This window comes from Novosphingobium mangrovi (assembly GCF_022818885.1).
Classification (GTDB): domain Bacteria; phylum Pseudomonadota; class Alphaproteobacteria; order Sphingomonadales; family Sphingomonadaceae; genus Novosphingobium; species Novosphingobium mangrovi.
The window spans coordinates 110,802-162,884 of sequence record NZ_JALHAT010000012.1 but is presented as its reverse complement, the minus strand read 5'-3'; the positions used below and the strand labels follow the sequence as shown (position 1 = coordinate 162,884).

General features: G+C 66.6%; 64 protein-coding genes (2 of these 64 running past the window's edge). 47 read left to right on the top strand and 17 right to left on the bottom strand.

Going from position 1 to position 52,083, the window contains the following annotated elements; genetic code table 11:
* From MTR65_RS09480 to MTR65_RS09455, 6 genes are all read right to left on the bottom strand, one after another.
* Positions 1 to 4: the beginning of a ZIP family metal transporter gene (locus tag MTR65_RS09480; protein ID WP_243799470.1), read on the bottom strand. It extends 713 nt beyond the left edge of the window; 4 of the gene's 717 nt are visible here — the first part of the coding sequence; its start codon is at positions 2 to 4; its stop codon lies off the left edge, out of view.
* A gap of 77 nt (positions 5 to 81) precedes the next feature.
* Positions 82 to 681, bottom strand: coding sequence for a CHAP domain-containing protein (locus MTR65_RS09475; protein WP_243799469.1), 600 nt, complete (start codon positions 679 to 681; stop codon positions 82 to 84).
* Between the two features lie 160 nt (positions 682 to 841).
* The gene (locus tag MTR65_RS09470; protein ID WP_243799468.1) at positions 842 to 2,368 is read right to left on the bottom strand and encodes an alginate export family protein; all 1,527 of its coding nucleotides are present in this window, start codon (positions 2,366 to 2,368) and stop codon (positions 842 to 844) included.
* 30 nt (positions 2,369 to 2,398) lie between these two features.
* Entirely contained in the window at positions 2,399 to 3,625 is a 1,227-nt protein-coding gene (locus MTR65_RS09465) for a benzoate/H(+) symporter BenE family transporter (RefSeq protein ID WP_243799467.1), read from the bottom strand.
* A 20-nt stretch (positions 3,626 to 3,645) separates the two neighbouring features.
* Positions 3,646 to 5,019 (bottom strand): MFS transporter, encoded by a 1,374-nt coding sequence (locus MTR65_RS09460; RefSeq protein ID WP_243799466.1) that lies wholly within the window; start codon positions 5,017 to 5,019, stop codon positions 3,646 to 3,648.
* A gap of 137 nt (positions 5,020 to 5,156) precedes the next feature.
* Positions 5,157 to 6,098, bottom strand: coding sequence for a LysR family transcriptional regulator (locus MTR65_RS09455; protein ID WP_243799465.1), 942 nt, complete (start codon positions 6,096 to 6,098; stop codon positions 5,157 to 5,159).
* 107 nt (positions 6,099 to 6,205) lie between these two features.
* Here MTR65_RS09455 and MTR65_RS09450 point away from each other — a divergent pair, with 107 nt between their 5' ends.
* The 12 genes from MTR65_RS09450 (at position 6,206) to MTR65_RS09395 (ending at position 16,949) form a co-directional block, all read left to right on the top strand.
* Positions 6,206 to 7,363 (top strand): muconate/chloromuconate family cycloisomerase, encoded by a 1,158-nt coding sequence (locus MTR65_RS09450; RefSeq protein ID WP_243799464.1) that lies wholly within the window; start codon positions 6,206 to 6,208, stop codon positions 7,361 to 7,363.
* A gap of 6 nt (positions 7,364 to 7,369) precedes the next feature.
* Positions 7,370 to 7,660, top strand: a complete 291-nt coding sequence (gene catC / locus MTR65_RS09445) for a muconolactone Delta-isomerase (RefSeq protein ID WP_039390789.1) — start codon at positions 7,370 to 7,372, stop codon at positions 7,658 to 7,660.
* Positions 7,661 to 7,705: 45 nt separating this feature from the next.
* Positions 7,706 to 8,620 carry a dioxygenase family protein gene (locus tag MTR65_RS09440; RefSeq protein WP_243799463.1) on the top strand — a complete coding sequence of 305 codons (915 nt, stop codon included), beginning with the start codon at positions 7,706 to 7,708 and terminating at the stop codon, positions 8,618 to 8,620.
* 43 nt (positions 8,621 to 8,663) lie between these two features.
* Positions 8,664 to 10,019 carry an SRPBCC family protein gene (locus MTR65_RS09435; RefSeq protein WP_243799462.1) on the top strand — a complete coding sequence of 452 codons (1,356 nt, stop codon included), beginning with the start codon at positions 8,664 to 8,666 and terminating at the stop codon, positions 10,017 to 10,019.
* Positions 10,016 to 10,531, top strand: coding sequence for a benzoate 1,2-dioxygenase small subunit (gene benB, locus MTR65_RS09430; protein ID WP_243799461.1), 516 nt, complete (start codon positions 10,016 to 10,018; stop codon positions 10,529 to 10,531). Before MTR65_RS09435 ends, benB begins: the two co-directional genes overlap by 4 nt.
* Positions 10,532 to 10,542: 11 nt before the next feature.
* Positions 10,543 to 11,328 carry a benzoate diol dehydrogenase BenD gene (benD, locus tag MTR65_RS09425; protein WP_327194328.1) on the top strand — a complete coding sequence of 262 codons (786 nt, stop codon included), beginning with the start codon at positions 10,543 to 10,545 and terminating at the stop codon, positions 11,326 to 11,328.
* Positions 11,329 to 11,336: 8 nt separating this feature from the next.
* On the top strand, positions 11,337 to 12,044 hold the full coding sequence (locus MTR65_RS09420; protein ID WP_243799460.1) for a CoA transferase subunit A: 708 nt from the start codon (positions 11,337 to 11,339) through the stop codon (positions 12,042 to 12,044).
* The gene (locus MTR65_RS09415; protein ID WP_243799459.1) at positions 12,045 to 12,701 is read left to right on the top strand and encodes a CoA transferase subunit B; all 657 of its coding nucleotides are present in this window, start codon (positions 12,045 to 12,047) and stop codon (positions 12,699 to 12,701) included.
* Positions 12,701 to 13,480 carry a 3-oxoadipate enol-lactonase gene (gene pcaD / locus MTR65_RS09410; RefSeq protein WP_243799458.1) on the top strand — a complete coding sequence of 260 codons (780 nt, stop codon included), beginning with the start codon at positions 12,701 to 12,703 and terminating at the stop codon, positions 13,478 to 13,480. Before MTR65_RS09415 ends, pcaD begins: the two co-directional genes overlap by 1 nt.
* 14 nt (positions 13,481 to 13,494) lie before the next feature.
* Positions 13,495 to 14,700: a 3-oxoadipyl-CoA thiolase gene (gene pcaF / locus MTR65_RS09405; RefSeq protein ID WP_243799455.1), complete on the top strand. Its 1,206-nt coding sequence runs from the start codon at positions 13,495 to 13,497 to the stop codon at positions 14,698 to 14,700.
* A 46-nt stretch (positions 14,701 to 14,746) separates the two neighbouring features.
* Positions 14,747 to 15,982, top strand: coding sequence for an NAD(P)/FAD-dependent oxidoreductase (locus MTR65_RS09400; RefSeq protein WP_243799453.1), 1,236 nt, complete (start codon positions 14,747 to 14,749; stop codon positions 15,980 to 15,982).
* 82 nt (positions 15,983 to 16,064) lie between these two features.
* Entirely contained in the window at positions 16,065 to 16,949 is an 885-nt protein-coding gene (locus MTR65_RS09395) for a LysR family transcriptional regulator (protein ID WP_243799451.1), read from the top strand.
* Here MTR65_RS09395 and astD read toward each other — a convergent pair whose 3' ends face one another.
* From astD to MTR65_RS09380, 3 genes are read right to left on the bottom strand one after another with little or no spacing between them, the layout of a single operon-like run.
* Positions 16,950 to 18,374, bottom strand: a complete 1,425-nt coding sequence (astD, locus tag MTR65_RS09390) for a succinylglutamate-semialdehyde dehydrogenase (protein WP_243799449.1) — start codon at positions 18,372 to 18,374, stop codon at positions 16,950 to 16,952.
* Between the two features lie 19 nt (positions 18,375 to 18,393).
* Entirely contained in the window at positions 18,394 to 19,809 is a 1,416-nt protein-coding gene (locus tag MTR65_RS09385; protein WP_243799446.1) for an FAD-binding oxidoreductase, read from the bottom strand.
* Complete coding sequence (locus MTR65_RS09380) at positions 19,806 to 20,831, bottom strand: 2-oxoadipate dioxygenase/decarboxylase family protein (protein ID WP_243799444.1); 1,026 nt, start codon at positions 20,829 to 20,831, stop codon at positions 19,806 to 19,808. The genes MTR65_RS09385 and MTR65_RS09380 overlap by 4 nt, the downstream gene beginning before the upstream one ends.
* Before the next feature lie 72 nt (positions 20,832 to 20,903).
* Between MTR65_RS09380 and MTR65_RS09375 the strand changes: the two genes are divergently transcribed.
* Positions 20,904 to 21,827 carry a LysR substrate-binding domain-containing protein gene (locus MTR65_RS09375; protein ID WP_243799442.1) on the top strand — a complete coding sequence of 308 codons (924 nt, stop codon included), beginning with the start codon at positions 20,904 to 20,906 and terminating at the stop codon, positions 21,825 to 21,827.
* 6 nt (positions 21,828 to 21,833) lie between these two features.
* On the opposite strand, the gene MTR65_RS09370 is transcribed toward MTR65_RS09375, so the two are convergent.
* Positions 21,834 to 22,412, bottom strand: coding sequence for a TetR family transcriptional regulator C-terminal domain-containing protein (locus MTR65_RS09370; protein ID WP_243799440.1), 579 nt, complete (start codon positions 22,410 to 22,412; stop codon positions 21,834 to 21,836).
* A 297-nt stretch (positions 22,413 to 22,709) separates the two neighbouring features.
* Here MTR65_RS09370 and MTR65_RS09365 point away from each other — a divergent pair, with 297 nt between their 5' ends.
* Positions 22,710 to 23,093, top strand: a complete 384-nt coding sequence (locus MTR65_RS09365) for a winged helix-turn-helix domain-containing protein (RefSeq protein ID WP_039390810.1) — start codon at positions 22,710 to 22,712, stop codon at positions 23,091 to 23,093.
* Here MTR65_RS09365 and MTR65_RS09360 read toward each other — a convergent pair.
* The 3 genes from MTR65_RS09360 to modA are packed head-to-tail and all read right to left on the bottom strand — an operon-like array spanning position 23,020 to position 25,212.
* A complete protein-coding gene (locus tag MTR65_RS09360) occupies positions 23,020 to 23,742 on the bottom strand; it encodes a molybdenum ABC transporter ATP-binding protein (RefSeq protein ID WP_243799438.1) in 723 nt (240 codons plus the stop codon). The two genes, MTR65_RS09365 and MTR65_RS09360, sit on opposite strands and share 74 nt — an antisense overlap.
* Positions 23,732 to 24,436, bottom strand: a complete 705-nt coding sequence (modB, locus tag MTR65_RS09355; protein WP_039390811.1) for a molybdate ABC transporter permease subunit — start codon at positions 24,434 to 24,436, stop codon at positions 23,732 to 23,734. Before modB ends, MTR65_RS09360 begins: the two co-directional genes overlap by 11 nt.
* 2 nt (positions 24,437 to 24,438) lie before the next feature.
* A complete protein-coding gene (gene modA / locus MTR65_RS09350) occupies positions 24,439 to 25,212 on the bottom strand; it encodes a molybdate ABC transporter substrate-binding protein (RefSeq protein WP_243799436.1) in 774 nt (257 codons plus the stop codon).
* A gap of 333 nt (positions 25,213 to 25,545) precedes the next feature.
* Here modA and MTR65_RS09345 point away from each other — a divergent pair, with 333 nt between their 5' ends.
* The 5 genes from MTR65_RS09345 to MTR65_RS09325 all read left to right on the top strand — a co-directional run bounded on the left by MTR65_RS09345 (position 25,546) and on the right by MTR65_RS09325 (position 29,256).
* The gene (locus MTR65_RS09345; protein WP_243799434.1) at positions 25,546 to 26,952 is read left to right on the top strand and encodes an alginate export family protein; all 1,407 of its coding nucleotides are present in this window, start codon (positions 25,546 to 25,548) and stop codon (positions 26,950 to 26,952) included.
* Positions 26,953 to 27,096: 144 nt separating this feature from the next.
* Positions 27,097 to 27,291, top strand: coding sequence for a 4Fe-4S dicluster domain-containing protein (locus MTR65_RS09340; RefSeq protein WP_039390815.1), 195 nt, complete (start codon positions 27,097 to 27,099; stop codon positions 27,289 to 27,291).
* Positions 27,292 to 27,307: 16 nt separating this feature from the next.
* Positions 27,308 to 28,180, top strand: coding sequence for a 4Fe4S-binding leucine-rich repeat protein (locus tag MTR65_RS09335; protein WP_243799432.1), 873 nt, complete (start codon positions 27,308 to 27,310; stop codon positions 28,178 to 28,180).
* 12 nt (positions 28,181 to 28,192) lie between these two features.
* Positions 28,193 to 28,402: a putative nitrogen fixation protein NifT gene (nifT, locus tag MTR65_RS09330; protein WP_226635292.1), complete on the top strand. Its 210-nt coding sequence runs from the start codon at positions 28,193 to 28,195 to the stop codon at positions 28,400 to 28,402.
* A gap of 5 nt (positions 28,403 to 28,407) precedes the next feature.
* Positions 28,408 to 29,256 (top strand): SIR2 family protein, encoded by an 849-nt coding sequence (locus MTR65_RS09325; RefSeq protein WP_243799430.1) that lies wholly within the window; start codon positions 28,408 to 28,410, stop codon positions 29,254 to 29,256.
* Positions 29,257 to 29,262: 6 nt separating this feature from the next.
* Here MTR65_RS09325 and MTR65_RS09320 read toward each other — a convergent pair whose 3' ends face one another.
* Positions 29,263 to 30,357: a CNNM domain-containing protein gene (locus tag MTR65_RS09320; RefSeq protein ID WP_243799427.1), complete on the bottom strand. Its 1,095-nt coding sequence runs from the start codon at positions 30,355 to 30,357 to the stop codon at positions 29,263 to 29,265.
* 302 nt (positions 30,358 to 30,659) lie between these two features.
* Between MTR65_RS09320 and nifB the strand changes: the two genes are divergently transcribed.
* From nifB to MTR65_RS09255, 13 genes are all read left to right on the top strand, one after another.
* Positions 30,660 to 32,243 carry a nitrogenase cofactor biosynthesis protein NifB gene (nifB, locus tag MTR65_RS09315; RefSeq protein WP_243799425.1) on the top strand — a complete coding sequence of 528 codons (1,584 nt, stop codon included), beginning with the start codon at positions 30,660 to 30,662 and terminating at the stop codon, positions 32,241 to 32,243.
* A gap of 6 nt (positions 32,244 to 32,249) precedes the next feature.
* Positions 32,250 to 32,471, top strand: coding sequence for a 4Fe-4S binding protein (locus tag MTR65_RS09310; protein ID WP_039390827.1), 222 nt, complete (start codon positions 32,250 to 32,252; stop codon positions 32,469 to 32,471).
* The gene (locus MTR65_RS09305) at positions 32,468 to 33,043 is read left to right on the top strand and encodes a tetratricopeptide repeat protein (protein WP_243799423.1); all 576 of its coding nucleotides are present in this window, start codon (positions 32,468 to 32,470) and stop codon (positions 33,041 to 33,043) included. Before MTR65_RS09310 ends, MTR65_RS09305 begins: the two co-directional genes overlap by 4 nt.
* A complete protein-coding gene (locus MTR65_RS09300) occupies positions 33,024 to 33,374 on the top strand; it encodes a nitrogen fixation protein NifZ (protein WP_243799420.1) in 351 nt (116 codons plus the stop codon). The genes MTR65_RS09305 and MTR65_RS09300 overlap by 20 nt, the downstream gene beginning before the upstream one ends.
* On the top strand, positions 33,371 to 33,649 hold the full coding sequence (locus MTR65_RS09295) for a nitrogen fixation protein NifZ (RefSeq protein ID WP_243799418.1): 279 nt from the start codon (positions 33,371 to 33,373) through the stop codon (positions 33,647 to 33,649). The genes MTR65_RS09300 and MTR65_RS09295 overlap by 4 nt, the downstream gene beginning before the upstream one ends.
* Positions 33,646 to 34,017 (top strand): DUF3024 domain-containing protein, encoded by a 372-nt coding sequence (locus MTR65_RS09290; RefSeq protein WP_243799416.1) that lies wholly within the window; start codon positions 33,646 to 33,648, stop codon positions 34,015 to 34,017. The genes MTR65_RS09295 and MTR65_RS09290 overlap by 4 nt, the downstream gene beginning before the upstream one ends.
* Positions 34,018 to 34,036: 19 nt before the next feature.
* The gene (locus MTR65_RS09285; protein ID WP_243799414.1) at positions 34,037 to 34,312 is read left to right on the top strand and encodes a hypothetical protein; all 276 of its coding nucleotides are present in this window, start codon (positions 34,037 to 34,039) and stop codon (positions 34,310 to 34,312) included.
* The gene (locus MTR65_RS09280) at positions 34,309 to 35,487 is read left to right on the top strand and encodes a DegT/DnrJ/EryC1/StrS family aminotransferase (RefSeq protein WP_243799411.1); all 1,179 of its coding nucleotides are present in this window, start codon (positions 34,309 to 34,311) and stop codon (positions 35,485 to 35,487) included. Before MTR65_RS09285 ends, MTR65_RS09280 begins: the two co-directional genes overlap by 4 nt.
* A 28-nt stretch (positions 35,488 to 35,515) precedes the next feature.
* Positions 35,516 to 35,815 carry a 2Fe-2S iron-sulfur cluster-binding protein gene (locus tag MTR65_RS09275; RefSeq protein ID WP_243799409.1) on the top strand — a complete coding sequence of 100 codons (300 nt, stop codon included), beginning with the start codon at positions 35,516 to 35,518 and terminating at the stop codon, positions 35,813 to 35,815.
* Positions 35,816 to 35,839: 24 nt separating this feature from the next.
* A complete protein-coding gene (locus MTR65_RS09270; protein WP_243799407.1) occupies positions 35,840 to 36,097 on the top strand; it encodes a BolA/IbaG family iron-sulfur metabolism protein in 258 nt (85 codons plus the stop codon).
* A 5-nt stretch (positions 36,098 to 36,102) separates the two neighbouring features.
* Entirely contained in the window at positions 36,103 to 36,423 is a 321-nt protein-coding gene (gene grxD, locus MTR65_RS09265) for a Grx4 family monothiol glutaredoxin (protein ID WP_419145039.1), read from the top strand.
* Positions 36,420 to 36,923 (top strand): TOBE domain-containing protein, encoded by a 504-nt coding sequence (locus MTR65_RS09260; protein WP_243799402.1) that lies wholly within the window; start codon positions 36,420 to 36,422, stop codon positions 36,921 to 36,923. The genes grxD and MTR65_RS09260 overlap by 4 nt, the downstream gene beginning before the upstream one ends.
* 107 nt (positions 36,924 to 37,030) lie before the next feature.
* On the top strand, positions 37,031 to 37,792 hold the full coding sequence (locus MTR65_RS09255; RefSeq protein WP_243799400.1) for a siderophore-interacting protein: 762 nt from the start codon (positions 37,031 to 37,033) through the stop codon (positions 37,790 to 37,792).
* Positions 37,793 to 37,939: 147 nt separating this feature from the next.
* Here the strand turns inward: MTR65_RS09255 and MTR65_RS09250 are convergent, their stop codons facing one another.
* Positions 37,940 to 38,371 (bottom strand): response regulator, encoded by a 432-nt coding sequence (locus MTR65_RS09250; RefSeq protein WP_243799397.1) that lies wholly within the window; start codon positions 38,369 to 38,371, stop codon positions 37,940 to 37,942.
* Positions 38,372 to 38,742: 371 nt separating this feature from the next.
* Between MTR65_RS09250 and nifH the strand changes: the two genes are divergently transcribed.
* The 12 genes from nifH to MTR65_RS09190 all read left to right on the top strand — a co-directional run bounded on the left by nifH (position 38,743) and on the right by MTR65_RS09190 (position 48,691).
* Positions 38,743 to 39,621, top strand: a complete 879-nt coding sequence (gene nifH, locus MTR65_RS09245) for a nitrogenase iron protein (RefSeq protein ID WP_226634593.1) — start codon at positions 38,743 to 38,745, stop codon at positions 39,619 to 39,621.
* A gap of 135 nt (positions 39,622 to 39,756) precedes the next feature.
* Entirely contained in the window at positions 39,757 to 41,259 is a 1,503-nt protein-coding gene (gene nifD / locus MTR65_RS09240; RefSeq protein WP_243799395.1) for a nitrogenase molybdenum-iron protein alpha chain, read from the top strand.
* 42 nt (positions 41,260 to 41,301) lie between these two features.
* Complete coding sequence (gene nifK, locus MTR65_RS09235) at positions 41,302 to 42,861, top strand: nitrogenase molybdenum-iron protein subunit beta (RefSeq protein ID WP_243799393.1); 1,560 nt, start codon at positions 41,302 to 41,304, stop codon at positions 42,859 to 42,861.
* An 81-nt stretch (positions 42,862 to 42,942) separates the two neighbouring features.
* On the top strand, positions 42,943 to 44,361 hold the full coding sequence (gene nifE, locus MTR65_RS09230) for a nitrogenase iron-molybdenum cofactor biosynthesis protein NifE (protein ID WP_243799391.1): 1,419 nt from the start codon (positions 42,943 to 42,945) through the stop codon (positions 44,359 to 44,361).
* A 2-nt stretch (positions 44,362 to 44,363) separates the two neighbouring features.
* Positions 44,364 to 45,749: a nitrogenase iron-molybdenum cofactor biosynthesis protein NifN gene (nifN, locus tag MTR65_RS09225; RefSeq protein ID WP_243799389.1), complete on the top strand. Its 1,386-nt coding sequence runs from the start codon at positions 44,364 to 44,366 to the stop codon at positions 45,747 to 45,749.
* On the top strand, positions 45,746 to 46,162 hold the full coding sequence (nifX, locus tag MTR65_RS09220) for a nitrogen fixation protein NifX (RefSeq protein ID WP_243799387.1): 417 nt from the start codon (positions 45,746 to 45,748) through the stop codon (positions 46,160 to 46,162). Before nifN ends, nifX begins: the two co-directional genes overlap by 4 nt.
* Positions 46,163 to 46,165: 3 nt before the next feature.
* Positions 46,166 to 46,624: a NifX-associated nitrogen fixation protein gene (locus MTR65_RS09215; protein WP_243799385.1), complete on the top strand. Its 459-nt coding sequence runs from the start codon at positions 46,166 to 46,168 to the stop codon at positions 46,622 to 46,624.
* A 17-nt stretch (positions 46,625 to 46,641) separates the two neighbouring features.
* Positions 46,642 to 46,845, top strand: a complete 204-nt coding sequence (locus MTR65_RS09210; RefSeq protein ID WP_226634574.1) for a CCE_0567 family metalloprotein — start codon at positions 46,642 to 46,644, stop codon at positions 46,843 to 46,845.
* On the top strand, positions 46,842 to 47,138 hold the full coding sequence (gene fdxB / locus MTR65_RS09205) for a ferredoxin III, nif-specific (RefSeq protein WP_243799382.1): 297 nt from the start codon (positions 46,842 to 46,844) through the stop codon (positions 47,136 to 47,138). The genes MTR65_RS09210 and fdxB overlap by 4 nt, the downstream gene beginning before the upstream one ends.
* Before the next feature lie 85 nt (positions 47,139 to 47,223).
* Positions 47,224 to 47,847 (top strand): nitrogen fixation protein NifQ, encoded by a 624-nt coding sequence (locus tag MTR65_RS09200; protein ID WP_243799380.1) that lies wholly within the window; start codon positions 47,224 to 47,226, stop codon positions 47,845 to 47,847.
* Positions 47,844 to 48,266, top strand: a complete 423-nt coding sequence (locus tag MTR65_RS09195; protein WP_243799378.1) for a group III truncated hemoglobin — start codon at positions 47,844 to 47,846, stop codon at positions 48,264 to 48,266. The genes MTR65_RS09200 and MTR65_RS09195 overlap by 4 nt, the downstream gene beginning before the upstream one ends.
* 17 nt (positions 48,267 to 48,283) lie before the next feature.
* On the top strand, positions 48,284 to 48,691 hold the full coding sequence (locus MTR65_RS09190) for a Rieske (2Fe-2S) protein (protein ID WP_243799375.1): 408 nt from the start codon (positions 48,284 to 48,286) through the stop codon (positions 48,689 to 48,691).
* Positions 48,692 to 48,707: 16 nt separating this feature from the next.
* On the opposite strand, the gene MTR65_RS09185 is transcribed toward MTR65_RS09190, so the two are convergent.
* Positions 48,708 to 49,772, bottom strand: a complete 1,065-nt coding sequence (locus tag MTR65_RS09185; RefSeq protein ID WP_243799372.1) for a hypothetical protein — start codon at positions 49,770 to 49,772, stop codon at positions 48,708 to 48,710.
* 109 nt (positions 49,773 to 49,881) lie between these two features.
* Entirely contained in the window at positions 49,882 to 50,490 is a 609-nt protein-coding gene (locus MTR65_RS09180; protein WP_243799369.1) for a hypothetical protein, read from the bottom strand.
* Between the two features lie 255 nt (positions 50,491 to 50,745).
* On the opposite strand from MTR65_RS09180, the gene MTR65_RS09175 reads away from it, so the two are divergent.
* The 3 genes in view from MTR65_RS09175 to nifS are tightly spaced (at most 31 nt apart) and all read left to right on the top strand, a layout consistent with a single transcriptional unit that may run on beyond the window.
* Positions 50,746 to 51,066, top strand: a complete 321-nt coding sequence (locus MTR65_RS09175) for a HesB/IscA family protein (protein ID WP_243799367.1) — start codon at positions 50,746 to 50,748, stop codon at positions 51,064 to 51,066.
* 13 nt (positions 51,067 to 51,079) lie between these two features.
* Positions 51,080 to 52,000, top strand: a complete 921-nt coding sequence (gene nifU, locus MTR65_RS09170; RefSeq protein WP_243799365.1) for a Fe-S cluster assembly protein NifU — start codon at positions 51,080 to 51,082, stop codon at positions 51,998 to 52,000.
* 31 nt (positions 52,001 to 52,031) lie between these two features.
* A protein-coding gene (gene nifS, locus MTR65_RS09165) for a cysteine desulfurase NifS (RefSeq protein ID WP_243799362.1) crosses the window boundary here: on the top strand, positions 52,032 to 52,083 show its beginning. 1,154 nt of this gene lie beyond the right edge of the window; only the first 52 of its 1,206 coding nucleotides appear in the window; its start codon is at positions 52,032 to 52,034; its stop codon lies beyond the right edge, outside the window.

The window sequence follows — 52,083 nt, the reverse complement described above, 5'->3', positions numbered from 1 at the left end:
CCATGTGATGTTGTTACATGGCAAATTCAAGTGCGATCAGCCCTGTCCTCATGGGCAAGATGGCAAGGGCTCTTGCGCGAATTACATCGCGGCGCTGGCCACCCTGGTCGCGGTGTCGGCCTCGGCGAGTTCGAGTGTTGGCGCGGCCTCGGCGTCCGGTGCCTCGGGGTAGATGAAACCGTAGACCGGGTTGTGGCGCGAGCCGAGCGCGCCGATGGGGGCGAACCAGACGCGCACTTCGCTCCAGTCCCCGGCATCCGAGACGTCTTCGGCCAGGACCCCGCGCTCGATCATGCCCGGGCGCGACCAGTTGGCGTGGTTGAGGAGGACGTGGCGCGTGTCGACGATCTTGGAGACCACCGCGACATGGCCGTAGGGCATCGCGTGCGAGGGGGCCATGGCCATGACCGCGCCGACTTCCGGTTCGGCCCCGCGCGCATAAGTGCCTGCGGCCTGCTTCCACCAGGTGCGCGCGTTGCCATGGATCGAGATGCCCGACTGCGCGCGGGCGTAAGGCACGCACTGCAGGACATGGGCCGAGGCGGGCAGCGCGGTCAGCGCAAGGGCCGTCGCCAGCAGCGCGGACACGGCCTGCGCGAGGCGGCCCGAGACGTTGTTTGCACCCGCCTTGCGCGGCGCCAGCGAGAATGTGCGGCGCAGTGCCCCCGTCAGGAATTTCATGAACGACCCTTGAAGTTGCGAACCCGGGGCGCGTCTAGGTGATGTTGTATCTTGGAGCCAGAGGCCGGTTCCACGCCTTGCCGCGCTTCCCGTGCAGCTCGTCCCGTGCGGTTCCCGGCGTGCGACGAAATGCGTTTCTGCGCACGCCGGGAGAGGGGGATCAGAAGCGGAAGGTCACGTAGGTCGCGCCGTAGAAGAGGTCGCGTCCCGGCTTGAAGGCATCGGCCAGGTCACTGTAATTGGTGTAGAAACCGATCGTGGTGAAGGGATTGAGGGCATAGCGGCCCGAGACCGAATAGCGTGTGGCGAAATAGCGCGCGTCGCTCGAATCGCCGCTGCGGATCACCGCGCCGCCCAGCGAGTAGACCGCATCGTGCACCGAGGTGCGCCACAGCCCGGCCATCGAGAGATTGAGCGAGAGGCCCTTGGCGGGCGCGAGACCGAGCGAGGGCTGGAGGATGGTGAGGTTGTGGGGGCCCAGGTCGCCGTTGTAGGTCAGCGGGCGCGGGAACAGCGGGCCGTAGGTGCCGAGCTTCCCGTCGTTGGGGTCCTTGTCGCCCGAACCGAGGTCAAAGCGCAGGCCCAGCTGCGGCTTCCACGCAGCCTTGAACGAGTAGGAGCCCTGCGCCGTCAGGTAATAGGCGTCGATGTCGCGCGGGCCGTTGGTGCCCCACTGGCGGATGCCTTCGAGGCTGTAGTTCCACGGGCCGTCGATCCCGGCCAGGCGCAGCGAGAGCGTGCGGCGTTCATCGCGCGCGGCCGGGTTCACGCTGTCGAACCCGCGCATCGCGTCGGTGGCCACGAAGATCGCTTCCACGCGGCCCGAGTGGGCACCCTCGCCAAAGCCGTAGCCCGCGTTGAGGCCCCACAGGTCATAGTCGGTGTTGGTAGCATCATCGAAGGTGCCCTTGCGCTCGGTCACCGGGTGGCCGATCATGAAGCCACCGTCGATGCGGCCCGCCTTGCCGATCACGCGCACCAGGTCGAGCGAGCGGCGGGTGTTGGCGCCCTCGCGCATGTCGAAGACGGTGTAGCCGCCAAGCCCCACTTCCTGGCGCCCGACGCGGGCCTTGATCTCGCCCGAGCCGATCGGCACGCGCGCCTCCAGGAAGGCCTGGTTGAAGTCGGCCCGGCCCTCGTCGATGATGGCCTCGACGGATTCGAGACCGGTGGTCGTGGCGTGCTCGATGTCGACGAAGGCGCGCAAGGACGCGCTGTCCTGCCGTCCGATATGGACATCGCCCCAGAGGCGGGCGCGGATCTGGAAATTGCCGTCATCGTCCTGGGGACCCGCCCCGAAACGCTCGCCCGGGCGCAGTTCACCGCGCAGGCGCAGTTCGCCGCCCAGCGTGCCGTAGACGTCGGGCGCGATGGGGATGTACTTGAGCTTCGTCCACAGGTTCGCATCGCGCACCTCGGCGAAACTGGCGTAGTTTTCCTCGTGGTTGATCGGGTGGAAGGCCGGGTCGGGCTCCTGCAGCACGCGCCCGTCCCAGGTGACGATGGGCGCCCGCGCCCCTTGCGGCAGCTGGGTGGTGTCAGCGGACGCCTTGTCCTGCGGGATCGGCAGCGGCGCGGGGATGGGAACGGGCTGGCGTGTATCCTGCTCTTGCGCCTGCTCCTGAGGCGCGGGCGCGGCAGGCGCAGCTCCACTGGCCAGCACCAGCGGTGCCATGAATGCGATCATCTAGAACTCTCCCGAAAGGTCTTGTCCCGGTTATCCGGGTTGGCGCGCGGACGTGTCTGATGCAGGCCGGGGCGCGGTGGGTGCCAGGGGGCGGCGGTGAAGGGCGAAAGTCTGAAGCAGGTGGACCGCGATCCCGAAGACGAGGCCCCACAGGGCCGCGCCAAGGCCGAACAGCGTGAGCCCCGAAGCTGAAACCGCGAAGGTGACGAGCGCGCCGTCGCGCCCGTCCTCGGCTTTCAGCGCCGCGCTCAGCGATCCGGCAACAACGGGGAAGAGGGCAAGCCCTGCCAGCGCGGCGATGAGGAATTCGGGCAGCAGCGCAAAGAGTGCGAGCACGGTCGAGGCGAAGGCGCCAAAGACTAGGTAGGTCACCCCGCCCGCGACCCCGGCGACGTAGCGCTTTTCCTTTTCGGGATGCGCCTCTTCGCCCAGGCAGATCGCGGCGGTGAGCGCGGCGAGGTTGAGGCCGTGGCACCCGAACGGGGCGAGCACGACCGAGGTGATCGCGCTTGCTGAAATCAGCGGGCGGGCCGGGGGGTGCTCGAAACCGGCGGTGCGCAGGACCGCGATGCCGGGCAGGAACTGGCCGGTCAGCGCAACGACGGCGAGGGGCACGGCGATATTGGCGGCCGCGGCAAGGTCGAAACGGGGCGTCGTCCAGACCGGCAGGGTGAGGCTGGGCGTTGCAATGGTGCCTGAAAGCGAGCCGGTGAGCGCGCACAGGGTCACGCCCACCACCAGCACGGCGACGACGGCGTAGCGCGGCGACACGACGCGTCCGGCAAAGAAGGCGCCCATCATCGCTACCACCGTCAGCGGGGCCTCGGGCAGCGTGCCGACCATGTCGATCACGAAGCGGAACAGGATGCCCGCCAGCATGGCGGCGGTGATGGCGGGCGGCAGGCGGCGGGTAAGCTGGTCGAACGCGCCCGAGATACCGACCAGGAAGACCGCGACATTGGCAACGATATAGGCGCCGATGGCGGTCGCAAAGTCGGTCTGGGGCAGCATGGTGACAAGGAGAGCGGAGCCCGGCGCGGACCAGGCGATGACGATCGGCACCTTCCAGCGCAGGCTGAGCACGATGCCCAGCACCCCGCTGCCGATCGAGATCGCCCAGACCCAGGACGCCACCAGCGGTTGTTCCAGACCGGCAGAGGCCTGGAACACGATGACCAGCGGTCCCGCGTAGGAAATGGTGGTGGCGATGATCCCGGCGAGAATCGTCGGCAGCCAGGTAAGATGCCGAAGGGGCATGGAACTCTCCTCGGGCGTGCTCAGGCGGTGAGCGCGCGTTCGGGGGTGTCAGGGGCGGGGGTGTCAGGGGCGGGGGTGGCCGTTGCCGTCGTCTGGCGGCGCAGGCTCAGGGTGAAGAGCGCGGTCGCGGCCACCGAGATGAAGCCCGGAACCGCGAAGGCGACGAAGTTCCAGCCCATCGGCAGCTGCGCGGACAGAAGAACGCCGCCGAGCATCGGTCCGACAATGGCGCCCACGCGGCCCATGCCCGAAGCCCAGCCCAGGCCCGTCGAGCGGACCGAGAGGGTGTAGAACTCCGCGACGCAGGCGTAGAGCAGGATCTGCGTGCCGGTGGTCCCGGCGCCCGCGATGAAGATCAGCAGGTAGAGGACGGGCATCGGGCTGTTAAGGCCGAGCAGCATGAGGCAGGCCGAGCCGAGCGCGAAGTAGGCCATGACCACGCGGGGCAGACCGAAGCGGTCGGCGAGACGTCCGCCCGAGATCGCCCCGAACATGCCCCCGAAGCTGAGTGCGAGGAGGAACGAGAGGCTGGAGCCGAGCGAATAGCCCGCGCTGACCATGAGCTTGGGCAGCCAGGAGCTGAGCCCGTAGACCATGAGGAGGCAGCAGAAGAACGAAAGCCACATGGCGAAGGTGCCGAGCGCGCGGCCCTGGCGGAACAGTTCGCCGACCGAGGTCGATGCGCCCTTGGCCTCATGGTATTCGAGCGGGGCGTCGGCGGGCAGGTTGGCCTCGGGTGCCAGCTGGCGCAGGTGCGCGCGGGCGGTCTCGGTATCCCCCTTGCGGATGAGGAAGCCGATGGATTCGGGCAGCGCCCTCAGAATCAGCGGCAGGCAGACGAGCGGGACGGCAGCGGCGAAGAACATCGAGGGCCAGCCAAAGGCGGGCAGGAGGTAGATGGCGAGCCCGGCCGCGACCATGCCGCCCACCGCATAGCCGCTGAACATCAGCGCGACGAGCGTGGAGCGGATGCGCTTGGGGGCATATTCGTTGGTGAGCGCAACCGCGTTGGGCATGAGGCCACCACAGCCAAGGCCCGCCGCAAAACGCAGCAGCCCGAAGGTGAGCGGGGTCGTCACGAAGCCGTTGAGGAAGGTGGAGGCGCTGAACAGGGTGAAGCACAAGGTGATGCAGGTCTTGCGCCCGATGCGGTCGCCAAGCGGGCCGAAGAAAAGCGCGCCGCCCATCATGCCGAACAGCGCCCAGCTGGCGAGCGAGCCGGCCTCGGTCGGGCTGAGGCCCCATTCGTCCATCAGGCGCGGCAGGACCGCGCCGTAGATGAAGACGTCGTAGCCATCCACGACAAGCAGGATGGCGCAGGCGACAATGATCTTCTTGTGCAGTGAACTCAGAGGCGCCTGTTCGATCAGGCGGCCGACATCGATACCTTGCATATCGATACTCTCCCGGTTTGTGATTTTGTATTTTTCAGGAGACTGAGTGATTTAGCAGGGGGTGCCAAATACCGATTGAGTGCCGGGGCGATACGCTGGGAGTATTCTTATGAGATTTGCGCAAGGTGCTCAGGGGGTTAACCGGCTGCGATGGCAGCCTCGTGTGCGTCGAGCGCTGTGGGCACGTCGTAGCCCCAGTCACGGTATTTGCGCGCGATCGTGGCGATCATCAGCGCCAGTTCGGGCGAGTGGTCACCGGGGCGGTGGCTCATGATGATGGGCGATGTCGCGGTCTCGGCCAGCTCGCGGTAGACGACGTCGTGGCTGCGCGCGCGGCGCACCGATTCGGGCACGATGGCGATGCCTTCCTCGGCCGCGACAAGGCCGATGGCAATCTGCAGTTCGCGCGCTTCGTGCGCGATCCTTGGCTCGATCCCATAGTCGCGCCAGAGCGAGAGAACCTGGTCGGCATAGCTGGGGCGGGGCTGGCGTGGGTAGATGATCTGCGGCTCCTGCGCGAGTTCGCTCAGCGACACCGGCCCGGACCCGCTTGCCATGGGGTGGTCGGGCGAGAAGGCGGCGACGAGCTTCTCGTGGCGCAGGATCACGCGCTGGACCGCCGGATCATCGAAGCGGATGCGCCCGAAGCCGACATCGATGCGCCCGTCCTTGAGCGCGGCGAGCTGGTCGAGCGTGGTGCTCTCGACCATGACCAGTTCGACATTCTCGGCCACCTTGCGAAATTCGCGGATGAGCTCGGGCAGGCGCGCATAGATGGTGGACGCGACGAAGCCGATGACAAGGCGCCGCCGCTCGCTGGTCGCGGCCGCGCGCACCATTGCTTCCACGTCCTCGATCCGGGCGAGCACCTGGAGCGCCTGCGAATGGAGCAGGCGGCCGACCTTGGTCAGCTGCAGCGGGCGGCTCGAACGGTCGAGCAGGGTTGCCCCGACATGCGCCTCAAGTTGCTGGATCGCACGGGAAAGGGGCGGCTGGGCGATGTGCAGCCGCTCGGCCGCGCGGTTGAAATTGCCTTCGTCGGCGACCGCGACGAAGTAGCGAAGGAGGCGCAGGTCCATTCAAGATACCTCTCAGGTATAATCCCATGACCCTATTGATCTTTGAATGCGGGCCTGGGGAGCACTAGATTTCCCTCGAAACGTAATCATACGGGAGAGAGGCTGCAATGGCTGCGTTGGATCGCGCTGATACCTTCATTGTCGATGTGCCGACAATTCGCCCGCATGTTCTGGCCATGGCCACCATGCATTCGCAGGCGATGATGATCGTGCGCCTGGTCGACGGTGACGGTGTGGAAGGCCTCGGCGAAGGCACCACCATCGGTGGCCTCAGCTACGGCGAGGAGAGCCCCGAGAGCATCAAGTCCGCGATCGACACCTACATTCTGCCCGTGCTGGAAGCGAGCGACATCTCCCGCGTGGGCGAGACGATGGCGCGGATCAACGCCTGCGTGCGCGGCAACCATTTTGCCAAGTGCGCGGTCGAAAGCGCGCTCCTCGACATGGCGGGCAAGCGCCTGGGCATCCCCGTCTCCGAGCTGATCGGCGGTGGGCGGGTGCGCGACACGCTGCCCGTGGCCTGGACGCTGGCAAGCGGGGACACCGCGCGTGACATCGCCGAGGGCGAGCAGATGCTGGCCGAGCGTCGCCACAACATCTTCAAGCTCAAGATCGGCAAGCGCGCCGTGCGCGATGACGTCGCCCATGTGGGCGCGATCTGCAAGGCGCTGGGCGACCGGGCGAGCATCCGTGTCGACGTCAACCAGAACTGGAGCGAGCCCCAGGCGCGCCTCGGCATGGCGATGCTGCACGATGTGGGCTGTGACCTCGTCGAGCAGCCGACGGCGGGCGATGACATCGCGGCCATGGCGCGGCTCTCGCAGGGGCAGACCATCCCGCTCATGGCCGACGAGGCGCTGCACGGGCCGCGTTCGGCGCTGCGCATTGCCGAGGCGGGCGCCGCGTCGGTCTTTGCGCTCAAGATCGAGCAGTCGGGTGGCCTCTTTGCCACGGCCGAAGTTGCCGCGATTGCGGGCGCTGCGGGCCTTGGTCTTTACGGCGGCACGATGCTGGAAGGCAGCGTCGGCACGGCCGCTTCGGCCCATGTCTTTGCGACCCTGCCGCAGCTCGACTGGGGTACCGAACTGTTTGGCCCGCTTCTCCAGACCGACGAGATTCTGGCCGAGCCGCTGCACTATGCCGATTTTTCGCTGCGCGTGCCGACCGGCCCTGGCCTGGGTATCGCGCTCGATGAGGACAAGATCGCCTATTTCCGGCGCGACCGTGATGGTCCGCGCCTCCACGCCGTCAATACAGGAGCCTGATCCCCCATGCTTTTCATGGTTGAAATGGACGTCAACATTCCCCTCGACTTCGACGCCGAGGAAGCCGCGCGGCTCAAGGCCGAGGAAAAGGCCTACTCGCAGAAGCTGCAGGCCGATGGCACCTGGCGCCACATCTGGCGCAAGACCGGGCTCTATTCGAACGTCAGCATCTTCGATGTCGCAAGCAACGAAGCGCTTCACGACGTGCTCATGGCGCTGCCGCTCTACCCCTTCATGGCGATGAAGGTGACGCCGCTCAACCGCCACCCCTCGGCCATTCGCGAAGACGACACCTGAGGGCGCCAAAAGCCCAACCAATTTCTATAATCGGGAGAGTTCACCATGGATGTGACCTTTGTAAAAACACCGGAAATTCAGAAGCTGCTCGATACCGCGGCGGGCATCGGCCAGGAAGGCGGCGACACGCGCCTCAAGGGCATCGTGCGCGACCTGACCGAGTCGATCATGGAAGTGATCGTCAAGCACGACGTGTCGGAAGACGAATTCTGGGGCGCCATCAAGTTCTTCGCCGATGGCGCGGGTGAACTCGGCCTGATTGCTCCGGGCTCGGGCCTTGAGCACTTCATGGACCTCTACATGGACGCCAAGGATGCCGAAGCGGGCCTTTCGGGCGGCACGCCGCGCACCATCGAGGGCCCGCTCTACGTCTCGGGAGCCCCGCTCGTCGAGAACGGCGCGAACCTCACCAGCGACCCCGATCCCGAAGCGGACAACCTCACCATGACGGGCGCCATCACCGGCCCCGACGGTGAGCCGGTCAAGGACGCCATCGTTCACGTGTGGCACGCCAACTCGCAGGGGTGGTACTCGCACTTCGACCCCACCACCGAGCAGACGCCGTTCAACAACCGTCGCCGCATCAAGCTGGGTGACGACGGCACGTACGTCTTCCACTCGAAGATGCCGAGCGGCTACTCGTGCCCTCCGGGCGGCGCGACCGAAACGCTGATGTTCGCGCTGGGCCGCCACGGCAGCCGTCCCGCGCACGTCCACTTCTTCGTCGAAGCGCCGGGCTACCGCACGCTGACCACGCAGATCAACTTCGGCGATGATCCCTTCGCCAAGGACGACTTCGCCTTCGGGACCCGCGAAGGCCTGCTGCCGGTGCCGAGCCGCCAGGGCGACCGCGTCGACCTTGCCTTCGACTTCCAGCTGCAGAAGGCGACCTCGCAGGACGACGAGCAGCTCTCGACCCGCCGCCGCGCCAGCGCCGAGGCGGAAACCGAAGCCGCCTGAGAATAGCCCGCACACGGGCACCACGATCACGGGAGACAGGATCATGACGCATCGTTTGAAAGAGAAGGTGGCGACCGCTGTCGTCGACAACCCGGAAACCGGCGAGTTCCGCTGCCGCCGGGACGTCTTCACCGACCCGGAACTGTTCGAACTGGAGATGAAGTACATCTTCGAGAGCAACTGGGTCTATCTCGCCCATGAAAGCCAGGTCGAAAAGAAGAACGACTACTTCACGACCTTCATCGGCCGCGTGCCCGTGATCCTGACCCGGGGCAAGGGGGACGCGCTCCACTGCGTCGTCAACGCCTGTGCCCACCGTGGTGCCCAGCTGTGCCGCAAGAAGCGCGGCAACCAGCCGCTCTTCGTGTGCCCCTTCCACGGCTGGAGCTTCAAGAACGACGGCTCGCTGCTGCGCGCCAAGGACGCCAGCACCGGCGCCTATCCCGAAAGCTTCAACCTCGATGGCTCGCACGATCTCACCCGCGTGAAGATCGAGAGCTACCGCGGCTTCATCTTCGGCTCGCTCAACCACGACGTGCTCCCGCTTGAGGAGCATCTGGGCGAGGCCAAGGTCATCATCGACCAGATGGTCGACCAGGCACCCGAAGGCCTGGAAGTCCTTGTCGGCAACTCCAGCTACACCTTCGATGGCAACTGGAAGATGCAGATGGAGAACGGGTGTGACGGCTACCACGTCAGCTCGGTTCACGAGAATTACCAGTCGACCATGGGCCGCCGCGCCGAAGGTGGCACCAAGGCGGTCGACGCCAATGGCTGGTCCAAGGCCCCGGCCAGCGGCGTCTACGGTTTCGAGCATGGCCACATCCTGCTCTGGACGCAGACGCTCAACCCCGAAGTGCGTCCGGTCTGGAACCGCAAGGACGACCTGGAAGCCCGGCTTGGCGAACAGAAGGCCAAGTTCATCCTGGAGCAGACGCGCAACCTCGCGCTCTATCCCAATGTCTTCCTGATGGACCAGTTCTCGACCCAGATCCGCGTCGTGCGCCCGCTCGACGTGCACACCACCGAGGTGACGATCTACTGCTACGCCCCCAAGGGCGAGAGCGCCGAGGACCGCGCCCACCGCATCCGCCAGTACGAGGACTTCTTCAATGTCTCCGGCATGGGGACGCCCGATGACCTCGAGGAATTCCGCAGCTGCCAGCACGCCTACGAAGGCGCCGGTTCGCTCTGGAACGACCTCAGCCGCGGCGCGACCCGCTGGATCGAGGGCCCTGATGCGAACGCCAAGGCGATGGGCATGAACCCGCTCCTTTCCAGCGAACGCTCGGAAGACGAAGGCCTCTTCGTGCGCCAGCATGAGTTCTGGGCCCAGATCATGCTGGACGGGATCGAGAAGGATGCAACGCCCGCAGAGATGATGGAGGCGGCAGAATGACCATGACGCTCGAAAAGGACACCACCGCGCTTTCCTACCAGGACATCTGCGCGTTCCTCTACCGCGAGGCGCGCCTGCTCGACGATCGCGAATACGAGGAATGGCTCGAATGCTATTCGCCCGATGTCGAGTACTGGATGCCGGCCTGGACGGACGATGACGAACTGTGCACCGATCCCCAGACGCAGATCTCGCTGATCTACTATCCTAACCGCAATGGCCTGGAAGACCGCGTCTACCGCATCCGCACCGAGCGTTCCTCGGCCTCGATGCCCCAGCCGCGCACGGCCCATTCGGTGAACAACGTGGAGGTGCTGGAAACGCGCGAAGGCGAGATCGACCTGCGCTACAACTGGCACACGCTCAGCCACCGCTCGAAGACCACGCTGCAGTTCTTCGGCACCACCTTCCTCACCCTCGATGTCGCGGGCGAGGCCCCGAAGATCGTGAAGAAGAAGATCGTTCTCAAGGACGATTACATTCACCAGATCATCGACATCTACCACGTCTGAGGAGGCTCCCCGTGATTTTCGAAGGACGTTTTGCCGATAAGGTCATGATCGTGACCGGGGCGGCGCAGGGTATCGGGGCGGGTGTCGCCACCCGCGCCGCGGCTGAAGGCGCGCGCGTGGTGCTTGTCGACCGCGCCGAGTTCGTCGCGGACGTCGAGGCGGAAATCACGCAGGCGGGCGGCACCGCGATCTCGGTCGTGTGCGACCTTGAAACCTACGAGGGCGCACGTTCGGCGGCCGAGGCGGCGGTGGCCGCGTTCGGCCGCATCGACATCCTCGTCAACAACGTGGGCGGCGCGATCCGCATGCGCCCCTACGCCGAGTTCGAGCCCGAGCAGATCGACGCGGAAATCCGCCGCTCGCTCATGCCTACGCTCTATGGCTGCCACGCGGTCCTGCCCGCCATGCTGGAGCAGGGGGCGGGCACCATCGTCAATGTCTCGTCCAATGCGACGCGCGGCATTCGCCGGGTGCCCTATTCGGCGGCCAAGGGCGGGGTCAACGGCCTCACCATGAGCCTTGCCATGGAATATGGCGAGCAGGGCATCCGCGTCGTGGCAACTGCGCCGGGCGGCACGTCCGCGCCCCCGCGCAAGGTGCCGCGCAACGCCTCGGGCGATACCGCGCAGGAGCAGGCCTGGATGGCCGAGGCGGTCGAACAGGTGACCACCTCGACCTTCGTGAAACGCTACGGCACGCTCGATGAGCAGATTGCCCCGATCCTGTTCCTGGCCTCCGATGAGGCCAGCTACATGACCGGCTCCGTCCTGCCCGTTGCGGGCGGCGACCTGGGATAAGGAAGACCATGAGCAAGATTTACGAGAGCCCCGCAGCCGCGCTGGACGGCGTGTTGTTCGACGGGATGACGATCATGTCGGGAGGTTTCGGCCTCTCGGGCAACCCGGAGAGCCTGATCCCCGAGATCCGCAAGTCGGGCGTCAAGGACCTCACCGTCGTCTCGAACAACGCGGGTGCCGACGGCTTTGGCCTCTGGATGCTTCTGGAAAGCCGCCAGGTGAAGAAGATGATCTCCTCCTACGTGGGTGAGAACAAGCTCTTCGAAAGCCAGTACCTTTCGGGCGAACTGGAGCTGGAGCTGAACCCGCAAGGGACGCTCGCCGAGCGCATCCGTGCAGGCGGCGCGGGTATCCCGGCCTTCTACACCAAGACGGGCGTGGGCACCGTGGTCGCCGAGGGCAAGCCCGTCGAGACCTTCGAGGGTGAGGACTACGTGCGCGAGACCTGGCTGCGCAGCGACCTTTCGATCATCAAGGCCTGGCGCGCGGACCCGGAGGGCAACCTCATGTTCCGCAAGACCGCGCGCAACTTCAACCCGAACATGGCGACCGCGGGCAAGGTGACCGTCGTCGAGGTGGAAGAGATCGTGCCCGAGGGCACCTTCGATCCCGACTGCATCCACACGCCCGGCATCTACGTCGACCGCGTGGTGCTCTCCACCATCAACGAGAAGCGCATCGAGAAGAAGACCGTGCGCGAGAAGGAGACCGTCTAAATGACTTGGGATCGCAACCAGATGGCCGCGCGCGCGGCCAAGGAACTCAAGGACGGTTTCTACGTGAACCTGGGCATCGGCATCCCGACGCTCGTCGCCAACTACGTGCCCGAGGGCATGAAGGTGACGCTCCAGTCGGAGAACGGGATGCTGGGCATCGGTCCGTTCCCCTATGACGGCGAGGAAGACCCCGACCTCATCAACGCGGGCAAGCAGACCGTCACCGCGCTGCCGACCTCCAGCTTCTTCTCCAGCGCCGACAGCTTCTCGATGATCCGCGGCGGCCACATCGACATGGCCGTGCTGGGCGCGATGGAAGTGAGCGCGAACGGCGATCTTGCGAACTGGATGATCCCGGGCAAGATGGTCAAGGGCATGGGCGGCGCGATGGACCTTGTCGCGGGCGTCAAGAAGATCGTCGTGGTCATGGATCACTGCACCAAGAAGGGCGAATCCAAGATCCTGCCCGAGTGCACCTTGCCGCTGACCGGCAAGGCCGTGGTCGACATGATCATCACGGACTTGTGCGTCTTTGCCGTCGACCGCGCAAAGGGTGGCCTTAGCCTGATCGAACTGGCGCCGGGCGTCACCCTCGACGAAGTGCGCGAAAAGACCGCCGTGCCCTTCGATACTTCCGCGCTGGAAGAGGTGGCCTGATGCCCTTTAGCAAGGTTTCGGGCGCGCAGATCTACTGGAAGATGGACGGGCGCGAAGGTGCGCCGGTCCTTGTCCTCCTCAACTCCATCGGCTCGGACATGGACCTGTGGGACCCCGCGCTGGCGCATCTGCGCGACCAGTTCCGCCTGCTGCGCATCGACACGCGCGGCCACGGCGCCTCGCAGGCCGAACCGGGCGACTATACGCTCTCGCTTCTGGCCGAGGATATCTTGGCGGTCGCCAGGGAGGCGGGCGTCGATAGCTTTGCGCTCGCGGGCGTCTCGCTGGGTGGCATGATCGGCATGGAGATCGCCCTCTCCCACCCCGGCGTGCTGGAGAAGCTGGTGCTGGTCTGCACCTCGGCCACCATGGACGCGGCCTCGTGGGACCAGCGCATTGCGACGGTGCGCGAAAAGGGCATGGTCGCCATTGCCGAGATGGCGATGGGCCGTTTCCTCTCGCCCGAATTCCGCGCCGAAGAGCCTGCCGTCTATGACGTCGTGCTGCGCCAGCTGATCGCGACCGATGCGCAAGGCTACGCGGGCTGCGGCGCGGCGATCCGCGACATGGACCTGGCGGGCCGTATTTCCGCCATCGCCTGCCCGACACTTGTCGTCACCGGCACGCGCGACACCTCGACCCCGCTTGAGGGGCATGGTGAAAACCTGCTGCAGACGATCCCCGGCGCGCAGCATCTCGCGCTCGAGGCCGCGCATCTGGCGCCCCTCGAAGCGCCCGAGGCACTGGCCGCGGGCATGACGTCCTTCCTTACGAACTGAAGCCGAGACCTGACGTGACCCAAGCCTTCATCTGCGATGCCATCCGTACCCCCGTCGGCAAGCTCGGCGGCTCGCTCTCGGGCATCCGCGCCGACGATCTGGCCGCCGTGCCGCTGGCCGCTCTGGTTGAGCGCAACCCGGACGTGGACTGGGCGCGCGTCGATGACGTGATCCTGGGCTGTGCAAACCAGGCGGGCGAGGACAACCGCAACGTCGCGCGCATGGCCACGCTTCTTGCTGGCCTGCCCGAGAACGTGCCGGGCGTCACCGTCAACCGCCTGTGCTCGTCGGGTCTCAACGCGCTGGGCATGGGCGCGCAGGCGATCAAGGCAGGCGATGCGGACCTGATGATCGCGGGCGGCGTCGAGCACATGACCCGTAGCCCCTACGTTCTGGGCAAGGCGGGCAGCGCGTTCGGGCGCGACCAGAAGATCGAGGACACGACGCTCGGCTGGCGCTTCGTCAACCCGAAGATGAAGGAACTCTACGGCGTCGAATCGATGCCGCAGACCGGCGAGAACGTGGCCGAGGACTACAACGTCACCCGCGAGGACCAGGACCTCTTCGCCTTCAACAGCCAGGAAAAGGCCGCCGCCGCGCAGGCGAGCGGACGGCTCGCGAAGGAGATCGTCCCGGTCACGATCCCGCAGCGCAAGGCCGACCCGATCGTCTTCGACACCGACGAGCATCCCCGCCGCTCCAGCCTCGACGTGCTCGCCAAGCTCAAGAGCGTGGTGAAGCCGGGCGGCACGGTGACGGCGGGCAACGCGTCGGGCCTCAACGACGGCGCGGCGGCCATGCTGGTCGCCTCCGAAGAGGCCGCGAAGATCCACGGTCTGACCCCACGCGCGCGCGTTCTGGGCATGTCGGCCGCGGGTATCGCGCCGCGCGTCATGGGCGTTGGCCCCATCGAGGCCGCGCGCCGTGTTCTGGCGCGCCAGGGCATGACCATGGACCAGGTCGACGTGATCGAACTCAACGAGGCCTTCGCCAGCCAGGCCATCGCCACGCTGCGCGCGCTCGACATCGACCCGCTCACCGACCCGCGCGTCAACCGCAACGGCGGCGCCATTGCGCTGGGCCATCCGCTCGGCATGTCGGGCGCACGCATCGCGATGAGCGCGGTGGAGGAACTGCACGTGACGGGCGGCAGGTACGCGCTCGTCTTCCTGTGCATCGGCGTCGGGCAGGGCCTCGCGGTCCTGCTCGAGCGCGTCTGAGCGCCGCCCACCCGAATACCACGCGAAAACAAGAAGGAGAGGTCGCATGACGGATCAGTCGTCTGTCGTTATCGTCGGAGCCGGACACGGGGGCGCCCAGTGCGCCATTGCGCTGCGGCAGAACGGTTTTGAGGGCGCGATCACCGTCATCGGCCGCGAACCCGAACTCCCCTATGAGCGCCCGCCGCTCTCCAAGGAGTACTTCGCGCGCGAGAAGACCTTCGACCGTCTCTACATCCGGCCTGAGACCTTCTGGGCCGAGAAGGACGTGACCTTCCGCCTCTCCACCGAAGTGACCGGGGTCGACCCGGAGGCGAAGACGGTGGCGCTCTCGGATGGCGGCACGCTGGACTACACGCACCTCGTCTGGGCGACGGGCGGCGATCCACGCCGCCTGACCTGCGCGGGCGCGGACCTGGCGGGCGTCCATGCGGTGCGCACCCGCGAGGACTGCGACCGCCTCATGTCCGAAGTCGACGCAGGGATACGCCGCGTGGTCGTGATCGGCGGCGGCTACATCGGTCTGGAGGCCGCCGCGGTCCTCTCCAAGCTGGACCTGGAAGTTACGCTGCTCGAAGCGCAGGACAGGGTGCTCGCGCGTGTTGCGGGCGAGGAACTTTCCGCCTTCTACGAGGCCGAGCACCGCGCGCACGGCGTGGATCTGCGCACCGGGACCCTGGTCGAGTGCCTCGAAGGCGATGGCCACAAGGTGACGGGCGTGCGCCTGGCCGATGGTTCGGTCCTGCCCGCCGACGCGGTGATCGTGGGCATCGGCATCGTGCCCGCCGTCGCGCCGCTCCTCAGCGCCGGTGCCGAGGGCACGAACGGGGTGGCGGTCGATGACCACTGCCAGACGAACCTGCCCGGCGTTTACGCTATCGGCGACTGCGCGCAGTTCGCCTGCGCCTATGCAGGCGGCGCGGACATGCGCGTGGAATCGGTCCAGAACGCAACCGACATGGCGACGTGCGTGGCCAAGGCGATCTGCGGCAATCCGGCCCCCTACAAGGCCTTCCCCTGGTTCTGGTCGAACCAGTACGACCTTCGCCTGCAGACGGCGGGGATCAACGCGGGCTACGACGAAGCCGTGCTGCGCGGCGATCCGGAAAGTCGCAAGTTCTCGGTCGTCTACCTGCGCGAAGGCACCGTCGTTGCGGTCGATTGCGTGAACAACGCCAAGGACTTCGTGCAGGGGCGCAAGCTGGTCGAAGCGGGGGCCAAGGTTCCAGCCGAATTCCTGGCCGATCCCGCAAAACCGCTGAAGGAACTGCTACCCGCCTGATCGGACAGGGTTATCGAAAAGATGGCGATCCGCTTGCGCCTGCTATAGCTTCTCTCGATCATTCGGGAGGAGCGCAGGCGCGATGGATATCCGGCAACTGGAACGCTTCGTGGAAGTCGCAAGCCTTGGCAGCGTCAACCGCGCGGCGGACGCCCTCAGTGTCTCGCAGCCCTCGCTTTCACGCAGCCTGCAGATGCTGGAGGACAGCCTGGGAGCCCCGCTCTTCACGCGGGGGGCACGCGGGGTGGAGCTGACACCGCACGGCATCGAACTTCTGCCCCGCGCGCGGCTGATCCTCGCCGAGCGTGACCGGGCGGTGGAGGCCGTGCGGGCCGGGGCAGGCCAAGGCCGCGAGACCTTGCACATCGGCACCGACGCCGCCTTTGCCATGCAGCGCCTGCCCCGCGCGCTCGCCGCGCTGGCGCGCAGCCATCCCCAGGTGCAGGTGCAGGTGCGCGAAGGGCCGCTCGGCGCGCTGCTCGACGCCTTGCGCGAAGGGGCGGTGCGCCTCGTCTTCGGCGCGCGCGGGCCCTATGTCGATCTGGAAGGTCTGGCGTTCGAGACCCTCGCCATGGAGAGCGCGGGCGTCATCATGCGCGCCGACCATCCGCTGGCGGCACGTGCGCAGGTGCGCCTCTCGGACCTGATCGCGCAACGCTGGATCGTGCCCGACCACCCGGCGCTGGTCGCAGGCTGGCGCGAGATGTTCGCGCGGGCCGAGCTGACCGAGCCGCCCATCGCGCTACGCACCTCCTCGCTCCATGTGGTCAAGGGCTGCCTGCTTGAAGGGCCCTTCGTGTCGCTCGGCGACCGCAGCAGCTTCGCCACCGAGATCGCCTCGGGCCAGTTGGTCTCACTCGACCTCGGGCTGGCTCGCTATGAGCGCCCGACCGGCCTTTTCACCCGGCCTGAAGGTCGCCTCTCGGCAGCCGAGAACGCGCTGGTCGCGGCGCTGCGCGAAGCCTGACTACAGGCCGGGGATTGCAACCGCGCTGGGCGTTTCGGCCTCGAAGCTGGCAATCGGATAGGCGCAGTAATCGGCCGCGTAGTAGGCGCTGGGACGGTGGTTGCCCGAATCGCCAAGGCCTCCGAAGGGCATGTTGGCCGCCGCGCCTGTGGTCGGGCGATTGCGGTTGACGACGCCGGCGCGGCTCTCCTCCACGAAGCGCTGCCACAGGTCTGCATCGGCGCTGACAAGTCCGGCGGACAGTCCAAAGCGCGTGGCGTTGGCCTCGGTGAGCGCCGCGTCGAAGTCGGGCACCCGGCGCACCTGGAGGACCGGTGCGAAGATCTCCTCGTCGGGGACCTCGATCCCGGTGACATCGAGGATCGCGGGCGCGACGAAGGCGGGCGTGCGGCCCTCGATGCCGTGAAAGGCGCGGATCGAGGTGGCGCCATGGTCGATCAGCGCGCCGACCTGGCGATGGGCCTGCTGCGCGGCCGCGATGGAGGCGAGTGGGCCCATGAAGGCCGCTTGCGCAGGCTCCTCGTTCCAGGCCGCGATGCCCAGTTTTCCAGTCAGCGCGTCGAGCGCCTCGATGATGGCATCGCCCTTGGGGCCCTCGGGCACGATCAGGCGGCGCGCGCACGAGCAGCGCTGGCCCGAGGTGACAAAGGCGGACTGGACGATGATCGAGGCGGCTTCCTCGGGGCTGTCCCAGGCGATCAGCGGGTTGTTACCGCCCAGCTCCAGCGCAAGGATCAGGTGGGGGCGCTCAATCGTGGCGTGCTTGAGCGCGCGGCCCGCAAGGGCTGAGCCTGTGAAGAGCAGGCCGTCGATATCGCCCGCCACCAGCGCCTCGCCGGTCTTGCGACCGCCCTGAACCAGGTTGAAGACGCCTTCGGGAAGCCCGGCCTTGTCCCAGGCCGCGGCCATGCGCGCGCCGGTCGCAGGCGCGATTTCGCTGGGCTTGAAGACCACCGTGTTGCCCGCAAGGAGGGCAGGCACGATGTGGCCGTTAGGGAGGTGCCCGGGGAAGTTGTAGGGGCCCAGGACCGCCATCACGCCGTGACCGCGATGGCGCAGTACGGCTTCGCCAAAGGGCATGTCCTGGCGACGCTCGCCCGCGCGCTCGGCCTGCGCGCGGATCGAGACGGCGACCTTGCCGACCATGCCCTTGGCCTCGGTGCGGGTCTCCCACAGGAGCTTGCCGGTCTCGCGCGAGATCGTTTCGGCAAGGCCCTCCTCGTCTTCGGCGATGGCGGCGGCGAAACGCTCCACGGCGGCGATCCGTTCGGCAAGCGGCGCGGCGCGCCAGGCACCAAGGGCCTTGCGCGCCTTGGCGATGGCGGCCTCGCAATCGGCAGGCGTGGCGCTCGCGCCCTCCCAGACCACCTCTCCGGTGGCCGGATCGAGCGACGTGAAGGCGGGGCCGTTGTGGGGCGTTGTCATGTTTTCTCTCCCGGGAAATTCAGCGCGTGGGGCCAAAGCGCACCCGGCCCATCGGGCGCGGCGCGATCAGGTCCTGGATCTGTCCGGACAGCGCGCGCACGTCTTGGGGAATGAAGCGCGCGTACCAGTCGGCGTTGGCCGGCCCCACGCCGTGTTCGGCGCTGAAGCTGCCCTGGTAGTCCTCGACGACGGCGGCGAAGATGGTCTCGCGCGCGGCGTCGGCCACGGCCGGATCGAACGCGCCTGCGCTCTCGGGCCAGACGCTGTTGCAGTGCAGGCCTCCATCGCCGATGTGGCCGAAGTCGCACAGTTCAAGCTGGGGGGCGACCTTGGCAAGGCGCGCGGCAATGTCGGTGCGAAAGCGCATGACATCGCCGCGCTTCATCGCGATGTCGCAGGCGACGACCTTGCCCGACTTGCGCAGGCCCTCGGGCACCGCGTGGCGCACGGCCCACAGCGCGGTGCCGCGGTCGATGCGGGTGTCGGCGATGGTGCCGTCCTCGAACAGGGGCTCGAGTGTTTCGGCGAGCTTTTCCTCCAGCCATTCGGCCTCGATCGCCGCGCCGCCCGAGAGTTCAAGCAGCACGCAATAGCCCGGGATCTCGCCCGCGAAGGGATCGCGCAGCGAGGACACGTGGGTGATGGCTGCGGTCAGTGCAGGCTTGGAGATCCCCTCAAACGCGGTCAGCAGCGTGCCAAAGGCGCTTTCCATCCGGGCGAGGACGTCGAGCGCGGCCTCGGGATGGGGGAGGGCGAGGAGCGCGGTCACGGTGTTGACCGGTTTCGGGCTCAGCGCAAGCGTCGCGCCCGTCACAACGCCCAGCGTCCCCGAACTGCCCGCGACAAGGTCCTGAAGCGCGAGCGCGCTGTTGTTCTTCCAGAGCTCGGAGCCGAGCGAAAGGATGCGGGGGCTGTCCTCGGAGGTGACGAGTTCAAGGCCCATCAGGTTCTGGCGCACATCGCCATAGCGCAAGAGACGCGCGCCGCCGGTGTTGGCCGCGACCATGCCGCCGATGGACGGGTCCGCGCCCAGATCGATGGGGAAGAACAGGCCATGTTCCTCGGCCGCCGCGTTGAGCTCGGAGAGGAGCACGCCCGCGCCCACGCGCGCCGAGCGGTTGACCGGATCGATCTCGATCTCGCCCTTCAGCCGTTCGAGGCTGAGCACGATCTGATCCTCGGCGCTGGCGGCAAGCCCGGCTGCGACAAGGCCGGTGCGCGCGCCCTGCGCGATGACGGTCACGCCATGGGCATGGGCCGCTTCCAGAACGTCGCGCACTTCATCGGCACTGGCGGGGCGCACCACGCAGGCCGACGCGCCGCGCGTGCCGCGTCCATCTTCGGCGTAGGCGTCGATGTCGGTTTCGGCGCTGAGGACATTGGCCTCGCCGACAATCTTCTCAAGGGCAATCCGGGCGTCGCTGGAAAGGGTCATGGGGTCCGTGTCATGGCAAAGATGCCCGTGGCATTGCCGCTGTCGAAACCGAGGTCGAGGGCCTCGCTGCCGGGCAGGGTGTCGCGGGTGATGAATTCGAAGAACGAGCCGGGCACTGTGCGGGTGACCGACGCGGCGTCGGCGCGGCGGAAGGGACGCTCGACCATGTCGGCGCGAAAGGCGGTCTGGTGGACGCGGCCCGAGGCAGAGTGCTCGACCTGGTCCTTGATCGGCTTGCCCGCCGCGCGCAGCGCCTCGGCCAGCGCGCCGACATCGGCCACGCGGTCGGTCGCGTGGTTGAAGGCGTTGCCCTCGGTGGCGATCCAGGCGGCTTCCTTCGACTGGGCCAGCAGCGTCTCGTAGTCGTCTTCGAAGGCGGGCTCGTGCGCGCGGTCGAAGGCGGAGACGAGGACGGGGAGAAGCGCCTCGGCCTCGGCAAAGGGCACGCTGCCCTCGGCCGCGAAACGATCAAGCACGGCCTTGGCTTCACGGCTCAACGGATCGGTCGACGTGTCGAAGACGCGATGCGCGGCGGCTGTGAACTCGGCGTCGAACTGGTCGACATGAAGCTCGCTGACGAAGTACTGGAGGATGTCCTCGGGGTAGTCGAGGTGGCACCAGGCGTGGCCGGTCATCCGGAGGCGCGGCAGCGGATACTGCGCGGCCTCGACATAGCCGAGCGGGCGCAGGATGCGCGCGAAGGCCGCCTGCCCGCCGGGAAGGGCGCCGGTGGGTCCGTCGGGAAAGAGGATCGTGCGCAAGGCGCCGTGGTCGAGCGTGATGCGCTGATCGATTTCCAGCCGCTCGCCGACATATGCGGACGCGCTTGGCACGCCGTCGAGAACGGTGCGGAACAGGGCCGCGCCAAGGGCGGTGGCCATGCTGGCGCGCGAAACGCGCTCGCCTTCCTCGTTCAGCAGCGCAGGCGCGATGTTAAGTGCGGCGAGCGTGACGGCGCCGACTTCGTCACCCAGGTGGGCGCGAACCAGGCGTGCAACGGTCGATGTGTGCAGATCCTGCATCGATTGTCTCCTCTGCCCTTGCGCTTACCACGCGAAATTCTTGCCCTGCAAACGACAAGCTATCATCAATGCATGATGAAATGGAATGATCTCGCCGGCGTGCATCTGCCATCCTCGCAATCCTTGCGCAGCTTCCTGGCCGCGGCCCGCCATGGCAGCTTTTCCGAGGCGGGGCGCGCGGTCGGGCTGACCCAGAGCGCGATCAGCCGTCAGATATCCCAACTCGAGGCGCGGCTGGGTGTTCCCTTGTTCGTGCGGACCGGGCGGCGGGTGGAGCTGAACCCGGCCGGGCGCGCCTATGCCGAGGCGGTGGAGCCTGCGCTTGCGCAGATCGCGCAGGCCAGCGCGCGGCTGGGCGAACAGCGCGGGGACAACAGCCTCACCATTGCCTGCCTGCCCAGCCTAGGCATGCGCTGGCTGGCGCCGCGGCTGCCCCGCCTCTCGGCCCGGTACCCGGAGCTTGTCATCAATATCGCGGCCCGCAGCTGGCCTTTCGGGCCGGACGAGGAGGCGGGCGAGTTCGACGCCGCCTTCGATTTCGGGCAGCCGCCCTGGCCCGGAATGAACCACGCGTTCCTGTTTCGCGAGGAGGCGGTTCCGGTCTGCGCGCCGACCTGGCTGGAGGCGAACCCGCTGGAACGTCCCGCGGACCTGGCGGACAAGCCGCTGCTCTTCCAGTCCTCGCGCCCCAGGGCCTGGGACCAGTGGTTCGCGGCGTGCGGCGTGGAGCTGGCGCGCCCTTGCGAGGGGCCGCGCATCGGGCACTTCCTGATGCTGGCGCAAGCTGCGGCAGCAGGCGCCGGTGTCGCGCTCATCCCCAGCTTCCTGATCGAACCCGAACTGGCCGCGGGCACCCTGGTGGTCCCGTTCGAGACCGCGCTGTCGACCCGCGATGCCTACCATCTCGTCTGGCGCGGCGACCCTGATGACGGATCCCCGCTTGGCCGGTTCGTGGCCTGGGTGCGCGACGAGGCCGCCGCGCCGATGCCAGGCTGAGGCGCTTCAGTCCCCGGTGTCAGGCTGTGTAGGCTCTCTGGCGCCTTCGGGAATGAGCATCCGCAAGGTGCGCTTGCACAATTCCATGCCCCGCTCGCGCGAGAGGCGGTTGGGCGAGAGGCAGTACTCGAACCATAGGCCGTCCATGGTGGCGGCCATGATCGCCACCGCATCGTCCATCGACGAGCCCTGCGGGCGGCGCGGAAGGCGCGACATCGCATCGGCCAGCAGGCGCCGGACTTCATTATTGAGGGCATCGTTGCGCGCCGCAAATTCGGGGTCGCTGCGCACCAGCGACCAGAACGCGAGCCAGGCACCCAGGCTCTGGGTGTTGGCCCATTCGTCGGAGAAGAGCTTGTCGAAGAAGGCGTCGAGCGAGGCCCAGGCGTCGCGATCAGGCACTGTCAGTTCGGCGGCAAGGCCCGTGATGACCTGATTGCAGAGCTCTTCGTAGGTTTCGAGCAGCAGGTTCTGCGGGTTGGTGAAGTAGTGGCGCAAGAGACCATGCGAGACCCCGGCCTGTCGGCAGATTTCGCGCCCCGTGGTGCCCCGTGGACCCAACCTGGCAAGGCATTCGAGGGTCACTTGCAGCAAATCCTGCCGCCGCACGCCGGGTTGCTGGCGCTTGATGGTGCGACGAGGCCGCGGTGCCCCGGCTTGCGGCGTCTCCGTCGGACGAGTGTTCATTTTTATGGTCCCGCTTCTTCTTGTTCTGTTTCGTATCGCGCCCAAAGGCCCCAGTGTTATATTGCAATCGATTCAACGCTAGGCAAGTGGCCATTTATTGCGCGTCAGAGTGTCTCTTAGTGGTACAGACAAGTGTTCCAACGCGCTTTGCGGCGATGGCTTGCCACGCGGATAGATCCGGGCCAAGACGGGCGGATGAGCCAGAGCGCACCAGTCTTGAAGATCAAGTTGCAGATCTATTCAGGGGATGAGATCGCCATGGGGCCGGGCAAGGCGGACCTGCTCGACGCCATCGGCGAGGAAGGTTCGATCTCGGCCGCCGCGCGCAAGATCGGGATGAGTTACCGCCGAGCCTGGCTGCTGGTCGATACGATGAACCGCTGCTGGCATGAGCCGCTGGTGGAAACGGCACCGGGCGGTTCGGCGCGCGGGGGGGCGCGGATGACCCCCTATGGACGGGGCATCCTTCAGCTCTACCGCAGCCTCCAGGAGGAGAGCCGCGGCCTCAGGGATTGTGCGGAGTGGACGGAACTGGGCGCAGCGCTGCGCGACGCGCCGCTGGCGCATCAGAAGTCCTGATCCCGGGCATGACCCGGGTGCCTTCGGGGCCCAGCGTCACGACATGATCGGCAAGCCGGTCCACCTCGCGCCGGTCGTGGCTGACGTAGAGGATGGGCAGGGCCAGTTCGTCGCGGATGCGCTCGATGACCTGCATCACCCCGCCGCGCCGTTCCTCGTCGAGCGAGGAGAGCGGCTCGTCCATGAGCAGGAAACGCGGCCCTGAAAGGAGCGCGCGGCCGATTGCGACACGCTGCATTTCGCCGCCAGACAGCGTGCGCGGCATGCGCTTCAGAAGATGCGCGATGCCGAGGAACTCGCTCGCTTCTTCCAGCGCCATCCAGCGCCGGGCGGCGGGCGCGAGCTTCCAGCCGAACAGCAGGTTGTCGCGCACGGTCTTGTGGGGGAACAGGCGGCTGTCCTGGAAAACGTAGCCGCAGGCGCGCTTCTCGGGCGCAAGGTGCAGGCGCGTAGCGCCGTCGTAGAGAACCTCCTCGCCCACCGCGATGCGGCCGCTCTGCGGGCGGATCAGCCCGGCAACGGCGTTGAGCACGCTCGTCTTGCCCGCGCCCGAGGTGCCGAACAGGGCAGTGAGGCCCGGCCCGACTTGGAAGCGGGCGGCGATGTGCGCGCTGCCGCGCTGGAGAGCGATGTCGACGTCAAAGGGCATGGCCGGCCTTCCTCTGCCCGGAGCGCCGGGTCAGTGTCTCGGAGATCACCAGCGCGGCGAGCGAGAGCAGCACCGAAATGATGGCAAGGCGCGCCACGTCGCCTTCGCTGCCCGGGATCTGCAGCGCGGTGTAGATCGCGAGCGGCAGCGTGCGGGTCTCGCCCGGAATGTTCGAGGCAAAGGTGATCGTTGCGCCAAACTCGCCGATGGACCGCGCAAAGCCGAGGACTAGCGCGGCCATCACGCCGGGAAGGGCAAGGGGCAGGGTGACGCTGGCGAACGTGCGCCAGGGCCCTGCGCCCAGCGTGCGCGCGGCACTTTCCAGGCGCCGGTCGACTTCCTCCAGCGAAAGCCGGATCGCGCGCACCATCAGCGGCAAGGCCATGATCGCGGCGGCCAGCGCTGCACCGGTCCAGCGGAAGATGAGGCCAAGGCCGAAGGTGTCGAGAAGGAAGCGCCCGACAGGCCCATTGCTGCCGAATGCGAGCAGCAGCATCCAGCCGGTCACCACCGGGGGCAGCACGAGCGGGAGGTGGACGATGGCATCGAGCAGCACCTTGCCGGGAAAGCGCCCGCGCGCGAGCAGCCAGGCCAGTGCAAAGGCCAGCGGCAGGTCGATCAGGATCGCCACACCGCTCACCTTGAGGGAGAGGACGACGACCTGCCATTCCTCGGGGGAGAGGAGGCCAGCCATGCTCAGTTCGTGCGGAACCCGAAGCGGGCGAAGACGGCCTTGCCCTGGCGGGAAATCAGGAACTTGCGGAAGGCATCAGCCTCCCGGTTGGCGGCCTTTGCGGTCAGCGCGACGGGGTAGCTGATCGGGGTGTGGCTGGAGCGCGGGAAGGTGCCGACGACGCGCACGCCCGGATCGGCCTTGGCATCGGTGGCGTAGACGACACCCAGCGGGGTCTCACCCCGGCTGACGAAGGCGAGCGCGACGCGCACGTTCTCGGCGCTGGCGACCTTGCCCGAAACGCTGTTCCACACGCCCAGCTTCTGCAGCGCTTCCTTGCCGTAGCGCCCGGCGGGCACGGCGTTGGTGTCGGCCATGGCGAGACGGCGGTTGCCAAGCGTGCGGGCGAGCGGGAAGCCGGGCTTGATCGCCAGCTTCACCGGGCTTGCCTTGGGGGCGATGAGGACGATGTCGTTGGCAAGAAAGGACGTGCGCGTCGATGTGCGGATCAGCTTGCGCGCCTGGAGGTAGTCCATCCACTTCTCATCGGCCGAGACGAAGATGTCGGCCGGCGCCCCAGCCTCGATCTGGCGGGCGAGCGCGGAGGAACCGGCAAAGGAGATGACGGGGCGATCATGGCCCTTGGCAGCCCAGGCATCGGCGGCCGCGTTCATCGATTCGCGCAGGCTTGCTGCGGCGAGTACGGTGGGCCCCGCGGCCCATGCGGCCTGGCCGGGAAGGCCGAGGGCCAGCAGCAGCGCGAGGGCCGTGCACCAGCGGCCGATTCGGTTCAACATGATCCCTCCGGAAATTGCTATATCCATCTGTATATTGAAATGCGTCCGTGGGAAAGATGCGAAACCCGTGATCGCTGCGTTGCAGCACGGGGCGAAGACCTTCCGCTGCCCGGATGTCTGGCCCAGAAATGCGGATAAGTCGCGAGGAAAGCGGGTGTTCCCTTTCCGCTCGTCCGCGGATGAAAAATACTCTTCGCACCGGCGAGCCGCGCCCGGTCTGGACTTCCTGTTCTTACTATATACGATAGGATATAGAAAATGGCGCCGCGACCGAAGCGGTTGTCCCGTGCTAGGCACAGGCACATGTCGCGCGCATTCTCCAGGGAGTTTCCGATGACGACGATGTGGCGGGGCGCACGCGGTGCCCGATACGCAGGCCTGTTCCACGCGCTTGCCCTGAGCCTCCTGCCGGGCGTGGCCCAGGCCGGTGAGGACGATGCGCCGAGCCTCCAGAAGGCTCTCGGCAATCCCGAGGGGCTGACGGTCGAGGGGCATGTGCGGGCCCGCTACGAGGCGATCGACAACCAGTTTCGTCCGGGCCGCGCGCGCAGCAGCGATGCGCTCCTTCTGCGCAGCGATCTGCAGGTCACCTACGATGCAGGGCCGGTGCAGGTGGGCGGCGAGATCACCGACTCGCGCGCTTATGGCGGGGGCGAGGGCAGCTCGCTCGGCACCACCGAGGTCAACGCGCTGGCCGTGACGCAGGCCTATGTCGCGTTCGATGTTGGCGCGGCGCTGGGCAAGGGAACCTCCGCGCGGCTCCAGGCCGGGCGATTCACCATGGACATGGGCTCGCGCCGCCTTGTCGCGCGCAACCGCTTTCGCAACACGATCAACGCCTTCACCGGCTTTCGGGCGGACTGGACAGGCACGGGCGGAAAGGCCGTCTCGGCCTTCTACACGATGCCCGTACGGCGCCTGCCCGGCGACCGCGATGGCATTCTGGACAACCACGTGCACACCGATAGCCAGGGGTTCGACGAGACCTTCTGGGGCGCCTTTGCGCGCACGCCCATCGGCCTTCGCGGGGCGGCGCTGGAGGGCTATTTCTACGGCCTCGACGAGGACGACACGCCATCTCGTGCAAGCCGGAACCGGCATCTGCGCACGGCAGGAGCGCGGCTTTCGCGCAAGAGCACGCCGGGGCGCATGGATCTCGACGTCGAAGGTGCCTACCAGTTCGGCAACACGCGTGTGACGAACGCGCCGGATGCCGTGAAACGCGACGTCTCGGCCTACTTTGCGCACGCCGAGGTGGGCTACCGTTTTGCTGGTGGCTGGAGCCCGCGCGTGGCGCTCGAACTCGATCTCGTCTCGGGCGATAAGGGGGGAGGTTCCTACAACCGCTTTGATACGCTGTTCGGGGCGCGCCGTTTCGAGTTCGGCCCGACCTCGCTCTACGGAGCGCTGGGCCGCGCGAATATCCGTTCGGTGGGGGCGCTGGTTCAGGCGAGCCCGGGCAAGCGGCTCACCCTTGCGGCGATGGGCCGGGCGAACTGGGCGGACAGCCTTGAGGACAGTTTTTCCGCGACCGGCGTCTCGGACGCCGAGGGGAATGCGGGCCGTTTCGCCGGCTACCAGCTGGAGGCCCGCGCGGGCTATTGGCTGGTGCCCCGGGTGCTGGAAATCGACACCGGCGGGGCGGTGCTGTTTCGCGGCGATTTCCTGAAGAATGCGCGCGGTGCCAACGGCTGGGGCGATACGCTCTATGGCTATACCAGCGCGACGGTCCACTTCTGACACGCGCCTGCACGATGGGGGAAAGCGGACACGTTTGTCGGGTCTCGGACAACACGCTGTAATCCTAACGCACTATAAGTCCTGACCTTTCTGGCTGGCACGCTTCCTGCTTTCACTCGAGCGGACACAGGCAGGAGGACAACCATGGCCTACAAGATCATCGCCTCGCAGTGCACCGGGTGCAGCGCGTGCGAATTCGAATGCCCCAATGCGGCGATCTCGATGAAGGGCGACACCTTCATCATCGATCCCGCCAAGTGCACCGAGTGCGCGGGTGAGTACGACCATCCGCAGTGCGACACCGTCTGCCCCGTCCCCAAGACCTGCGTGCCGGCCTGACCGGCGCGCAAGGGGCATGGGACGGGCCGTGGCCTTCGAGGACAACGCCTTCGAGGACAATCTGGGCGCCGCGCTCGACTGGAAGGGGCGTCCGGTGCGCTGCCGCGAGTGCGACCATCAGGCCATCAACGCGATGGGCCTGTGCGCCAAGGGCCGCGCCTGCATCCGCGACCGCCGCGCGCGCCGGGTGGAGACGTTCCTGCGCGCCAACCCCGAGCTGGCCGACCAGTATCTCGACCATCCCTATTTCGAGGTGCGCGCAGGCGCTGCGCGTCACGCCACGGTGTTCCGGCTCGTCCCCCTGCTGGACGATCCCGAACCCGAGGTCCGCGCGATGGCAACGCTGCGCCTGCCTGTCGAAAGGATCCGCGACATGATTCACGACGAGGATATCGACGTGCGCATCGCGGCGGCCTCGCGGCTGACCGGGGCGGACCTGGTGCCCGCGATCCGCGACGAGGCCTATATGGTGCGCATTACCGCGGTGCGACGCATGCCGGTTGAGATGCTGCCGTTGGTGCGTCACGACCCCGATCCGGAAGTGCGTGCCTGGGTGGCCCGACGGATCGATGTGCGCGCGCTGCCCGACATGGCCTTCGACCCCGACCCGCTGGTGCGCCGCGAGGTCGCCGGGCGGCTGCCACCCGATCCGCTGCGCCTGCTGGTCGAGGACAGCGACATGCGCGTGCGCTTCACCGTTGCCGAGCGGCTGGCCGAGGAGGACCTTGTCGCGCTGCTCGATGACGAGGAACCCGCGATCCGCGAACTTGCGCGCACGCGCATCGAGGCCGTGCCCGAACTGGCGCGCCGGCTCGAGGAGGAGGCACAGGACGAGGGCGCCGCAGTCGTCGCCTTTCCCGCGCCCCATGATCCCGCAAAGGAGACCTAGCCCGTGAAAGTCATGATCCGCCGCGCCGAGGGACAGCTCTCGGCCTACGTGCCCAAGAAAGACCTGGAGGAGCCGATCGTGGAGGTCGAGAAGGAAAGCCTGTGGGGCGGCTGGGTGCGCCTTGCCAATGGATGGGTGCTCGAGCTGCCCTGGCTGGCCGAGGACACGCGCCTGCCGATCACCGTCGAGGCGAAGAAGCGCGCCACCGTGGAAGAGGACTGAGCGTGATGGCAACACATGTTCTGGACAATCCCGAGGTGCTGCTCGACGAAGTGGGCGAGGGGCTGCGGGCCGGGCAATTGGTGCCTTTCGTGGGGCCCGGCATCTCGGCGCTGGGCGCGCATGCGGTGCCGCTCTCGACCGGCGCGCTGGCCGATTTCTTCGCCAGCAAGACCACCCTGCCGCGCCGCGCGAAGGGCAATTGCTGGGCCGCCGCGCAGTACATCGAGAGCACGCGCTTTCGCGACACGGTGACGGCCTGGATGAAGGAGGCCTTTTCGCAGGGCGTGCTGCCCTCGGCCTTCCACCGCTGGCTGGCGGGCCTGCCGCTGCCGCTCATTGTCGATGCCTGGTATGCGGGCGAGATGCGCACCGCGCTCCTTGCCGCGGGCCGCGAGGACTGGGCCGAAGTGCAGGGGATCACCCGCGCCCACATCGGCGAAGATCGCTGGTTCCGCTTCTACACGCCCGGCGGCGATCCGGCGAAGGCGCAGGAGGCCGAGGCCGCAACGACGCTGCTCTACACGCCCCATGGCGGCATCGCGCCCGATGCGAACTTCCTCATCACCGATGCGGACTATGTCGAGGTCCTCACCGAAATCGACATCCAGACCCCGATCCCCGAGGAAGTGCGGCATCGCCGGACAGGTCTTGGCTTCGTGTTCCTGGGCTGCCGCTTCGACGACCAGCTTCTGCGCACCTATGCCCGGCAGATCATGAAGCGTTCGTCCGCGCGGCATTATGCCGTACTCGACGTGGAAACGCTCACCCGCAACGAGCGGCGCTTCCTTGAGGAACAGAACATCTCTCCCATCGCCAAGCCTTTGGGCGAGGCGCTGGATCAGCTGATGGCCTGAAGGCTCTCAGTCGCGCGCGGCGCGGCGTTCGGGCGCAGCGGCGGGCGCGGGGGTCTTCATCCGCGTGGCCGCTTCGGCGCGCCGGCGCGAGAGTTCGCGGGCGTATTCCTGCAGATCGTCGACCGCGTCGAGCTCGTCGACGATCTCGAAGCCGAAGATCGTCTCCAGCACGTCTTCCAGCGTGACCAGGCCCAGAAAGCTGCCGTATTCGTCGACCACCATCAGGATGTGGTGGTGCTCGGAAATGAAGCGGTGGAACAGGCGGTCGACGCTCAGCTGGTCGAGCACGCTGGGCAGCGGGCGGATCAGCTCGGCAAAGCCCTGCTCGTCGCAGTCCTCGTCCATGAGCAGATCGAGCACGTCGTGCTTGATGACGAAGCCGCGGATCTCGTCGACACCTTCGCCCGAGACGGGAATGCGGGTGAAGGGGGACTTGCGCACCTTCTCGGTCAACTCGTCCAGCGCGATGTCCTGCGACAGGCTGAAGACCACCGTGCGCGGCGTCATCACGTCGGCCGTCTTGATCCGGTCGAGCTGGAGCATGTTGTTGAGAAAGCGCGCTTCAGCCGTGTCGATCTGGCCCGAGGCCTGACCCAGACTGGTGACCGCCAGAAGCTCCTCGCGGTGGCGCGGGGTCTCGGCCGTGCGGCCAAAGGCGATGAGCTTGGTGATGAGGCGCGAGGCCCACACCAGGGGCGCGAGCACCGCGATCATCGGCGGCAGGATCCAGGCGCAGAACGGGGCGAGCACGCTCGCATAGCGCGCGCCGATGGTCTTGGGGATGATCTCGGTGATGATGAGGATCGCGACCGTCAGCAGCGCGGCGAACACCGCCTCGCTGCCGCTGCCGTAAAGCTTGGCGTACTGCGCGCCCGCACCCGCCGCACCCATCGTATGGGCAATCGTGTTGAGGGTGAGGATTGCGGCCAGCGGCCGGTCGACATCGTCCTTCAGCCGCTTGAGCTTGCGCGCCCAGGGCGCGCCGCGCTGCTCGAAGGTACGCACCTGCGAGGGCGTGAGCGTCAGCATCGAGGATTCGAGCAGCGAACACAGGAACGAGACGCACAGCGCCAGGGCGACATAAAAGACCAGCAAGGCCATGCGGCTATTCGTACTCCGTTGCGCGAGTGTGCGCGAACCCGTTCTGGTAACGGGGATTCTCCGCCTTGCCTAGGTGTCTGATCGTACACGAACTGCACGTCATCGTGTCGTGAGCCGGACAAAGTCGGCGTACCAAGCGTGACAATCGCGACAGGGACCTTCGTGCGAAGCGTGCTGCGGTGCGGCATGAAACGCCTGCAAATCGGTAGTTTCCGATATCTGGCACGCAGTTTGCTGAGCCTCCCCCATCAGCAGAAAGCCGGTGGTGCCCCCTCCGCCGGCTGCGACTTGGGGAGTTTTCCATGACCGACACCCTTTTCAGCCAGGATCCGGACAGCACACGTGAGGCCAGTTCCGCAGACGGCGTCGTCGACATTTCCGACGTCATGCAGAAGGTGGCCGAGCACAAGGGCTGCGGGACCGAAGGCGGTTCGGGCAAGGCGAGCTGCGGATCGAGCGCAGGGCCGGCCGACATGCCGCCCGAGATCTGGGAGAAGGTGAAGAACCACCCGTGCTATTCCGAGGAAGCCCACCACCACTACGCACGCATGCACGTCGCGGTGGCGCCCGCCTGCAACATCCAGTGCAACTACTGTAACCGAAAGTACGACTGCGCGAACGAGAGCCGTCCGGGCGTCGTCTCGGAGCGCCTGACGCCCGAGCAGGCGTCGAAGAAGGTGCTCGCGGTCGCCTCCACCATCCCGCAGATGACCGTGCTGGGCATTGCCGGGCCCGGCGACCCGCTCGCCAATCCGCAAAAGACCTTCGAGACCTTCCGCCTCATCAGCGAGGTCGCCCCCGACATCAAGCTGTGCCTTTCGACCAACGGCCTCGCGCTGCCCGACTGGGTCGACGAGATCGCCAAGTACAAGGTCGATCACGTCACCATCACCATCAACATGGTGGACCCCGAAGTAGGCCAGCACATCTACCCCTGGATCTTCTGGGAGAACAAGCGGCTGCAGGGCTATGAAGCTGCGAAGATCCTGACCGAGCGGCAGATGCTGGGCCTTGAGATGCTTACCGAGCGGGGCATTCTTGCCAAGATCAACTCGGTGATGATCCCGGGCATCAACGATGCGCACCTTGTCGAGGTGAACAAGGCGGTGAAGAGCCGCGGCGCGTTCCTGCACAACATCATGCCGCTCATTTCCGCGCCCGAGCACGGCACCGTCTTTGGCCTCAACGGCCAGCGCGGCCCTTCCGCGCAGGAACTGAAGGCGCTTCAGGACGCGTGCGAGGGCGACATGAACATGATGCGCCACTGCCGCCAGTGCCGCGCCGACGCGGTCGGCCTTCTGGGCGAGGACCGCTCGGCCGAGTTCACCACCGAGAAGATCATGGCGATGGACATCGAGTACGACGCCGAAGGGCGCAAGGCCTACCAGCAGGCCGTCGAAGGCGAGCGCCAGGCCAAGGTCGCGGCCAAGGCGGGCGAGCTCGAGGGGCTTGAAAAGGCGGGCGATATCTCGGTCCTGGTCGCGGTCGCCACCAAGGGCCACGGGATCATCAACGAGCACTTCGGCCACGCCAAGGAGTTCCAGGTTTACGAACTCAACGCCAAGGGCGCCAAGTTCGTCGGCCACCGCCGCGTCGACCTCTATTGCCAGGGCGGGTATGGCGAGGAGGACGCGCTCGACACCGTGATCGCGGCCATCAACGACTGCCACGCGGTCTTTGTCGCCAAGATCGGCGGCTGCCCCAAGGCGGACCTTGAAGCCGCAGGCGTGGAGCCGGTCGACCAGTACGCCCATGAATACATCGAGCAGTCCGCGCTGGTCTGGTTCAAGGACTACCTTGGCAAGGTCGAGCGCGGCGAGATCGTCCACCAGCAGCGCGGCGATGCGGCCATCCGCCAGGGCGCGCTGCTCAGCCAGGCGGGGTGAGCGGCGATGGCCTACAAGATCGTCGCCAGCCAGTGCACCAACTGCACGGCCTGCGAGGCGCTGTGTCCCAACATGGCCATCTCGGAGGCGAAGGGCACCTTCGTCATCGACCCGGCGCTGTGCACCGAGTGCATCGGCCACTTCGAGGATCCGCAGTGTGTCGCGATCTGCCCGGTCGATGACACCTGCGTGCTCGACGCCAGCGTGCCGCGGTACCAGCCGGCATGAGCGGGGGGCGTGAAACGCTGCCGTTCGAGGGCTTTGGCGGGGCATCGGACGCGTTCGAGCGTTCGATCCTCGCCAGCCCGCTCCTGGGCGGGGGCCTGCCCGAGGAGGCGCGCTCTCATCTGGAACGTGCCGCCACGCGCTATCACCTGACGGACGTGGCCGAGACGCACCTGTTCGAAGCCGAGAAGATCGCGCCCGACCACGCCGCCGTCCTGATCGCGCTCTATCGCTTCTATTTCTACAAGGGGCGGTTGAACGAAGCTCTCGACGTGGCGCGCGCCTGCGTTGCCAAGGCCCTGCGCCTCAACGTTCTGGGCGAGGACTGGCGGCGGGTGCAGCCGGGCGATGCCGCCTTCGGGGAGTGGGAGGCGCTTCTGCCGCGCTTCTTCCTCTTCAGCCTCAAGGGCTACGCCTATCTCTCGCTGCGCACCGGCCATCTCGAAGCCGGGCGCGAGGCGGCCGAGAAACTGCTCGAACTCGACCCGCGCGACCGCATCGGCGCGCAGGTTCTCATCGATGTCCTGGACCGCATGGAGGATGAGGAGGAGGCCGATGGCGAACATCGTTCGTGACAGCGAGGTCGTCGAACTCAATGGCCCGCCCGCCTTCCGCTATGGTGAACGCGTGCGCGCGCGGCGTCTTGTGCGCAACGATGGCACTTACGCGGGCAAGGAGATCGGTGAACTGCTGGTCCGAAAGGGCGAAGAGGGCGTCGTCGTCTCGATCGGCACCTTTCTCCAGCAGTTCTACATCTATGGCATCGAGTTCTTCGAGAGTGGCCACCGCGTGGGCATGAAGCGGCGCGAGCTCGACCCGGTCTGGGCGAGCGAAGAGGACGAGGACGAACTGCCCGTCGCGCGGCCCGCAAGCCCGGCTCCGCCCCATTCGAGTGCCCGGCCATGATGGACATTCGCGAACCCGTCTACGGCTGGGGCGAGGCCGTGCGCGCGGTGGTGGACCTCGTCAACGACGGCTCGTTCCCGGGCGCACCGCCTGACGCCGTACTCGCCCCGCGCGGGACGCGCGGCGAAATCGTCAACGTGGGCCACCATGAGGAGAGCAACCAGCCGGTCTATCTTGTCGAGTTCGCGCGCGGCGAGGGCGCAGGTTCGCCGCTTGTCGTCGGCTGCCTCGAAGAGGAGATCGAACGCGCCGGGGCGGGAGGGACGCAGGCATGAGCCTGGCCGCCACCCCCGCCGAGGCCCCCGCGCCGCGCGCGCTTCTCGCCCGCCAGCCCAACGAATTCGACCTGGCGCGGATCGAGCGCCTGCTCGTCGGGCGCCAGCGCTACCGCTACGTCGAGCCCGTGGTCGTGCCCATCACGGACGGCTACCTCGTGCGCGCGCCGTGCTGTTCGCGCACCATCGATCCTGAAGGCGGGGAAATCGACATCGCGCGCCTCCTTTGGGACGAGCGCGCGCGCGAATGGAGGCTCTTCCGGCGCGATCACGGCACGCAAAGCTGGATCGAGGACGGCCGCTTCGCGCGCCTTGGTGAGCTCATGGGGTGGCTCAACGCCGATCCCTCCCGCGATTTCTGGCAATAGAGGAAGGAGACGAAGGCCCATGCCGCTCAGCGAAATCGATCTCGCGCGCATCGACGCGCTCGTACAGGCGCTGGGCGACAGGGCGCTGCCTGAGACCCTGGGCGTCGCGCTGCGGCGTCTGGTGCCCGATCTCGCCCTGCGCCAGTGCGATGCGGACGACGTGCTGGAGGAACCCTACCGCTCGGCGGGCGCCTGCGACCTGCATCTGCTCGACGTCTCCGCCCACTGCATCCGCGTGACCGGCGATCCGGCTGAGGCGAGCGGGCTTCTGGTTGCGGGGAGGGCCCCGGCATGAGCGGGCAGGTCGTCTCGATCGCCACGGGCGAGGTGCTGCAGATCCCGATGAGCGACCCCGACCTGACGCTGGAAGACGTCGTCGCGGTCGAGCAGGTCCTGCGTGGTGCGCAGCTGGGGCAGGGCGCGCTGGTCGAAGAGCTGGAACAGGCCTTCGCCGCCCAGTGCGGCCGTGCGCGCGGGGTTGCGGCCTCCAGCGCGGCCATGGCGCTGGTCATGGTGCTGACGGCAAAGGGGATCGGGCCGGGCGACGAGGTGATCCTCTCGGCCCATTCCTTCCACGAACTGGGCCACGCCGTCCTGCGCTGCGGGGCGACCCCGGTCTTTGCCGATATCGATTACTGGTCGGGCTGTCTTTCGGCGAAGAAGAGCGCGGACAAGGTGACGAGCCGGACCCGCGCGATCCTGGCGGGCAACACCTGCGGGCACCCCGCCGACTGGCCGGGCCTTCGCGCGCTGGCAGACGCGCACGGCCTCTTTCTGATCGAGGATTCGAGCGAGGCGATCGGCTCGCGCCACAAGCAGGGCGTGGTCGGCAGCTTCGGCGATGTCGCGCTTTTCGATTTCGCCCAGCCCGGCGTCATCGCCTGCGGGGAGGGGGGCATCGCGCTCACCGACGATACGCAGCTGGCCATGGCCCTGCGGCGCCTGCGCAGCCGCACCCTCTCGGACCGCGCTTCGGTTTCGGCCGGGGTGGATGCGCCCTTCGGCGCGCCGATGGGCGCGATGGTGGCCGCCCTTGCGCTCGCGCAGCTGCGCCGTCTCGACGTGCTCTTAGAACGCCGCCGCGGGGTGCAGGCCATGTACGATGGCTTCATGCAGAGCTTCGAGGGGATCAAGCCGCCCTACATCTCGCCCGATGTCGAGGAGGTCCACTGGTTCCTCTACACCGTGCACCTGGGGACGCGCTTCACCAAGGGATCGCGCGACGCGATCCTGGAGGACATGCGCACCGAGGGTGTCGAGGCCCACGCCTATTCCAGCCCGCTCCACCTCCAGCGCGCCTACCGGGCGCTGGGCTGGACGCGCGGCGACCTCTTCGTGACCGAGAAGGTCGCCGACCGCGCGGTCGTGCTGCCCTTCCACGCCCACCTCTCTCCCGAACAGATCGCCTTCATGGTCGCGCGTCTCAAGGACGCCTCGATCAACGCGGGCGCCGGGGCCGCCATCTACTGACCAGCAAAAGAGACACTGAAAGAACGCCATGACCACGCTCACCATCCTTCCGTCCGCCACCTCCATCGCCGTTGCCGAGGGGGACAGCCTGCTCGCCGCCATGCTCGCCAGCGGCGCGCCTCTCGCCCACAAGTGCGACGGGGAAGCCTCCTGCGGCCAGTGCCATCTCTTCGTGATCGAGGGGCGCAAGGGCCTCTCGCGCATCAGCCGGGAGGAGAACGAAATTCTCGACACCATCGTCGGCGTCGGTTCCAAGTCGCGCCTTGCCTGCCAGGCGACGCTGACCGGCACCGAGGACGTGACCGTCGAGGTTCTGAGCTTCGTCTGACGACGTGCCAAGGAGAGACAGCCCATGCCCATGGATGCCACCGAGATCGAGCGCCGCATCACCGCGGCCTTTCCCGACGCCGAGGTGCTGATGGTCGACATGGCCGGGGACGGCGACCACTGGGCCGCGCGCGTCACCTGCGCCGCCTTTGCGGGCAAGAGCCGGATCGTCCAGCACAAGATGGTCTACGCCGCGATCGGCGCGGACATGGGCCATGAACTCCACGCGCTGGCGCTCCAGACCTTCGTTCCTGCTGCCAACCCCACCACCCCTGCAACCTGAGGAGAATGGCCATGGCCACGTCCGACCGTATCCGCGCGCTTGTCACCGACAATGAAATCGTCGTCTTCATGAAGGGCGTGCCCGCCGCCCCGCAATGCGGCTTTTCCGCAGGCGTGGTGAAGGTGCTGGAGGCTATCGGGCGGCCCTATGTCGGGATCAACGTGCTCGACGATCCATTCCTGCGCGAAGGCATCAAGGAGTATTCCGACTGGCCCACGCTGCCCCAGGTCTACGTGCGCGGCGAGTTCATCGGCGGCTGCGACATCGTGCGCGACATGTACGCGGCAGGTGAGCTTCAGGCGCTCCTCGCCGGGCAAAGCGCATGAGCATGGCCTCCGCGACGGGAGCGGCCGGAGCCGCTGTCGTTCCCTTCGTCCCGCCGGGCGGACGCCGCCTGCGCGCGAGCGAGCGCAACATGCTGGAAGGCATCGTGACCGCCATCGTCCACGGCGCGGTGAGCGCGGAAGTAGGCCTGCTCGTCAACGAGCGGATCGTGATCGACGCGCTGGTGCCCAACTCCACCGTGGCCGCGCTGGGGCTGAAACCGGGAGGGCGCGCGGTTGCGCTCATCAAGCCCAGCTTCATCACCCTGATCGACGATGTCCCGGGTCTCGCACTTTCGGCGCGCAACCTCATCGGGGGCACTGTCGTCAACGTGCTGACAGGGCCGGTCGAGGCCGAATGCGTGCTCGACATCGGCGAGGGGCGCGAGCTGACGGTGCTGGTGACCAGCCACAGCGCGCGGGCGCTGGAACTGGAGCCCGGGCGCCAGATCCTCGCCAGCTTCAAGGCCTCGCACATCATCGTCTGCGCGCTCGACGGGTAACGTTCCCGGATAGGCCAGGGCACCTGTGATAGGTATGCCCCATTGCAATCGGTGACAGGGCGCCTACATTCCTTCTTGCAAGTTTATCGCAATAAGGAAGCCCCGCCATGGCCAAGCCCCAGCCGCGCACGCTGACCGTCCTCGCCCGCCAGCAGGTCTCGCCCTCGATGATCCGCCTGACACTGGGCGGCGAAGGGCTCGCCGACTTCCCGCAAGGTCAGGAAGGGGGCTATGTGAAGCTGATGTTCCCTCCTGCGGAAGGGAAGGCCAAGCCGACCTTGCGCACCTACACCATCCGCGCCCAGCGTGAGGGCGAGATTGATGTCGATTTCGCGCTCCATGGCGTGGAGAACGGCGTCTCGGGCCCAGCGACCAACTGGGCGGTCAGCACCGAGATCGGCTCGACCATCGAGGTCGGCGGTCCGGGGGCGGCCAAGCCCCTGCCCGAAGGCTTCGACTTCTACCTCATCGCCGGAGACATGACCGCGATTCCCGCCATTTGCGTGAACCTCGAAGCCCTGGATCGCGACGCGAAGGGCTATGCGGTGATCGAGATCCAGCAGGAGGATGACCGCGTGGAGATCGACGCGCCCGAAGGCGTGGAGATCCGCTGGGTCGTGAACCCCGAACCCGGCCAGCAGCCCCAGTGGCTGGTTGAAGCGCTGCGCGCCTACGGCTGGCCCGAAGGCCGGGTCTACGCCTGGGCGGCGAGCGAGTTTTCCGCCATGCGCCTCATGCGGACCTACCTGCGCGAGGAAAAGGCGCTGACGCCCGCCGAACTCTACATCTCCAGCTACTGGAAGCAGGGCCTCGACGAGGAAAGCCACAAGGTGGTCAAGCGCGAGGACGCCGAGGCGACGGCAGCCTGAGGCAGAAGGAAGCATCTTTTCAAGGGGCCATCGCCCCTTGACCCCATAATGGGCGACCTCACCAGTCTCAGCCAGGGCAGCTGGCGCAAGGTGGGCTCGACAGTCCGGGGAGCCCGAGGGCGATGGCCCTCGGAAAACCCTTTTTTCTTATAATCCCCCCAACTGCACCAGCGCCGCGCCGCCTGCGCGCCCGAGGATCGTGTCGACCTTCTGGCGCACCGCCTCCATGCGCAGCGGCTTGATGAGCGCGCCGTGGGCGCCCGCTTTCAATGCGGCGATGCCCAGTTCCTCTTCCTCCGGGCTGGCGACGATGAGGACGCGCGCGGCCGGGTAGCGCGCGGCGATCTCGGTCAGTACCTCCAGCCCGTGCGCGCGCAGGATTGAAAGACCCAGGATCAGCACGTCGGGCAGCAGCCAGTCCTGCCCCTTGGCATAGGCTTCCTCCAGGCTCGCCAGTTCGTGGGTCTCGATCTCGTCGTGCAGCATGAACTGCAAGGCGGCGCGGGTGATTTCGTCCTCGTCGACAACGAAAATGCGGCGCTGGTCGACGGCCTTGGCGGTTTCGACACCGATCTGCATGGGGCTTCTCCTGTGGATGGGAACTCATCGCTCCCCCACGCAAGAAGCGTTCCATCCCAATCGGCCGCGCAAATGCGCGGCTCTGCCGCTGGCCGGGCCGGGCGAACGTGTGTCCTTTGCGACATGCAATGGCCCATTGTTCGCTTTGCCACATGCCCGTGCGGGCCCCGACATTTCCGCCAAGTTCCCGATTGAACGCGATTTTAGGCAGGCGCGCTGCGTTTGGCACGCCCCGTGCAGAGAGGTCGGCACAGCGGGCAGATCCTGCTGGCCCGCCGCAACGAGAGAGGACGCGTCGGGGAGAGAACCGGTCCGGGCCGACCCCCTGTCCGATCCGGAGCACACGGCTTTAACAGCTTAGGAGCCAAGCAATGTCACTTCGTCAAATCGCCTTCTACGGCAAGGGCGGCATCGGCAAGTCCACCACCTCGCAGAACACCCTTGCCGCGCTCGCCGACCTTGGCCAGCGCATCCTCATCGTCGGCTGCGATCCCAAGGCCGACTCCACCCGCCTGATGCTGCACGCCAAGGCGCAGGATACCATCCTGTCGCTCGCGGCCGAGGCCGGCTCGGTCGAGGACCTCGAACTCGAGGACGTCATGAAGATCGGCTACAAGGACATCCGCTGCGTGGAATCCGGCGGTCCTGAGCCGGGCGTCGGCTGTGCGGGCCGCGGCGTCATCACCTCGATCAACTTCCTCGAAGAGAACGGCGCCTACGAGGACATCGACTATGTCTCGTACGACGTGCTCGGCGACGTGGTCTGCGGCGGCTTCGCCATGCCGATCCGCGAGAACAAGGCCCAGGAAATCTACATCGTCATGTCGGGCGAGATGATGGCCATGTACGCGGCCAACAACATCTCGAAGGGAATCCTCAAGTACGCCAACTCGGGCGGCGTGCGCCTGGGCGGGCTCATCTGCAACGAGCGCCAGACCGACAAGGAGCTGGAGCTGGCCGAGAACCTGGCCGCCAAGCTGGGCACCTCGCTCATCCACTTCGTGCCGCGCGACAACATCGTGCAGCATGCCGAACTGCGCCGCATGACCGTGATCGAGTACGCGCCCGAATCCAACCAGGCCGCGGAATACCGCAACCTCGCGCAGAAGATTCACAACAACTCGGGCAACGGCATCATCCCCACCCCCATCACCATGGACGAGCTTGAGGACATGCTGATGGAGCACGGGATCATGAAGGCGGTCGATGAATCGCAGGTGGGTCTCACCGCCGCGGACCTCGCCGTCTGACCTGAGCCTTCGCGTCAGTCCCCCGAACGTCCGGTCCCCCTGTGCGCCTCTCGTTGGCATGCGAAGCGCAGGAGGGCCGGACAACCGGTCCCAGTTCGATCTGAGCAAGGACGGATCAACCAGGAGTGCATCCAAATGAGCGTCTCAACCCCTACCGACATCGCAGAAGTCAAGGAACGCAACCGGGCGTTGATCCAGGAAGTCCTTGAAGTCTATCCGGCGAAAGCCGCCAAGCGCCGCGCCAAGCACCTCAACGTCTCCGAGGAGGGCAAGAGTGACTGCGGCGTCAAATCCAACATCAAGTCGATCCCCGGTGTCATGACCATCCGCGGCTGCGCTTACGCAGGCTCCAAGGGCGTGGTCTGGGGGCCGATCAAGGACATGATCCACATCAGCCACGGGCCGGTGGGCTGCGGCCAGTATTCCTGGGCCGCGCGCCGCAACTACTACATCGGCACCACCGGCATCGACACGTTCGTGACCATGCAGTTCACCTCCGACTTCCAGGAGAAGGACATCGTCTTTGGCGGCGACAAGAAGCTCGCCAAGATCATGGACGAGATCGAGATGCTGTTCCCGCTGAACAAGGGCATCACGGTCCAGTCCGAATGCCCGATCGGCCTTATCGGCGATGATATCGAGGCGGTCTCCAAGTCCAAGAGCAAGGAATACGGCGGCAAGACCATCGTGCCGGTGCGCTGCGAGGGCTTTCGCGGGGTCTCGCAGTCGCTCGGCCACCACATCGCCAACGACGCCGTGCGCGACTGGGTCTTCGACAAGGTGGGCGACAAGGAACCGACCTTCGAGCCTTCGCCCTATGACGTCGCGATCATCGGCGACTACAACATCGGCGGCGATGCCTGGTCGAGCCGTATTCTGCTCGAAGAAATGGGCCTTCGCGTCATCGCGCAGTGGTCGGGTGACGGCTCGATCGCCGAGCTCGAGGCGACGCCCAAGGCCAAGCTCAACGTCCTCCACTGCTATCGCTCGATGAACTACATCTCGCGCCACATGGAAGAGAAGTACGGCATTCCCTGGGTGGAATACAACTTCTTCGGCCCCTCCAAGATCGAGGAATCGCTGCGCAAGATCGCCAGCTACTTCGACGAGTCCATCCAGGAAAACGCCGAGAAGGTGATCGCCAAGTACCGCGCGCTGACCGATGCGGTCATTGCCAAGTACAAGCCGCGCCTCGAAGGCAAGACGGTCATGCTCTATGTCGGCGGCCTGCGTCCGCGCCACGTCATCGGCGCCTACGAGGACCTGGGCATGGAAGTGGTCGGCACCGGCTACGAATTCGGCCACAACGACGACTACCAGCGCACCGCCCAGCACTACGTCAAGGACGGCACGCTGATCTACGACGATGTCACCGGCTACGAGTTCGAGAAGTTCGTCGACAAGATCCAGCCCGACCTCGTCGGCTCGGGTATCAAGGAAAAGTACGTCTTCCAGAAGATGGGCGTGCCCTTCCGCCAGATGCACAGCTGGGACTACTCGGGCCCCTACCACGGCTACGACGGCTTCGCGATCTTCGCACGCGACATGGACATGGCGATCAACTCGCCGGTCTGGTCGATGGCCCCCACGCCCTGGAAGGCGGGCGAGAGCGACACCATGGCCATCGCGGCGGAATAACCGCGGCTTTTTCCAACCCCATCCAGTTCAAGGGAGGCACCCATGCCCCAGGACGCAGACCAGGTAAAAGACCACTTCGAGCTGTTCCGCGGTGACGAATACAAGGACATGCTCGCCAAGAAGCGGTCCGAGTTCGAGAACCCCCATCCCGACGCCGAGATCGAGCGCGTCAAGGAATGGGCCAAGACCGAGGAATACAAGGACCTCAACTTCTCGCGCGAGGCGCTGACGATCAACCCGGCCAAGGCCTGCCAGCCCTTGGGTGCGGTCTTCGCCGCGGTCGGTTTTGAATCGACGCTGCCCTTCGTGCACGGCTCGCAAGGGTGTGTGGCCTACTACCGCTCGCACTTCTCGCGCCACTTCAAGGAGCCGACTTCGTGCGTCTCCTCCTCGATGACCGAGGATGCGGCGGTCTTCGGCGGGCTCACCAACATGGTCGATGGGCTTGCCAACGCCTACAACATGTACAAGCCCAAGATGATCGCGGTTTCGACCACCTGCATGGCCGAAGTGATCGGCGATGACCTCAACGCCTTCATCAAGACGGCGAAGGAAAAGGAATCGCTCCCCGAGGAATTCGACGTTCCCTTCGCGCACACCCCGGCCTTCGTCGGCAGCCACATCACCGGCTACGACAACGCCATGAAGGGCATCCTGGAGCACTTCTGGGACGGCAAGGCCAAGACCGCGCCCAAGCTGGAGCGTGTCCCCAACGGCTCGATCAATTTCCTCAATGGGTTCGATGGCTACGCGGTCGGAAACCTGCGCGAGGTGAAGCGCATCTTCGACATGATGCAGGTCGAGTACACGATCCTGGGCGACCAGTCGGACGTGTGGGATACGCCGACGGATGGCACCTTCCGCATGTACGATGGCGGCACCACGCTGGAAGATGCAGCCAATGCCATCCACGCCAAGGGCACGATCTCGATGCAGGAATACTGCACCGAAAAGACGCTGCCCTTCATCGCCGCGCACGGGCAGGAAACCGCCGCCTTCAACCACCCCATCGGCATCGAGGCGACCGACAGCTTCGTGATGGAAGTGGCGCGCATGGCGGGCGTCGAGATCCCTGACGAACTGGCGAAGGAACGCGGCCGCCTGGTCGATGCCATCGCCGATTCCAACGCCCACATCCACGGCAAGAAGTTCGCGATCTACGGCGATCCCGACCTTGCCTATGGGCTTGCCAAGTTCGTGATGGAGCTGGGCGGTGAGCCGGTGGTCGTGCTCTCGACCAATGGGGGCAAGGCCTGGGCGGCCAAGATGCAGGAGCTGTTCGACAGCTCGCCCTTCGGGGCCAACTGCAAGGCCTATCCGGGCAAGGACCTGTGGCACATGCGCTCGCTCCTCTTCACCGAGGCGCCCGATTTCCTGATCGGCAACACCTACGGCAAGTACCTGGAGCGCGACACCGGGGTGCCGCTGATCCGCATCGGCTTCCCGATCTTCGATCGCCACCACAAGCACCGCTATCCGGTGTGGGGCTACCAGGGCGGTCTCAATGTCCTCGTCACGATCCTCGACCGGATCTTCGAGCACATGGACGCGACCACCAACGTGCCCAGCAAGACGGACTACAGCTACGACATCATTCGCTGAGGTCCCTTGGTCTCCCCGCCGCTGCGCCATGTCGCGGGGAGACCCCTTTTTCCCCATCCCCCACCCGCCGGAGTGCCTGCCATGACCAGCCTGAACCAGACGATCCAGGACGTGTTCAACGAGCCGGCCTGCGGGAAGAACCAGGCCAAGTCGGACAAGGAGCGCAAGAAGGGCTGCACCAAGCAACTCCAGCCCGGCGGCGCGGCGGGTGGGTGTGCGTTCGATGGCGCCAAGATCGCGCTCCAGCCGATCACCGATGTCGCCCATCTGGTTCACGGGCCCATCGCCTGCGAGGGCAATTCCTGGGACAACCGCGGCGCGGCGTCCTCGGGCTCCACGCTCTACCGCACCGGCTTCACCACCGACATGACCGAGAACGACATCGTCTTTGGCGGTGAGAAGCATCTCTTCAAGGCGATCCGCGAGATTGTCGAGAAGTACGCCCCGCCCGCCGTCTTCGTCTACGAGACCTGCGTGCCCGCGATGATCGGCGATGACATCGACACGGTGTGCGCGAAGGCCGCCGAGAAGTTCGGCACGCCCTGCATCCCCATTCACTCGCCCGGCTTCGTGGGCCCCAAGAACCTGGGCAACAAGCTGGCGGGTGAGGCGATGCTCAAGCACGTCATCGGCACGAAGGAGCCCGAATACACCACGCCCTACGACATCAACGTGATCGGCGAATACAACCTCTCGGGCGAACTGTGGCAGATCAAGCCGCTGCTGGATGAACTGGGCATCCGCATCCTCTCGTGCATCTCGGGCGACGCGCGCTACGAGGAAGTGGCCTGGTCGCACCGCGCGAAGGCCGCGATGATGGTCTGCTCGAAAGCCATGATCAACGTCGCGAGGAAGATGGAGGAGCGCTATGGCATCCCCTTCTTCGAAGGCTCGTTCTACGGCATCGAGGACATGTCGGACACACTGCGCGAGATGGCGCGGCTGCTGATCCAGCAAGGCGCCGATGGCGAACTGATGGCGCGCACAGAGGCCGTCATCGCGCGCGAGGAAGCGCGCGCCTGGGCCGCCATTGAACCCTACCGTCCGCGCCTTTCGGGCAAGAAGGTGCTGCTGGTCACAGGCGGCGTGAAAAGCTGGTCGGTCGTCGCCGCACTGCAGGAGGCCGGGCTTCGCATCGTGGGCACGTCGGTCAAGAAGTCCACGCGCGAGGACAAGGACAAGATCAAGAAGCTGATGGGCGATGAAGCCCACATGTTCGACAACCTCGCCCCGCGCGAGATGTACCGCAAGCTGAAGGAGGCCGAGGCCGACATCATGCTCTCGGGCGGGCGCTCGCAGTTCATCGCGCTCAAGGCCTCGATGCCCTGGATGGACATCAACCAGGAGCGCCACGTCGCCTTTGCCGGCTACCACGGCATGGTCGCGATGGTGGCCGAGATCGACCGCACGCTGGCCAACCCCGTCTGGCAGGAGGTGCGCCGCCCCGCCCCCTGGGACGAGGTCGAGGCGCCCCAACACGCCGGACGGGAGGCCGCATAGCCATGGCCCAGCTCGTCAAGTCGAAGAAGGCCTGCACGGTCAACCCGCTCAAGATGAGCCAGCCCATCGGCGGCGCGCTCGCCTTCATGGGGATGCGCGGCGCGATGCCGCTGCTCCACGGCTCGCAAGGCTGCACCAGCTTTGGCCTGGTCCTCTTCGTGCGCCACTTTCGCGAGGCGATCCCCTTGCAGACCACCGCCATGTCCGAGGTGGCGACGGTCCTGGGCGGTTTCGAGAACGTTGAACAGGCCGTGCTCAATATCGTCGAGAAAACGAAGCCTGAACTCATCGGCATCTGTTCGACCGGGGTTACCGAAGTGAAGGGCGATGACCTCAAGGGCTTCGTGCAACAGATCCGCGCCCGCCATCCCGAACTGGACGGTGTCGAGATCGTCCAGTGCGCGACACCGGACTTTGCAGGGGCGTTCCAGGACGGCTGGGCCAAGGCGGTGACCGCGATGATCGAGGAGATGGTGGCCGCGCCCGCGCCCGCGATCCGCGATCCGCGCCGCATCAACGTGCTGCCGGGCTGCCACGTGACACCGGGCGACATTGACGAGTTGCGCGCGCTGCTTGAGGACTTCGGCCTCGTCCCGACCTTCCTGCCCGACCTGTCGGGCTCGCTCGACGGGCACATCCCCGAGGACTTCACGCCCACGACATTGGGTGGCACCGGCCCCGAAGAAGTGCGCGCAATGGCACTGGCGGGTTGGACCCTCGCCATCGGCGAGCAGATGCGCGGCGCGGCCGAGGCGCTGGAGGCGCGCGCGGGGGTGCCGTTCCGCCTGTTTGAACGCCTCACCGGACTTGCGCCGTGCGATGAGCTGATGGCCTTCCTTTCGCAGATCTCGGGCAAGCCCGTGCCGGTGCGCTACCGCCGCCAGCGCGGCCAGCTGGTCGATGCCATGCTCGATGCGCACTTCCACATCGGCGGACGCAAACTGGCCATCGGGGCCGAACCGGACCTGCTCTTTGCACTCGTTTCGGCGCTGGGCGAAGTGGGCGGGGAGGTCGCCTGCGCGGTTACCACCACCACCTCGCCGATCCTCGCGCAGCTCCCGTGCGAGGAAGTCCTGCTGGGGGATCTGGAAGACCTGGAAGCCGGGGCGACCGGCGCCGATATCCTCATCACCCACAGCCACGGCCGGCAGGCGGCCGCGCGCCTGCATATCCCCCACTTTCGCATCGGTATTCCCATGTTCGACACGCTGGGCGCCGCGCACCTTGTGAGCGTGGGCTACCGCGGCACACGCGACCTGCTCTTCGCTCTCGGCAACATGCTGATGCACCACCACCAGAGCCACGCACCTGGTCCCGAGGACTGGCGCGATGCCTGGTCCGAACCCCACGCTACTTCCCATCAAACCGCACAGGAGCTCGTGCCATGAAAGTCGCCTTCGCCACGCAGGACCTTGTGCGCATCGACGCGCACTTCGGCTGGGCCCGCAACATCGCGATCTACGACCTGACACCCGAAGGCTGGTCGCTCGACCGGGTCGAGGAATTCTCCGGCGAGCTCAACGAGGACGGCAACGAGGACAAGCTTGAACCCAAGCTCAAGGCGCTCGAAGGCGTCGCGATCCTGGTCGTGGCCGCCATCGGCGGATCGGGCGCGGCGCGGGTTGTGGCGCAGAACATCCACCCGATGAAGGTGGCCGAGCCCGAGCCGATCGAGGGCATGCTCGCCAAGCTGCAGGATGTCTTGAAGGGCACGCCTCCGCCCTGGCTGCGCAAGGTCATGGCGAAGACGGGCGAACGCGTCGCCGACCTGGAAGACGATTTCGAGGAAGAGGAGGCCTGAGCGATGCCCGAAGACCTGATCGATGCTCCCGCAATTGACGGTTTTGCCGCCGCCCTGGTGCGCCAGGTGCGCGCGCAGGACACCCATGGCCACTGGGAGAAGAAGGCGGATGCCGAACTGCTCGCGCCCTACATCCTCGACAAGGACGCGCGCCGCGCGATCCCGATCATCGGCGATCCCGATCCCGATACGCTCTGGCGCCTCGAACTCTACTACGGCGCGCTGTGCCTCGAGATCGAGCGGCGCACCCGCCGCATGGTTCAGCCGATGATGAAGATGAGCCACGAGGGCTTTGGCCGGATGGTGCTGATCGCCGGACGTCTGGTCGTCGTGAACAAGTCGCTGCGCGACGTCCACCGCTTCGGCTTCGACAGCCTGGAAAAGCTCAACGCCGAGGCGGAAAAGCTGATCGTGCAGGCGAGCGACATGATCGGGAAGTTCCCCGAAGTCGCGGACTACTGAAAAGGAGTGCAGGGCCCATGTCCGATCTCGAAGCGATGAAGGCCGAGGTGAAGAAGCTCTCGGCGCGCGCGATGCAGGCCAAGATGGACCTGCACGACCTCTCCGAAGAGCTGCCCGTGGGGCTGGAGAACGTCATGGCGACGGCGACCCGCGTGTGCGAGAGCTACGCCGCGCTCGCCGCCAAGAAGGCCGAGATGAAGGCGCTGGAGAGCGCCTCGTGAGTGCCGCGGCCCTGACCCGCGGTGGACGCGCGTGGGTGCCCGAGTACCTGCTCTCGATCGACCCCGACCTGTGCATCGGTTGCGGGCGCTGTTTCAAGGTCTGCGGGCGCAACGTGATGACGCTGAAGGGCGTCAACGAGGACGGCGATGTGGTCGAACTCGACGAGGACGATGACGACGACGAGATCGAGAAGCGCGTCATGGCGATGAACGATGAAGACGCGTGCATCGGCTGCGGCGCCTGCGCGCGCGTATGCCCGACCAATTGCCAGACCCACGCCAAGGCGGCCTGAGAGCACGCTGGCGTCACACCGCCCGGGAGAGGGTGCCGACAATAGGAGCAGGACCAGATAACCAGACGAGAAGGAGACACAGACGATGGGACGTGGCGAAGAGATCTATGCTGAACTGCTCTGGCAGGGCGCACGCTCGGACGTGCCGCCGGTGGACGTGCACCTGGCCGCCTCGATCCTGGCCTTGTCCTTCTTCGAGGCGGAACGCGAGGGTCTGGCGCTGGCCGAGGCGACCGGGCTCGACGGTGAAGAACTGGCCGAGCTGTGCCGCATCGCCTTTCCCCACGTGACGCTGCCCGAGGCGGGAACCCCGGTCGTGGCGAAGGAGGAGCAGGCGCTGCGCGACATCCTCTGGATGAACTGCGGCGAGGCTTCGGTCTTCGAACTGCTCCTCACGCGCCTTGTCGCGCGGCGCTGCCAGCGACCCAACCACCTCTGGCAGGACCTGGGTTTTGCCAGCCGGGACGAACTCTCGATGCTGATGCAGCTCCACTTTCCGCGCCTTGCCATGAAGAACGCGAACGACATGAAGTGGAAGAAGTTCTTCTACCGCATGATGTGCTCGTCCGAAGGCTTCCGGCTCTGCTCGGTGCCGGTCTGCACCGAGTGCGACGACTTCGACGCCTGCTTCGGGCCCGAGGACGGCGAGGCGCTGCTGGCGCGCATCGCCAACGGCAAGATTGCGCCCCAGCAGATGGGGCACGCATGAGCGGGTGCGATATCGGACCCGCCGTGGCCCGGGGGGAGAGCGCGGAGATCGCGATCGATGCCATGGTCCGCCGCTTCTATGCGCTGTGCAACGAGGATGACCGGCTGGGCCCGATGTTCGCCGCGATGATCCCCGACTTTCCCGAGCACTATGGCTTCGTGCGCGATTTCTGGTCGCACGCGCTGCTGGGCACCGACCGCTACCAGCGCGGCACGCCCTATAGCCATCACCTCAAGCTGAGGGTCGAGGAAGAGGACTTCACGCGCTGGATGGCCGCTTTCGGTCAGGCGGTGGAGGAGTGCCTTCCTAAGGAACTGGCAGGGGCGGCGATGCAGCGCGCCGCGCACATGACGCAGAGTTTCAAGATGGGCATGCTGCCGCTTCCCAAGCCCGTCGCCCGGCCGGCAGGTGCCGCATGAGCGGGGAGACGCAGACGATGACCCTTCCGCCTTTCGCGATCTGCGCGGTCTCCGATATTCCCAACCGCCGCGCGGTGCCGTTCGTGCTGGCCCGGCGCGAGGAGGACGGGCGGGTCGGGCCCTGGCCGATCTTCGTCCTGCGCTGGGGGCGCAACGTGCGCGCCTTTGAAAACCGTTGCCCGCACCAGAACACCAACCTGGACTGGGAAGAGGGCGAATTCCTCGACGGTGAGGGGACGCGCATCCAGTGCGGCAAGCACGGCGCGCTGTTTGATCTGGGCTCGGGCGAATGCGTGGCGGGGCCCTGCCTTGGCGAGCGGCTCACCGCCATCGAGGTGGAGATCGATGCGGACGAGGACATCTGCCTGCGCGCACCGGGCCTTGTCGAGGACGACGATTTCGACAGCGGCGAGGGCCTCGAATAGCGCCGCTTGCCGCGCCTTACAGCGTCATCGGCCGCGCCAGCATCCAGGGCGCGGTCGCAAAGGTGCCGGTCAGCCACTGCGGCAGGTCGAGCACGGTCGCGGCCTGCGCATTCGTGTTGGTGGGGCGCTTTTGCGTGCCCAGCAGCGGCAGTACGGTCTTGAGGACCTTGGTGACGTCGATCCCCATGCCCATCGGGAAGTTCGGGTTGGTCGAATGCCAGGCGCCTGGGACCAGGTAGTCGGCCTTGATGTCGGGGCGCGAATTGAGCGCGCCGAAGCTGTCAAACTGGCCCATCACGTCAAAGACCTTGCCGATGAACTCGCGTGGCATGCCCACCTTGGCGCTGATCGTGACGATCTGCGTGCGCTTGGCGACAGGCCCCAGTTTCTCCTGCTTGCGCAGCGCGTAGAGCGCTTCGGAAAGGACGAGATTGCCCTTGGAGTGCCCGACCAGCAGCGGGATTTTGCAATGCGGGCTTTCCAGAAGCGCGATCAGCGTCGCGGTGTCCTTGGACAGCCTGAGGAAGCTGTCCGCCTCGATCGAGGTGAGCGAGGGCGAACGGTCCGAGAGCGTGCGCGCCGCACGGTCGAGCCCTTCAAAGGCGTGGCGCATCGAATTGAGCGCGCCGAACCAGAAGAAGCCGCCCAGCGCCTCGGTCAGGGCATCGGAGAGGCCGTAGCCCGACACGACTGCCGCCACCGAACCGCCCAGCGCTTCGGCAATGTCGCGCGCGAAGGCGGCCGAGCCAATGGCGGAACTGCCCACACCCGCAACAGCAAGCGCCCTGGCTTCGCCGCCACCCGCATCAAGGAAGGCCTGAAGCTCGCTGAAGACCTGCACCTCGCCCTTGCCCGCAGGCGGTACGAGGAGCAGCGCGCCCTCGGGCGCATCCCAGGCTGCGAGCCTGGCGACGTCCTCGCTCTCCAGCCCCTCGATGTCGTAGAACAGCGCGTCGAGCGCGGCGTTGCGCCATTCCAGCCCCAGAAGCGAGGCGGTCATGGGCGCGCGCAGCGCCTTGGCGGGCGCGCTTTGCAGTTCGGCCTGCTCGGCCGTCACGAGATGGGACACCGTGGATGCCATCGCCTCTCTCCCTTGCGATTCGCCTGCGCAGGCTACCACGACCGGGGCCGGATGCGATAAGGGGGACACCGCATCCGGCCCGGGAGGCCCGCCCGATCGGGTGCGCGCGTCAGACGGGGCGGTTTTCGTTGCGGTTGCGCACCGGCTCCATCGCGGCGACCCCGTCCTCGTAGGAGATCGCGGGGTAGTCCATCTTCGTGGCCGCAAGCTGGGCGAGCACATATTCGAGCTTTTCGGGCCCGCTCATCTTCTTGACGTCGGTCTTCTCGACACCGGCCAGTTCCAGCACTTCCTTCCACACCGTCGATTCGTCGAGGGGCAGGACCTTGGCGGTGGCGCCGCCCGGCAGGGCCACGCTGTAGGTCTTCAGGAAGTCGATGTTGTTGACGAAGAAGACATAGGTGCCCTCGGGCACGAGATAGTCGGCCAGCACTTCGCCTGCATCCTTGAGCCACGCGAAGTTGTGGAGGTAGCCGGCCAGCACCGGGATCTTTGCGCTCGCCGCATCGCCAACCGCGAGCACCTGTTCGAGCGAATAGGCAGGCGGGCGGGCCTCGTCTGCAACCTGGTCCTGAAAGGCGAGGGCAATGTCCCCGCGAAACCCGAAGGTGCCCGGAGCAGGCATCGGTTCCTTGAGGACGGCGTTGTGGAGGCGGTGCTGCGCGGCAAGCGCGCCGAAGGGGGTATCGCTGATCACAGGGGCCGTAAGCGTCGACATGACTTCACTCCTTGAAAGGGGGCGCTCGCGTCATGCACGAAGCGGGCCGTTCGCCGTTTCGTGAGCGCGAAGGCGCGCGCCCGGCTGCCTTTGTGTGCAACGCAACACCGGCGCTGTCCGAAATGTGACGAAACCGACATGGACGGGCTTCTGAGCACGCGTGGGTGCGCGCGCCCTTCCTGCAATTGCGGGCTTTTGCGCAACTGGCACGCGCCTTGCTGATGGTCCTTCGCAACATCTGCGAGGAGAAGCCTTGTGATCGTTCTCACCGACAGTGCCCAGGACGCCGTGCGCAGCGCCATAGCCAAGGCCGACAGCGCGCCGGCCGGCCTCAGGATCCAGGTCGAGGCCGGGGGATGCGCGGGCTACAAGTACATGATGGGGCTCGTCGCCGAGCCCGAGGCCGACGACGCCGTGGTCGAGAAGGAGGACCTCAAGGTCTTCATCGACCCCGTCAGCCAGCCGCTCCTGGCAGGCACCACCATCGACTTCGTCGTGGCGCTCGAGGGATCGGGCTTCACCTTCGAAAATCCGAACGCATCGAACAATTGCTCGTGCGGCAAGTCATTCGGCTGAGGGAGACCGGCACATGTGGGAATATAGCGAGAAGGTCAAAGACTACTTCTTCAACCCCAAGAACAGCGGGGTTCTGGAGGACGCGGACGGCGTGGGCGATGTCGGCGCGATCAGCTGCGGGGACGCGCTGCGCCTGATGATCAAGGTCGAACCGGTCAGCCAGGTCATCACCGAGGCCAAGTTCCAGACCTTCGGCTGCGGCTCGGCGATTGCCAGCTCCTCGGCGCTGACCGAGCTCATCATCGGCAAGACCATCGAGCAGGCGATGCAGATCTCCAATCAGGACATCGCCGATTTCCTCGGCGGCTTGCCGCCCGAAAAGATGCACTGCTCGGTCATGGGCTACGAGGCGCTGCAGGCGGCCGTCGCCAATTACCGCGGCGAGGAATGGGTCGATGACCACGAGGAAGGCGCGCTCATCTGCAAGTGCTTCGGCGTCGATGAAGGCATGATCGAGCGCACGATCCGCGCCAACACCCTGACCGCGGTCGAGGAGATCACCAACTTCACCAAGGCGGGCGGCTCGTGCGCGACCTGCGCCGAAGGCATCGAGGCGGTGCTCGAACGCGTGAACGCGCAGATGGTCGAGGAAGGCATTCTTTCCGCGCAGGAGGCCTTCGTGCCCGGTGCCGTGCCGGTGCTCGCCAAGCCGAAGAAAGTCGTCGTCAAGCCGACGGAAAGCAAGGCGCCGCTGACGACGCTCCAGAAGATCAAACTGATCGAGGAAACCATCGAAGCGATCCGCCCCTCGCTCCAGCGCGATGGCGGGGACTGCGAACTGGTCGATGTCGAGGGCAACCGCGTCATCGTCAAGCTGACGGGTGCCTGCGTGGGCTGCCACCTCTCCGGAGCGACCATCGAAGGCGTGCAGGCACGGCTGGTCGAAGCCGTTGGCGTGCCGCTCCTCGTCATCCCCGCCGCCCCCGTTCACTGAGCCCACGAACCGACGCGAAGGAGCCCCCACCATGGCCAACGACCCGGTCTACCTCGACAACAACGCCACCACCCGCTGCGACC

What these genes read in the sequence shown, in the direction of transcription:
- MTR65_RS09475 (WP_243799469.1), bottom strand. Translation starts at nt 681, where the DNA reads ATGAAATTCCTGACGGGGGCACTGCGCCGCACATTCTCGCTGGCGCCG.
- MTR65_RS09470 (WP_243799468.1), bottom strand. Translation starts at nt 2,368, where the DNA reads ATGATCGCATTCATGGCACCGCTGGTGCTGGCCAGTGGAGCTGCGCCT.
- MTR65_RS09465 (WP_243799467.1), bottom strand. Translation starts at nt 3,625, where the DNA reads ATGCCCCTTCGGCATCTTACCTGGCTGCCGACGATTCTCGCCGGGATC.
- MTR65_RS09460 (WP_243799466.1), bottom strand. Translation starts at nt 5,019, where the DNA reads ATGCAAGGTATCGATGTCGGCCGCCTGATCGAACAGGCGCCTCTGAGT.
- MTR65_RS09455 (WP_243799465.1), bottom strand. Translation starts at nt 6,098, where the DNA reads ATGGACCTGCGCCTCCTTCGCTACTTCGTCGCGGTCGCCGACGAAGGC.
- MTR65_RS09450 (WP_243799464.1), top strand. Translation starts at nt 6,206, where the DNA reads ATGGCTGCGTTGGATCGCGCTGATACCTTCATTGTCGATGTGCCGACA.
- catC (WP_039390789.1), top strand. Translation starts at nt 7,370, where the DNA reads ATGCTTTTCATGGTTGAAATGGACGTCAACATTCCCCTCGACTTCGAC.
- MTR65_RS09440 (WP_243799463.1), top strand. Translation starts at nt 7,706, where the DNA reads ATGGATGTGACCTTTGTAAAAACACCGGAAATTCAGAAGCTGCTCGAT.
- MTR65_RS09435 (WP_243799462.1), top strand. Translation starts at nt 8,664, where the DNA reads ATGACGCATCGTTTGAAAGAGAAGGTGGCGACCGCTGTCGTCGACAAC.
- benB (WP_243799461.1), top strand. Translation starts at nt 10,016, where the DNA reads ATGACCATGACGCTCGAAAAGGACACCACCGCGCTTTCCTACCAGGAC.
- MTR65_RS09420 (WP_243799460.1), top strand. Translation starts at nt 11,337, where the DNA reads ATGAGCAAGATTTACGAGAGCCCCGCAGCCGCGCTGGACGGCGTGTTG.
- MTR65_RS09415 (WP_243799459.1), top strand. Translation starts at nt 12,045, where the DNA reads ATGACTTGGGATCGCAACCAGATGGCCGCGCGCGCGGCCAAGGAACTC.
- pcaD (WP_243799458.1), top strand. Translation starts at nt 12,701, where the DNA reads ATGCCCTTTAGCAAGGTTTCGGGCGCGCAGATCTACTGGAAGATGGAC.
- MTR65_RS09400 (WP_243799453.1), top strand. Translation starts at nt 14,747, where the DNA reads ATGACGGATCAGTCGTCTGTCGTTATCGTCGGAGCCGGACACGGGGGC.
- MTR65_RS09395 (WP_243799451.1), top strand. Translation starts at nt 16,065, where the DNA reads ATGGATATCCGGCAACTGGAACGCTTCGTGGAAGTCGCAAGCCTTGGC.
- astD (WP_243799449.1), bottom strand. Translation starts at nt 18,374, where the DNA reads ATGACAACGCCCCACAACGGCCCCGCCTTCACGTCGCTCGATCCGGCC.
- MTR65_RS09385 (WP_243799446.1), bottom strand. Translation starts at nt 19,809, where the DNA reads ATGACCCTTTCCAGCGACGCCCGGATTGCCCTTGAGAAGATTGTCGGC.
- MTR65_RS09380 (WP_243799444.1), bottom strand. Translation starts at nt 20,831, where the DNA reads ATGCAGGATCTGCACACATCGACCGTTGCACGCCTGGTTCGCGCCCAC.
- MTR65_RS09375 (WP_243799442.1), top strand. Translation starts at nt 20,904, where the DNA reads ATGATGAAATGGAATGATCTCGCCGGCGTGCATCTGCCATCCTCGCAA.
- MTR65_RS09365 (WP_039390810.1), top strand. Translation starts at nt 22,710, where the DNA reads ATGAGCCAGAGCGCACCAGTCTTGAAGATCAAGTTGCAGATCTATTCA.
- MTR65_RS09360 (WP_243799438.1), bottom strand. Translation starts at nt 23,742, where the DNA reads ATGCCCTTTGACGTCGACATCGCTCTCCAGCGCGGCAGCGCGCACATC.
- modB (WP_039390811.1), bottom strand. Translation starts at nt 24,436, where the DNA reads ATGGCTGGCCTCCTCTCCCCCGAGGAATGGCAGGTCGTCGTCCTCTCC.
- modA (WP_243799436.1), bottom strand. Translation starts at nt 25,212, where the DNA reads ATGTTGAACCGAATCGGCCGCTGGTGCACGGCCCTCGCGCTGCTGCTG.
- MTR65_RS09345 (WP_243799434.1), top strand. Translation starts at nt 25,546, where the DNA reads ATGACGACGATGTGGCGGGGCGCACGCGGTGCCCGATACGCAGGCCTG.
- MTR65_RS09340 (WP_039390815.1), top strand. Translation starts at nt 27,097, where the DNA reads ATGGCCTACAAGATCATCGCCTCGCAGTGCACCGGGTGCAGCGCGTGC.
- MTR65_RS09335 (WP_243799432.1), top strand. Translation starts at nt 27,308, where the DNA reads ATGGGACGGGCCGTGGCCTTCGAGGACAACGCCTTCGAGGACAATCTG.
- nifT (WP_226635292.1), top strand. Translation starts at nt 28,193, where the DNA reads ATGATCCGCCGCGCCGAGGGACAGCTCTCGGCCTACGTGCCCAAGAAA.
- MTR65_RS09325 (WP_243799430.1), top strand. Translation starts at nt 28,408, where the DNA reads ATGGCAACACATGTTCTGGACAATCCCGAGGTGCTGCTCGACGAAGTG.
- MTR65_RS09320 (WP_243799427.1), bottom strand. Translation starts at nt 30,357, where the DNA reads ATGGCCTTGCTGGTCTTTTATGTCGCCCTGGCGCTGTGCGTCTCGTTC.
- nifB (WP_243799425.1), top strand. Translation starts at nt 30,660, where the DNA reads ATGACCGACACCCTTTTCAGCCAGGATCCGGACAGCACACGTGAGGCC.
- MTR65_RS09310 (WP_039390827.1), top strand. Translation starts at nt 32,250, where the DNA reads ATGGCCTACAAGATCGTCGCCAGCCAGTGCACCAACTGCACGGCCTGC.
- MTR65_RS09305 (WP_243799423.1), top strand. Translation starts at nt 32,468, where the DNA reads ATGAGCGGGGGGCGTGAAACGCTGCCGTTCGAGGGCTTTGGCGGGGCA.
- MTR65_RS09300 (WP_243799420.1), top strand. Translation starts at nt 33,024, where the DNA reads ATGGCGAACATCGTTCGTGACAGCGAGGTCGTCGAACTCAATGGCCCG.
- MTR65_RS09295 (WP_243799418.1), top strand. Translation starts at nt 33,371, where the DNA reads ATGATGGACATTCGCGAACCCGTCTACGGCTGGGGCGAGGCCGTGCGC.
- MTR65_RS09290 (WP_243799416.1), top strand. Translation starts at nt 33,646, where the DNA reads ATGAGCCTGGCCGCCACCCCCGCCGAGGCCCCCGCGCCGCGCGCGCTT.
- MTR65_RS09285 (WP_243799414.1), top strand. Translation starts at nt 34,037, where the DNA reads ATGCCGCTCAGCGAAATCGATCTCGCGCGCATCGACGCGCTCGTACAG.
- MTR65_RS09280 (WP_243799411.1), top strand. Translation starts at nt 34,309, where the DNA reads ATGAGCGGGCAGGTCGTCTCGATCGCCACGGGCGAGGTGCTGCAGATC.
- MTR65_RS09275 (WP_243799409.1), top strand. Translation starts at nt 35,516, where the DNA reads ATGACCACGCTCACCATCCTTCCGTCCGCCACCTCCATCGCCGTTGCC.
- MTR65_RS09270 (WP_243799407.1), top strand. Translation starts at nt 35,840, where the DNA reads ATGCCCATGGATGCCACCGAGATCGAGCGCCGCATCACCGCGGCCTTT.
- grxD (WP_419145039.1), top strand. Translation starts at nt 36,103, where the DNA reads ATGGCCATGGCCACGTCCGACCGTATCCGCGCGCTTGTCACCGACAAT.
- MTR65_RS09260 (WP_243799402.1), top strand. Translation starts at nt 36,420, where the DNA reads ATGAGCATGGCCTCCGCGACGGGAGCGGCCGGAGCCGCTGTCGTTCCC.
- MTR65_RS09255 (WP_243799400.1), top strand. Translation starts at nt 37,031, where the DNA reads ATGGCCAAGCCCCAGCCGCGCACGCTGACCGTCCTCGCCCGCCAGCAG.
- MTR65_RS09250 (WP_243799397.1), bottom strand. Translation starts at nt 38,371, where the DNA reads ATGCAGATCGGTGTCGAAACCGCCAAGGCCGTCGACCAGCGCCGCATT.
- nifH (WP_226634593.1), top strand. Translation starts at nt 38,743, where the DNA reads ATGTCACTTCGTCAAATCGCCTTCTACGGCAAGGGCGGCATCGGCAAG.
- nifD (WP_243799395.1), top strand. Translation starts at nt 39,757, where the DNA reads ATGAGCGTCTCAACCCCTACCGACATCGCAGAAGTCAAGGAACGCAAC.
- nifK (WP_243799393.1), top strand. Translation starts at nt 41,302, where the DNA reads ATGCCCCAGGACGCAGACCAGGTAAAAGACCACTTCGAGCTGTTCCGC.
- nifE (WP_243799391.1), top strand. Translation starts at nt 42,943, where the DNA reads ATGACCAGCCTGAACCAGACGATCCAGGACGTGTTCAACGAGCCGGCC.
- nifN (WP_243799389.1), top strand. Translation starts at nt 44,364, where the DNA reads ATGGCCCAGCTCGTCAAGTCGAAGAAGGCCTGCACGGTCAACCCGCTC.
- nifX (WP_243799387.1), top strand. Translation starts at nt 45,746, where the DNA reads ATGAAAGTCGCCTTCGCCACGCAGGACCTTGTGCGCATCGACGCGCAC.
- MTR65_RS09215 (WP_243799385.1), top strand. Translation starts at nt 46,166, where the DNA reads ATGCCCGAAGACCTGATCGATGCTCCCGCAATTGACGGTTTTGCCGCC.
- MTR65_RS09210 (WP_226634574.1), top strand. Translation starts at nt 46,642, where the DNA reads ATGTCCGATCTCGAAGCGATGAAGGCCGAGGTGAAGAAGCTCTCGGCG.
- MTR65_RS09200 (WP_243799380.1), top strand. Translation starts at nt 47,224, where the DNA reads ATGGGACGTGGCGAAGAGATCTATGCTGAACTGCTCTGGCAGGGCGCA.
- MTR65_RS09195 (WP_243799378.1), top strand. Translation starts at nt 47,844, where the DNA reads ATGAGCGGGTGCGATATCGGACCCGCCGTGGCCCGGGGGGAGAGCGCG.
- MTR65_RS09190 (WP_243799375.1), top strand. Translation starts at nt 48,284, where the DNA reads ATGACCCTTCCGCCTTTCGCGATCTGCGCGGTCTCCGATATTCCCAAC.
- MTR65_RS09185 (WP_243799372.1), bottom strand. Translation starts at nt 49,772, where the DNA reads ATGGCATCCACGGTGTCCCATCTCGTGACGGCCGAGCAGGCCGAACTG.
- MTR65_RS09180 (WP_243799369.1), bottom strand. Translation starts at nt 50,490, where the DNA reads ATGTCGACGCTTACGGCCCCTGTGATCAGCGATACCCCCTTCGGCGCG.
- nifU (WP_243799365.1), top strand. Translation starts at nt 51,080, where the DNA reads ATGTGGGAATATAGCGAGAAGGTCAAAGACTACTTCTTCAACCCCAAG.